Raw genomic sequence first — 53,882 nt, 5'->3', positions numbered from 1 at the left:
TTACTGTTGACTCAGCACTGCTGAGTCACCCTCACATTTGGTTCGTCTTACTTTGTTTAGTTTTCAAAGGTCTAAAGCTTGTTGTCGCGTTTCTGACAACTTCTAAATTATATCAGTTGTTTTTCAACTTGTCAACAAGTTTTTCAAATAAATATTTTTTAAATTGAATATTTATCCATTCGCCAGCTCAGTGTTTCCATGAGGACTTAAATAGATTAACATATTTATTTAAGTTTTGTCAACATTATTTTTACAATAATATTTCCATATATTTCGGTCTATCACTTATCTCTCTTAGCGACATCAATTACTATAACAAGTTTTTTGATACTGGTCAATAAAAAGATTTCGTTTTTTTTACTTTTTTTAAAAAAGCGTATATTTTACCATTTTTTTGCATTTAGATTTGTATTACATACGAACGAAACGAATAAAAGGACTGTTTCAAAAAAAGTCCTTCATACCATCGTTCGCTTTTCTAAAACCAGTTTAGTTGATACTGGTATAAATTAAAGTCATTTATTTGTTCTCCAGCATTGAAATCTTCTTTACAATCGATCAATTCAAAGCTTTCATTACGGTACATCTGGTTTAAAAATTCATTTTCAGCAATACAATCTAATCTGAGAGCTCTTTTTTGTTTTTTTTCAGCATAGTCTTTAGCTGCATTAATCATCATCTGCGGAATTCCCATTCCAGCTTTGTCTCTCTTTATGTTTAAACGGTGAAGGTAATAAAAATCATTTCCTTGATCCGTTCCCCATAAAGCAGCATCCCACTCACTTTGTTGATCCCACAATATGAACATTCCAACTAATTCATTATCTAAAGTTCCGTAGAACACTTCTCCTCTATCAATGGCACTCGCTGTATCATGATTATCTTTACCTTCTAAGATACCATTCCATTGTAATGATCCTTTATTTTTTAACCACAGTGCTGTTTCTTTAAGTAACATCTCGATCATTTCAAGGTGTTCTGTTTTCGCTTGGTGTAATATAAAATTTCCGCTCATTTTATTCCCCTTTCTTCTATATAGAGAGAAGTTATTAACTATTTTTTATTATTAAATACACTACTACAAAAATTGTCGACTAACAATGTCTTTTCACACTATTATTTCTAAAAAAAGCCTAAACATCTTTTTTCTATCACTACGATAAGAAAAAGAGATGTAAAGACTTTTAAAATATGTTGTTATTTCGGTATATCTAAATTACAGACGTGCATTTAATTCTTTACCTAATTCTTCAAATCCTGGTTTTCCTAGCAAAGCAAACATATTTTTCTTGTATGCTTCCACTCCTGGTTGGTCAAATGGATTTACGCCATTTAAGTAACCAGATAGACCGATTGCGATTTCAAAGAAATACATCATGTAACCTAGTGTATAGGCATCTTGCTGAGGAATAGTTAAGATCATGTTAGGCACATCTCCGTCAGTATGAGCTAAAAGAGTTCCTTGGAAAGCTTTAGTATTGACAAAATCAATACCTTTTCCTTCTAAATAACCTAAGCCGTCTAAATCTTCTTCAGTAGATGGGATAGCAATATCGAATTTTGGTTTGTCTACTTTAATAACTGTTTCAAAAATATTGCGTTGTCCTTCTTGGATGTATTGACCCATTGAATGTAAATCAGTAGAGAAGTTTACGCTTGAAGGATAGATTCCTTTTTGATCTTTACCTTCTGATTCTCCAGCTAATTGTTTCCACCACTCTGAGAAGTATTGCAATGATGGTTCATAGTTAACTAAAATTTCAGTATCTTTTCCTTTACGGTAGAAGACATTACGCAATACAGCGTATTGATAGGCCTCGTTTTCTTCGATTTTATCACTAGAGAATGCAACTGAAGCATCTGCAGCTCCTTTCATCAATTGATCAATGTCTGCTCCACTAGCAGCAATTGGCAATAAACCTACTGCTGTTAAAACAGAGAAACGTCCGCCAACATCATCAGGAATGATAAACGATTCATAACCTTGTGCATTTGCTTCTTGTTTCAAAGCTCCGCGTTCTTTATCTGTAGTAGCGTAAATACGAGATTTAGCTTCTTCAGAGCCATATTTCTTTTCTAATAATTCTTTAAATACTCTAAAAGCAATAGCTGGTTCAGTAGTTGTACCAGATTTAGAGATAATATTTACTGAGAAATCACGGTCTCCAATCACTTGGATCAAGTCATGTAAATAACTTGAACTAATGCTATTTCCAGCAAAGAGAACTTGTGGTGCCTTACGAGTTTCTTTATCAAGCAAATTAACGAAAGAATGGTTCAAGAAATCAATCGCAGCTTTTGAGCCTAAGTATGATCCTCCAATTCCGATAACAACCAGAATTTCTGAATCGTCTTGGATTTTTTTAGCTGCTGTTTTGATACGAGCAAATTCTTCTTTATCATAATTTTTTGGCAAATCAATCCAACCTAGGTAATCGCTACCTGCTCCAGTTCCTTTACGCAACATTTCATCAGCAGTTGTAACCTGTTGTTGTAAGTTCGTAATTTCATGTGGTTGTACAAATTTTTCAATATTTGAATAATCAAATTTAATATGACCCACGTAAACCCCTCCAATTAATTGTTTTAAAGAATAAAAAACACTATTCTCATACCTCTTAACTTTAGTTGTTTTAGTAAAAAAAAGCAAGAAAAAACGGCATTTCTCGAATGAGAAGTACCGTTAAAGATAATCTTATTTAAATTGCGGGACTCCTGAGATTTCCCATTTTTCCAATGTTTTTGTTAGATCATCAGAATGCAACCAAGTTAGAGAGTTATTACCGTGTTCAGTTAGAAGTCTATAATCGGCTTCTTCGTCGTAAAGTTCAAAAACAAATAAAGGGATACGGTTGTCATTAACTACTGCATTTGTTAGTTCATATAAATTCAAATCAGTTGCTTTAATAGGTAAAATAGTTTTTAACGCCTCTAATATAGTAGCTAATCCTGTTTTAACATCACTGATCTCGGTGGTAGGGAATGAATGCACTTCAGCTTCTACTTTCACTAAAAAAACATACTTTCCTTCTGGTCCTTTTGCCATTATAGTTCCAGCTACCCATCTTTTCTCTGTCATTAGTTTACACCTCTACCTATAGTTTTAAGCTCATTTGTTTGGTTTACAATAGGTCAATAATCTCTTTACTACATTACCCTGTTTTTTTCATCTTCTTTAGCTTCTTCAATCCATTTTGGCATTGACTCTTTTATTGTAGCAAAACCTAACTTTCCGACCTTTTCATGATGCTGTCTTCTTTTCTTAGGATGGTATTGAAATGTTGTATTTTCCTCTAATGTTCTTAGAGATAAACTGATTTTTTTCGTATATTCATCAATGTCTAATACCATCACTTCAATTTCATTCCCTACTGTTAAAACTTCATTTAAGTCTTTAACAAAACCGTGTTTGCATTCTGAGATATGGATAAGCCCTTGTGTTTCTTCATCAAGTGAAACAAACGCTCCATAAGGTTGAATTCCAGTAATTTTGCCTTTAATGACCATGCCAATTTTATACTTCATCCTATCACCTCGCTTATCCATTTCTAGAGTATTTTTATTATATTTTTATTTTAGCATAAATAAACGCACAACGTGTTTAGAATACGTTTTCATTTTTCCGGAATTAGACTTTACTTATGATACCGGCTTTTAAAGAGGCATCATAGATAAAATTATCTCTCTTCGGTTTTTACTAGTATACTTAACTCTATAATAGAAACTAACTTTTGATTGGAGGAATAGTTATATGATTGGGGACCTTGACGAACAAATTGATCGCAGTGAGCAAAACAGCATTAAATGGGGGTATTCAAAAAAACTGTTTGGAGACGAAACTGTTTTGCCAATGTGGGTAGCGGACATGGACTTTGCTAATTCGCCTTTGATTTTAGATGCATTGAGAAAAATATTGGATCAACGTATTCTGGGCTACGCTTTTCCTCCAGCTTCTCTTTACCAAACTATCATAGACTGGCAAAAAAAACGTCATAACTTACAGTTGACACCCAAAGATATTTTGTTCTCTCCTGGAGTGGTTCCAAGTATTGCATTGGTGATCCAAACTTTTACAAATGAACAAGAGATTGTGATGATTCATGACCCTGTTTACACCCCTTTTGAAAATATGATTACATTGAATAACCGAAAAGTCATTCGAAATTCGTTGATCATTGAGGATGGTTTGTTTAAGATGGATTTCATCGATATAGAACAACAGTTTGCAAAAAGAAATGTAAAACTATTTGTTTTAAGCAATCCACATAATCCTGGAGGTCGTGTGTGGACCAAACAAGAGCTGACTCGATTAGCGGACCTTTGTCAAGAATACCACGTTATCTTATGCAGTGATGAAATACATGGCGATCTTATTTATCAATCATATGATTTCATTTCAGTTGCAGCCATCAAAGAACAATACAAAGACTTTGTCATTACTCTAACGGCGGCTACTAAAACATTTAACTTAGCTGGGATAAAAAATTCAATGATTTTTGTTCAAAACGAAGAGTTGCGTAATGCATTGATTGTAGCTCAAGCCAAAACAGAACAAAATACCATCAATACATTTGGCTACGCAGCAACCGAAGCCGCTTTTGCAACAAGTGAACCTTGGCTAGAGGATTTAATGGCTTATTTAAAGAACAACTTAGAAACGATTTGTGTGTTTTTTGATACTGAATTACCTGAAGTTTTTTATATGAAACCTCAAGGAACGTATTTATTCTGGTTTGATTGTTCTACTTTAAATATTCCTGATAAACAATTGACGAATCATTTTGCACAAGTTGGGAAAATCGGTTTAAATGCTGGTTCAGATTATGGACCTTCGGGAACAAATTACATGCGACTAAACTTTGCTGCTCCTCATGCAACTGTTATAGAAGGATTAAAACGGATAAAATATGCTTTTGACCATCCAAAAGGTTAAGCAAAAAAATAAACGAGCAACAGACATGATGTCTGTTGCTCGTTTATTTTTAGTTTAATTCAATACTTTCAATAACGATATCGTTTACTGGTTTGTCTTGAGATCCACGTTTTACGTTTTGGATTGAATCTACAACGTCCATTCCTTCAATAACTTGACCGAATACAGTATGACGGTTATCTAACCAAGGTGTTCCACCATTCTCTTTGTATGCTTCAACAATTTCTGGAGCATAGCCGGCAGCTTCAAGTTGTCCAATCATATTTGCTGGTGTTTGAGAAGCTGACACGATAAAGAATTGACTTCCGTTTGTATGCGGACCTGCATTAGCCATTGAAAGAGCACCTTTAAGGTTAAATGCTTTATCTGAAAACTCATCTTCAAAAGAGCTTCCCCAAATGCTTTCTCCTCCCATACCTGTTCCAGTTGGGTCTCCCCCTTGAATCATAAAATCAGGGATAACACGGTGGAAAATAATTCCATTGTAGTAACCACTTTCTGCTAATTTAACAAAATTTTCTACCGCTTTAGGGGCAATTTCAGGGAATAATTTAATTTTAAGATCACCCATTGTTGTTTTAATGGTAGCAACTTGTTCATTACTTGCTACTTCATTTGATAATTGTGGAAATTCAGACATTTTATCGTCCTCCTATTTTTTATATTTACTTCTCTATCATACCGAAATCTTGCTTGTATTGCCATTTTTTTTAGCTATCTAACAAAAAATAGATTACCTCTGTTTCTTTTTTTCTCTCCTTAACACATTTTTGTCAAAGAAAAGCTTGTTTCATGTTATGATATGAAAAAGAATATTGAATTTTTTAAAGGATGGTACACTATGCTTATTTTAACGAACTTTCCACTTGTTGCGGCTTTTACAGCTATTACATTTGCACAAATTATTAAAGTTCCAGTAGCTTTTCTATTACAAAGAAAAACAACTTGGGCATTAGCTACTTCTACTGGCGGAATGCCTAGTTCACATTCAGCAGCGGTATCTGCCCTTATTACAGCTCTAGCTTTACAGTATGGCGTTGCTTCACCTTTTGTAGCCATCGCAAGTACCTTTGGAGTCATTGTTATGTTTGATTCTATGGGTGTACGCCGACAAAGTGGCGAACAAGGAATCTTATTAAATCAATTAGTGGTTGATTTTCATATGTTGAGTAAAAAAGTGGTTAAGCTTTCTCACGATTCGGCAGCCCTCGTTGATGAACAAACTGAGCGCCACTTAAAAGAATATTTAGGTCATAAGCCAATTGAAGTTTTCTTTGGAATCCTTACCGGTATTTTAGTCGCTTTTGCTACACAAACTGTATTGACTTACTTTTCTATTTTATAATCTTTCTTCACCTCTTTATTGGTCCTTTTAGCTGCCTTGAAAGATACACGCAGTTAAAGGACCATTTTTATTTCCATCTATAACTATATACGTCTGGTATGCTATACTTTAAGACAATTTGAAAGAAAAAAATTGCATCATTGGAGGAATTTAGTTTTGAATACTACTAAAGAAGTCTTTGATATTACTATTATTGGTGGTGGACCCGTTGGCATGTTTGCTGCTTTTTACGGCGGGATGCGCAATGCAAAAGTTAAAATAATTGAAAGTTTGCCTCAATTAGGTGGACAGTTGAGTATGTTGTATCCTGAAAAAAACATCTATGACATCGCTGCACTGCCCGTAGTGACTGGACAAGAACTGATTGATAACCTTTCTGAGCAAATCTCTCGTTTTGACCCAACGATTTGTTTAGAAGAAGAAGTGATTGATGTCATTAAAAATGATGACGGACTATTCGAATTAACAACTGCCAAAAATGTCCACTATTCAAAAGCGATTATTATCACTGCTGGTAACGGAGCTTTCCAACCTCGTAGATTGGAATTGGATCAAGCCGATGAGTACGAAGGCAATACTCTTCATTATTATGTGAATAATATTGAGCAGTTTAAAGATCGGACGGTAGCGATTTGTGGTGGTGGCGATTCTGCGGTTGATTGGGCGCTAGCTCTTGAACCAATTGCAAAAAAAGTGTATCTCATTCATAGAAGAAATAAGTTTAGAGCCTTGGAACATAGCGTTTCTTTACTCGAAAAATCAACTGTTGAGATGATCACTCCTTATATCCCAATGGCAATTAAAGGCAATCATCCACAGATTCAATCTATTCAATTAAAAGAAGTCAGAGGCGAAGGTGAAAAAGAACTTGAAATCGATGATTTTTTGATCAATTACGGGTTCACCTCTTCAATTGGACCAATGAAAAAATGGGGTTTTGACGTGAAACGTAATGAAATTCTCGTGAATACTAAGATGGAAACGACGATTTCTGGTATTTATGCAGCGGGTGATATCTGTACTTATGAAGGGAAAATCAAATTAATTGCGACCGGTTTTGGAGAGGCTCCAACTGCCATTAACAACGCCATGAGTTACATTAATCCAGATGAACGAGTACAACCAATGCACAGCACAAGTCTATTTTAAGAAGTGTATAAAAAGCTGTTAGATCATCGTTTACCTAAGTCACCGTTTTTCTTAGTTCTGTTACAAACCACCGAATAAGATTTGGAAATTAAGTACTGTTCTGCTAGTTTGAACAATTTGTTAAATGGTTATTGCAAGTCATTTGTTCATCTTTCTAGTATAATTAATTTATACTTAAAACGGAGGGATATGAATGGTAAAAGATACAAATGAGTTACACAAAAAAGCTTTAGAATTATTGGACCAACGTGGCGTTAAATTAAAAGACATTGCCGAATTAGTTATGTTTTTACAACAGTCTTATATCAACGATTTATCATATGAAGTCTGTTTAGAACACGTGGAAGCCGTTCTAAAAAAAAGAGAAGTCCAAAATACGGTCCTAACTGGGATTCAGTTAGATATTTTAGCAGAGAAAAAACAGTTGATGAATCCTTTACTGGATATCATTGTGGATGATGAAGGACTATATGGTATTGATGAGATCATGGCTCTTTCTATCGTAAATGTCTATGGTTCAATTGGTTTTACCAACTATGGTTATATTGATAAAATCAAACCCGGCATTCTAAAAAAATTAAACAGTCATGATGACAACGAAGTTCATACATTCTTAGATGATATCGTTGGAGCTATTGCGGCCGCCGCTGCTAGTCGTCTAGCACATGCTCAACCCACCAAAAGTGATATTACACAGTAATCATTAATTAAAAAACAAGACCACACTACTCAAATTTGAGTAATGTGGTCTTGTTTTTTAATTAAACGCTTTTCGTTTAGTGTAAAAATACCCAAAAATAATTTGTAGTTCAATTAATACGAAAGCTAAAATAAAGCAATGCATGAAGAAGGTTTCTGGCAATGCTAAAATAATCGGATCCGTAGAAGGATTGAACAGCCAAGCATCATTATTAAAAAAAACTTTATGGAAAGCTACAAATAACTGATCAAAACTGACAGCTATCATAAAAAGCACGACAAAAGGAACGGCTATCGCAATTTGAAATGGGCGAACCAATTTCCAAAACAATTGATTTTTTTTAATGTAGCGAAGATAAAAGAATGATCCTACTGCTGTAATCATTGCAATAACATAGTCCAAAATAAACAAGCGTTTGACTTCATAAAAATGAAACAGCCCACTTTCTGAACTTGGAAAATTCGGAAAGTTCAATTCGGTTATCCAAGGCAAGTTCAAATAATTTAATAATATTCGATAGTTTTCCATTAGAATTTCTTTTGACAACCCAACATTTTGAGAGATTTTTAAGTAATCAATATCAAAAGCATATAGTGGCGTCAAATTAATCGTTAGTACTATAGAAAACGATACAATAAATAGAAATAGACTGATTATTCCTACTACATGAAGGGCTTTTTCTTTCACTAGAACACCCACTCATCCAATGAATTTAGTAAATAAGTGGGTTGTTCTTCCACCAGTTCTAAATCTTTTAGAGAGGTAAAACCCGTCAGCACTAGTAAGGTGTCAACATCATTGTGAATACCGGCTAAAATATCGGTTTCGTAGTTGTCGCCTACCATGATAACCTCTTCTTTTGTTAAACCAATCGTTTTGATGGCTTCTTCCATAATGATTGCTTCCGGTTTCCCGATAAAAGTAGGCTGAACTCTTGTTGAGGCTATCAGTAAGGCTACTAATGAACCAGCGCCAGGTACCAATCCTTTATCACTCGGTATATTGGTATCTTTATTTGTCGCGATAAAGCGAGCTCCTTTATGAATAGCTAAGGTTGCAACTTCAAAATCATGATACGTAACTTGTCGATCGATTCCCACGATCACGTAGTCTGGGTTTTCTTCATCTTCAATAAAACCAGCATTTTCTAACGCCTTTCTGAGTCCTGTTTCTCCTATAATATAGACTTTTTTTCCTCCACCAAGTGAAGTGAGGTAGTCTGCAGTCGCTAACGAGCTGGTGTATACCTCTTTTGCAGACGTTTGAACACCAAAGTTTTGAATTAAATTATCAGCAACTTCTTTTTGTGTTTTAGAAGAATTATTGGTAACAAATAAATAAGGAATCTTTCTTTCTTGTAGTCTTTTAATGAATCGCGCAGCCGCTGGAATTGGCTCTTTTCCACGATACATGGTTCCATCTAAATCAATTAAATATCCTTTATACTCCATTTACCTAACCCAACCTTTATCTTTATTCATTTATTTTGGCACAACTTTGCGACGGATACTGTATTGGCGTTTACCTTTAGCATCCTTTACTGTTTCAACTGTTTCTTTTGGAATATTTTTTTCAACTGATTTCTCAACTGGCGAAATTTCCTTTTTAACAAAATCTTTTTTAGCTTTCACTCTGTCGGATGACTTTTTAGGATTTATTGTCGTGCTTTGTTTTGAATATAAATTTTTTGGTTGAGCTTGTTTAACCACTTTTTCGTTTGTTGGACTTTTACTTTTTTGTGTTCTGCGTCTTTTAGGTTTGCTCGTTTTAATACGTTCCTTTTTGTCATCCACACGTTGCAAGACAAAATAAGGACAGCCAAAATTACAATACTCGTACAAATAATCCTGAAGATTAGCAATTCGCTGATCTTGAGGAACTTTCCGATTACGGTTATCGTAAAAACCTTTCAATCGCATTTGTTCAAAACCCCAGTCCGCTACAACATAATCGTATTTATCTAAAATCTCGCTGTAACGCTCACCTAATCGCTCTGCATCAAAAGCATCTCGATAATTTTGTACAATTTCGAATTTTTTGCCTTCTATCATAATAGTAGTAGCATCAATTCTTTGAACGACTAGTTCCTCAACTGGCTTAATTAATTCTTGTACTTCTTTATCAACTGTATGTTCACCTGATTCTTCAGGACTGCGATTTTCTTCTATTGCAGTTGTAGACGATTGTGATTCTTTCACTCGTTTTTTGGGTCTTGATTTAATCGGCCTTTTTTTTGCTTGAACGGCTTTTTTAGGTGGTCTTGCCTCCTGAGTTCGTTCTATAATTGTTTCGTTTTCACTTGTCATTGCGTTCACCTACTTTCATAATCCATTCATCTTATTAATTTATCTATTGGGTAATGCTTTTTTAAATATTGAGCTACAACATTGCGTATAAAATAAGGAAACAGCACTTCATTTTCCCCTTTGATTTCAATCGTCGGAAAAAAAGGGATAAACATGAAATGATCTACTGTAGCAAATGTATACTGTTTGGTCCGCTCTATCGGCTTACCTAACCAAGAGACTTCCCCGGTCATTTTATCATATGCTACTCCATTGTAACAGATTTCGCCGAAAATTTTCCCTCTAAATCCAATACCTTTAATCGGGAAATTTCGTAAAAATAAGCGATTTTTCTCCATTTCATAAATCATACGAATAAGATTTTCTCCATCTAATGTGCACCTTAGAATACGCATAGGATGAGGCAAGATTTTGTGCAAGTCATTTTTCGTAACCGTTCCTTCAATCAATGGCTGCATGAATAGTCCTGCATTTAAAATAGCCGCATCTGTGTGTGCATATTCTTTAAGAGCTTCCAATCCAACTTCAACAAGTTCAGATTTACCATGCCAATTTACTGAAAAAGTATCGGGGATAGCTGCAATTACTTGTTCATTTAGCAACAGATATCCCTTTTGTTCATAACCTTCGATCATCTTATTTTCATTTTCAGGTGCTTTTATTGTAGCTGTTTCCTTAACGGTTGCCTTAGCAGCTATGATTTTATTTCTTTCGATTTCTAATTCAATATGGCCAACATATTGACCGTATTTACCGGCTGCTGCAAGCAATGTATTTCTGACAACTTTCCCATTTGGCAATAAGTGATGTGTGTGTGAACCAATAATAACGGAAATCATTGGATACAGTTCAGCAATCCGTTGATCTTCACCAATGCCAAGATGAGACAGTAAAATAATAGAATCCACTAAAGGAGTAATCATTTCTAAAATGTCTCCTATCACTTCGTCCGGATTTTTAACATCCCATCCAATCGGTTTGTAGCTAGTTGGAAAAGGTGCCGTCAAGCCAAATAGGCCAATTTTATGACCAGATTTTGTTTGAATGATATGGAAAACTTTTGCCCATTCTGGCGGGTATCCTGTTTTTGCATCGAATAAATTTGAGATCACTACAGGAAAATTGGCTTCATCGTATAAATGACTCAATTGTTTTTTTGAGCTTCCGATACCTTCATTATTTCCAATCGTAACTGCATCATATCTGACTTCGTTCAGTAAAAGGATATTTGCTGTTCCATCAGTTGCTTCCGTCAAAGGATGGACTCGATCACAGGCGTCTCCAATGTCAAATGAAAATACCGTTTCATTTTCTTGTTCCAATCGTTTAGACTCTTCTCGCAAATAAGCAGAAATTCTTGGCCAATTTTCAAAATGAGAATGAATATCGTTTGTATGATAAATGTGGACACGTTCCATTTTCTTCATCCTTTATTTCAGAAATTTATACTGCTCTTATTATACCAATCTTCAAAAGAAATATCTTGTCTATTATATAGAAGAAATACTGGTTGATTCAAATAAAGACACATTTATTTAAGTCACTTTTTTATTTGATGTGAAAAGGCGAAATAATTTGCAAACGCCAATCTTTAATGATAAAATTTCCAGTGCTGCAACATTTCAAAAATTAGCACATAGTAGATTGGCTGTCTTCCTATCAGGTAGACATTATCAGGAAATCAAAGTCATCTATCTTTACTTTTACAAAACTTTTCTTCATACTTATGAAGACTTCTACCATTTTCTAATACGATTTTATATAATACAATACAAAGTCGTACTGTTGAATTCATTCGAATAGGAATAGTTGCTTTACAAAAAATAGAATATTCTATCTAACTGTAAGCATTAGAAAATTCTTATTTGTTCTAAGCTTTTTTTAGTGTTCAAAAACCAAGTTTATTATTCCCGTAAGGAGTATGCAGGAGGTTTATCCCCTATATACTTCTTAATTTAATTACCTAACTATAGAAAAACAAGGAGTGTGTTTAAATGATTGAATTTAAAAATATCGAAAAGTATTACGGTGATTTTCATGCCTTAAAAAATATTAATCTTACCTTTAATCAAGGTGAAGTGGTAGTTGTTATCGGGCCTTCTGGTTCTGGTAAAAGTACTATGTTGCGTTGCATCAACGGTTTGGAAGATATTACTGAAGGAGAATTATTGATTAAAGATGTCAATCTTCATGCTAAGGATACGAATATCAACGAAATTCGTAAAAACGTTGGGATGGTTTTCCAACATTTCAATCTTTATCCGCATAAAACCGTTTTAGAAAACATTATGTTAGCACCTATGAAAGTTTTGAAACAGTCTAAAGAAGAAGCTCAAAAAAATGCTGAGAAATTTTTAGAAAAAGTAAACATGTTGGACAAAAAAGATGCTTATCCTTCTAATTTATCTGGTGGTCAGCAACAACGTGTGGCTATTGCACGAGGATTAGCTATGGGGCCGAGTGTTTTATTATTTGATGAACCAACTAGTGCACTAGATCCTGAAACAATTGAAGATGTACTAGACGTTATGAAAAAATTAGCTAAAGAAGGCATGACAATGATCGTCGTGACCCATGAAATGGGATTTGCACGTGAAGTTGCTGACCGTGTTATTTTTATGGCGGATGGAGAAGTTCTGGAAGACCGTGAAACAGTTTCGTTCTTTGAAAATCCTAAAGACGAACGTGCCAAACAATTCTTAAGCAAAATTATCAATCATTAATTTTATAGGAGGACTTTCCAGATGAATAAATTAAACAAGCAAGCTCTTTTTCTTCTATTACTCCTACCTGTCTTTTTTCTTGCTGCTTGTGGTTCTGAAAGTGCAGCAAAAGTAGATATAACAGAACGGATAGAAGAAAATCCAACCCTTACATGGGGTGTAAAAGTAGATACCAATCTTTTTGGTCTTTATGATATTCAATCAAGCGAGATCAGAGGCTTCGATATCGACATAGCCAAAGCTATTACCGAAGAATTGACTGGAGATGCAGATAACGCAGAATTCGTTGAAGTTACCTCTAAAACACGTATTCCTTTATTAAAAAATGGGAATATTGATGCCATTATTGCGACAATGACTATTACAGAAGAACGAAAAGAGCAAGTCAACTTTACGGATATCTATTTCGATGCCGGGCAAGCTTTATTAGTTCCAAATGACAGCCCGATTCAAAGTTTAGATGACCTAACTGCTGATACAACCGTTTTGGCAGTTAAAGGCTCAACTTCTGCACAAAATATTCGTGAGTTGTCTCCTGAAGCAAATGTATTAGAACTAGAAAATTATTCTGAAGCCTTTACTGCTTTACAATCTGGCCAAGGAGATGCCGTTACAACTGATAATGCTATTTTATTAGGCATTATCGCCGATAACCCTGGCTATCGGTTAGCTGGTGGAAACTTCACTCAAGAACCTTATGGAATTGCAATCAACAAAGGCCAAGATGCCTTTTTGCAAGAAGTCAACAAAGCCTTGGAAACAATTAAAGAAAATGGCGTATACGATGCCATTTATGCTAAATGGATTCCTGAATTAGATTAATCAGTTTAAAACTTCATGAAAAAAGCAGTACCTGTACTGCTAAGAAATAAAAAAGCGAGGTGCACCTATGCTAACGATCTTAACAACCTACCAAGACGTTTTAATTGATGGGTTTCTAAATACATTGTATTCCAGTATTATTGCCTTATTTTTCAGTTTGATCATCGGTACATTAATGGCTATCCTTCAGTTATCTAAAAACAAATGGTTAAAAGGATTGGCAAATGCTTATGTAGAGTTCTTTAAGAATATTCCTCTTTTGATCATTGTGATGTTCTTTTATGTAGTAGTACCTTTATATTGGTTCTCTATTGATGGCTTTACAGCTGGTACAATTGGATTAACTATTTACACTTCTGCTTTTATTGCAGAAACGGTCCGTGCTGGAATTATGGGCGTACCTAAAGGTCAAACAGAAGCTGGACTTTCAACTGGTTTGACTCAAAATGAAACGATGCGCTACATTATTTTACCGCAAGCCTTCAAAATCGTTATTCCGCCTCTTGGCAATCAATTCATTAATTTGGTGAAAAACTCATCTGTTCTTGCAATGGTTACTGGCCTTGATTTAATGTATCAAGGAGATTTAATTGCCAGCGAGACCTTTAATACGTTCGATACGTATATCTTAATCGGCTTGATCTATCTCATCATTACATTACCTTTAACGTACTTGATGAGTTACATTGAGCGTCGCTTAAATGTAACATCTTAAAAGGAGGAGAAATCATTTGACTATTATAGAAGCTTTTTCATGGATGAACATCCGCTTCTTACTGGATGGACTTCTCGTTACAGTAGAAGTGGCAGTCCTTTCAATTATTTTTAGTTTTATTATCGGAGCCATTTTAGGATTACTTCGGTACATGAAGATACCCATCTTTTCAAAAATCGTCGGGGGCATTGTTGATTTGATTCGTAACTTGCCTTTATTACTAATCATCTTTTTTACTTACTTTGCATTACCACAAATAGGCATTCGTTTAGATATCTTTTGGTCAGCAGTAGCTGCGATGACGATTTTTGAATCTGCTATGCTGTCAGAAATTATGCGAGCAGGTTTAAATTCTGTTCCTTCTGGACAAATGGAAGCTGGACGTTCTACCGGATTAACGTATCTTCAAACGCTATGGATAATCATTATTCCACAAGCTTTTAAAGCTATGGTTCCTCCAATCGTCAGCCAACTCATATCTTTGATCAAAGATACTTCATTAGCTACCATCATTTCCTTACCAGAATTAACTCATAATGCTCGAATCATTTATGGCCAAAACACAACTTATGTGATTCCGATGTTTATTGCCTTAGCGTTCTTCTACTTTATTATTTGTTACGCATTATCAAAAGTTGCTAAACGTTTTGAAACAAAATTATCTTAATCAAAATAACTGTTCACTAAAACTAGTTTTAGTGAACAGCTATTTTTTTTCCTTCATTTCGGTTACGATAGAAAAAAGATATTGCAGAAACGAGAAAGGATCTTATTATGACTCCCTTTACTGAACGTGTAATCCATATTATCCAATCGATTCCAAGTGGAAAAGTAATGACTTACGGGCAAATTGCATCACTTGCTGGAAACGCTCGAGGTGCAAGACAAGTCGTCCGTATTCTCCATTCCATGAGCCAGAAGTATGATCTGCCCTGGCATCGTATCATTAATGCTAAAGGTGAAGTAGCTATCAAAGATGCTGAAGGAGCCTTTACTCAAAAAGACCGTTTACTTTCAGAAGGCATTACCTTGACACAATCCGGAAAAGTGGATTTAGTGGTTTACCGTTACCATCCCACTACTGAATTAATAATTGAAGGTCAATAAAAGTTACTGTGGGATATTTTTATATAAAAACACGTTAGCTGTCGAAACATTGAAATTCATTTTTTGATAAAAATGATAAGCGGGTACATTTTTATCCGTTACTAACGTGATTGCTTCTAATTCTTTTTTCTGACAGTATTGTTCTAGATACATCATCATTTCTTTTCCCACACCTTTTTGTTGATACTGTGGATGAACGTAAAACTCATCCACATAAACTTCATCTCCAGACCAAAATGTTCGTTCAACTCCGAATAATGCACCAACAATGGTAGACTTATCCACATAAACAAAGCCAAATGACCGTTTTCGGTGTATAAACTCTTGTAGATATCTTTTAGCAGTATTTTTAGTCCACAGTTCATCCCACGGTTTGCTGTTATACACAGTTATCAACAGTTCCACACACACATCTAAATCAAACTCCGTTAATTCTCGAATTATCCAATTTTTATCTTTCAAGAAATTTAACCTTCTTCCATTATCAGCATATCATTTTCATCAAATTTCCAACTAGCACTATAGGCTACTTCCCAATAATAGCCATCTAAATCTTGAAAATACCCACTGTATCCGCCCCAACTTACTTTCTCAGGTTCTTTAACGATTGCTCCACCATTTTGTTTTACAAGAGTAATCATTTCGTCCACTTCCTTTTCTGACTTTAGGTTGCAGGCTAGTGTGATCCCGTTAAATCTCCTTTCTGGAATTGCTGGTGGAACTACTTTGTTAATATCTTTTGCTAATTCTTTAATTGGAAATAACTCTAATTTGCTGCCTTGATTATTAAAAAACACGATAGCGGGTTCTTCTCCTTTTTCATAAGTTTTAAAACCTATGCTTTTATAAAAGTTTAAAGCCGCTTTCATATCTCTTACCCCTAGACAAATTAAATTAATGCGGTTCATTTTAAGTCCTCCTATTAGCTTAATTTAGGTCTACAATTTCTAGCGTTGCTAGATTAATCAAACTATTCACCAAAAAATTTCTGGAGGAATAGGGTTGCTTATAGCCTGTATAGGATTCAATGAGAATTAGAAACCATTAGCGCTTCAGCGATTACGGTTTCTTTGAAGCTTGAAAGCCGTTAAGACTACAGACTTTCCGGCGGCCCCATGCTCCAATACTCCACAAGCAAACCCGTCCATTCCAGAAGAAATTTTATTTTGAAGCATCCATACCATTTGTCATACTACCCTTAATCTAAAATTTTTCTTTTATTGAGAGTGAAAAAAGCTTATTTAAGTCTTCTAACTTAAATAAGCTAATAAGTTACAGCGTTTCAATTAAAAATTGATCTTCTTTGGTTAATTCAAAATCAAATAACTCTAAATTAGCTACTTGATGCTCTTTGTTGTGAGATTTAGGAATAACCACAACCCCTCTTTGGATTTGGTAACGCAATAAAACTTGTCCCCAATTTTTTCCATAATTTTCAGCAATTTTATCTAATGTTTCTATTTGTTCTTGAGTAACTTTGCTTAATGGTCCCCAAGCTTCTGGTACAATATTATTACTCGTTAAATAGTCAATCAATTCATGATTCCATGTATGTGGATTAGATTCAATTTGATTTACTACTGGCTGAATCCGAGCAAAGTTACGCATCGTTTCCAACATATCAATGGTAAAATTGGATACTCCAATTGATTTGATTTTCCCATTATCCACAAATGACTCGAGAACTTCCCATGTTAGTTGCAATTTTCTATCATCTTCAATCGGATGATGGATTAAGTACAGATCAATATAATCGGTTTGTAAATTTTTCAAACTGTCTAGTATAGTTTGTTCTACCAATTCTTTTGAACCAATATATGCTTCGTCTGAAGGAATTTTTGTGGTGATATAAAATTCTTCACGAGGAATGCCACTTTCAAAAATAGTAGTCCCAACACCTGCTTCATTCCGATAAGAAATTGCCGTATCGATCAACCGGTATCCAGCTTGTATCGCAGACTTCAATGAGCTAAAATCGTTCGTTAAAGCTCCATTGTATTGATTGCCTTCTTTACCATAAGTATTTGTTCCGGTTCCAACTACTGGTATATCTACTCCATTTGCTAATGTGATCATTTGCATTGAATCACTCCCTTAAAAAGAATATCTATATTATCAATAATAATGATTCTATTGATATTTAGTCAAGTTTAGACCCTTTTCTTAATGACTTCAGTACTCAAATAAAAAAACATCCCACCTTTTAAGTAGCTAAAGGCAAGATGTTTGTTTTAAAGATTCAGTTTATTATTCAGCTACAGTTGTTTCTCCAGTTACAGTACCTGCATCTAATACTGCAGAATCCATTAATTCTTGAGAAGCAAATGTTAGATTTCCTTCAATTGTTGAATCAGCAAGTTCAAATCCTTCAGCTTCTACTACAACATCTCCAACAAATGTTCCGTTTTGAATTTTAAAGTTTGGAGTTTCAACAGTCATTGTTGGTGCTGTTAATGTAAATTCGTCTGTTACTTTATGATCTTCATCTTGTGAATATAAAGCTAATTTACGGTAAATATCTCCGCTTTCTTCCCCTTTATCATGGAAAGTTCCTGCTACAACGATGTCGTCAGGTACTGTTACATCCTCTGTTATTGCATAGATCCATGTTCCGTCTTCGCTAAGTCCAGCTAAAACGTCTGCTGGATCATTGCTGATTGAAGCAGTTGTAACAACTTCTGTACTTTCAACAGCTGAAGAAGCTGTTGATTCTTTGTCTGCTGTATCTTCGTTATTTCCACAACCTGCTGCAAAAATAATAAGTGATGCACAAGCACCTAAAAATAATGCTCTTTTTTTGTTTGTTTTAATCATAATGTATCCTTACCTCCAATTTTTTTATGCGTTTCCAAAGCTATCAATACCATTTATTAAGAAGTATTGATCTGCCTTAATAACTACAAATATAGTGTACAACATCTTTGTGAATTATTCAACTTGTAATTGTTATATAAATAGATTTTTTTTATTTTTGTGACAAAAAATAGCATTATTAGTAAATAATCCACTGTTTCTTTTCTTTACCACTATCAAATTGAGATTATTTTTCAATCTGACCATTTTTAGTCACTTGCTTAACCTGTCCATTTTCATAATAACCTTTCATAACATCTCTTAATTGTGACCATTTGCACATGTTCTCTTTCAAGTCCACAGAAAAAATACAATTACGGAGTCCACCTTTTTCTTTCTGAGTTTTCAGGATACTGAATTCCAGCAGGATATGCAATCAGTTCAATGGTCATACCCCAAGGCGTTTTCCCGTAAACAAAGCAATTTCCTGCTCCACTTTCAATTTCACCAGACAATTTTTGTGGAGAAGTCCGTAACGTACCACCTGCTTGTTCAAATTGCTGAACAGCTTTATGTATATTTTCTACATAAAGTGCAATGTGTTGAATACCATAATCTACTGGGCTGGCAGGTTCATTCTGATTTGTATTTTCAAAGCAGAACAATTCAATACTGCAGCTATTTCCAATCGTTATCATTCTAATTTCTGTTTCTTTTCCGCCTGAGTCCATGTCAAAGCGCTTTTCAACCAGTTCCCCTGTTCGCGGTTTATCTTCTTTTTTGAGATTATCATAAACAAATTCTGCCTCAAATGCCTCTTTGAAAAACAAAGTAGCTTCTTCCATATTAGGTACTGTTATTCCGACATGATCAATTCCTCTTATATTTCTACTCATTCCTTTTGGCTCCTTTCAATTCTATTTAATAAAAGTGTAGCATATGTAAAAAGAATATTAAAAAATTATGGAAGGAGGAGAACCTTGACTACTATTAAAATAACCTCAAAAGTTAGCTTAAGCTAACTTTTGAGGTATGCGACGCTATCTATTGAGATACATATTTAAGTACAAATTCTTGAACTTTTTGCTCATATTCTTCTTTATTCTCTTCATAAGAATCCGCATGATCAGCATTAGATGCAATATATAACTCTTTAGGAGATGAGTTAGCTTCATATACATCATATACCATATCTGTCGGCACAAATTTATCTTCTGCACCATGGATAAAGAGCATTGGAACTTTATTCTTTTTGATCTGTTCTACTGTATCAGCTTCTCCAAACCAATAACCAGAACGTACTTTTGTTACTAAACTAGTAACTGGAATCAATGGAAATTCAGGTAGATCGTACATATCTTTCAATTGATACGCCAGTTCGCCATTTAAAGAGCTATACCCGCAATCTTCCACAATTACCTTAACATTATCCGGTAATTCTTCTCCACTAACATTCATGACCGTGGCTCCGCCCATGCTGATTCCAAATAAAGCTAATTCAGCATCTGTGCCTACTTTATCGATCATCAATTGGATCCACTGCAAGTAGTCTTTTCGTTCGTGCCAGCCAAAACCGATATAGTCTCCTTCACTCGTTCCATGTCCACGAGCATCTGGTACAAGTACGTTAAACCCCATGTCATGGTACAATTTAACATACGGAGCCATTTGTTCTAGGTTGCCTGCGTATCCATGAGCCAATATAGCTACTTTTTTTGAAGTAGATTCACTTTCAATATAAACCCCAGAAAGATTTAATCCATCAGCTGACTCAAGAGACACTTCTTTACGCTCTACCTCATCGTACCATTTCTTTTCTTCCAGCCATGGATCTTCTGGATCGTAATCTCCATCAACATTTGTTGCTTCTATGAAGTCCTTTGGGTTTATGGCTACTGCTACATCATAGAAATAATTCCCAGCGAATCCTAACCCAATAATAATCATAGCCACCAAAACAGCTAAACTTATCCATAATTTTCTTTTCATTTACTCACACTCCACTACTTTGTTGATCGAACCATATAATCATTCAGTTTATTCTACCCTTTTCTTATGTAAATGTGAACCACTCACGAATACAGGGCTGAGAAAAAATCTCAACCCTATATTCATAAATGCGACTTATATTACGGTTAGAAAAATTTCTCCTTACACACAGTTGCCTGCTAATCCTCTAAAAATCCAAGCAGTTTAAGGGTCGTATTACGATTCCTGATTGTTACCTTTTTATAGAATGAGCGGCCGGCTAGTTTCGAATAATAGGTTTTACTGTAATTCTGCTTAAAAGAGGAGGACCAAAATATAGCCAGTTCTCCTATGTAGACTTTTTCATAAGTAGTATCAATGACCGATAGGAGTTCAGTAATCTCTTTCTTATCCGCTGAAGGCAATAAAAACAAAGCATTGTGCCTGTAGTCTTCATCTTCTCCCCACCAAATTGGAATACTTGCTAATTCTGCTTGATACTTCTCATCAGAAATAACCACAACATCAACTGGAAAAGAAAAGTTATCCACTAAAACATTTTGACATTTTTCTAAAACATCTTGCTCCGTGTCTTCTGCACTATCGACAATCAAATTGCCACTATTAATATGCGATCTGACATTTGCAAATCCAGTATTGATTAGATGCTGTTTTAATTCGCTCATTGGAACACGGTTTTTCCCTCCAACATTGACTCCTCGTAATAAGATAATAAATTGCATACGACCAACCCCCTTTATCTGTTTAGTTGATATCCCTAAATATATTTACTATTTAAGGAGTATTCCATATAAAGTCAGCAACCAATTCATCTACTTGCGTATTTTCATGTAGTCGACTATGAGCAGCCTGTGATCCAGTAACGATTTCCTCACTATAATTCATTTCATTTGTTTGCATTAAATGACCAATCGACAATCCGCTTCTAATCGGAACTGTTCCATCTCCTTCTGACCCATCTTGCAGATCTCCAACGATGTTCAACATTTTAGTCATTCTAGGGTATTGCTTTATTCTTGTAGTAAAATCGCTATATCGTTCGCTGGTTACTAATGGACCGTTTTGTTTTAAATCATTCAAGGATTGCTCTTCATTACCTGATACAAAGTCATTGAATGGTGCACCTATAGCCACGAAGTTATTCACTATCGGCTGCGTTTTGTCGTTTCCATATGTGCTTAGATAGCGGAAACTACTTACTCCGCCCATAGAGTGTCCAACTAAGTTAACTTCATTTATTTGATAAACGGTCTTTAAATAAGTTAAAACATCTTTGATCCACTCTGCTTGATTCCATTCATTATTCTTATTATCTGCAAACAACACTTGAACCATTGGATTGTTTGATTTATTTTGCCATTCACCGATTTCAGAAATAATTCCATCCGGCTGAACAGTTATTGTTAATACATTTTCCCCCCAGCTATTCGCTTCAAATCGAGAGAGCATTCCATTAAAACTACCTGCTGTTCCTCCATATCCATGGATAAAAAGAGTGGGGACTTCCGTTTGATTTGTAGCCAACGGGTCCAAAGATTCAATGTTGGAACTCATTTTTTCACTTGTATTGATTGACTGTTCCTCACTAGTTGTTTGGTTTTCATTAAATGATTCAGTGTTTTTCCGGTTTCCACAACCCATGATTACAATGCTTAACAAGATAACTAAGATTGGAAAATAAACCTTCTTTCGCATACATTATCACTCCCAACTACTTCTAACTACTATAATAAACCATATTGTTAAGTATAAAGCAAAAGTCATCTTTTATTTCCAAGAAAATAATTTTTTTTGTACAGTTCATTTTATTATGGGCTTTTGTTATAATAAAAAAAACGCGTTATATAATTAACAGAATGAATGATAAACATAAGGAGAATGCCTAAATGATAGAATTCAAAACTGTTTCAAAATCTTATAACAGTAAACAAGCGTTAAAAGAAGTTTCTTTTACTATCCGTTCAGGAGAAATTTTTGGTTTAATCGGACATAATGGTGCTGGAAAATCGACCGCCATCAAATCGTTAGTTAGTATCATTGAACCAAGTAAAGGCGAAATTTTAGTGGATGGAGAAAATATTGCAACTAACCGACTTGCTATAAAAAAGAAAATCGGTTATGTTCCCGACTCTCCTGATATGTTCTTACGTTTATCAGCTATGGAATATTGGGATTTGATTGCTGTTGCTTACGAAATTTCCGAAGAAGAAAAAGACAAACAACTATTAAAGTTAATGAACCTATTCGATATGGTGGAAAATCAAGCTAGTATTATTAGTTCTTTTTCACATGGGATGCGTCAAAAAACCTTTGTTATAGGTGCCTTACTATCAGATCCGGAAATATGGGTGTTGGATGAGCCAATGACAGGATTAGATCCTCAAGCAGCTTATGATTTGAAAAAATTAATGAGACAACATGCAGCAAAAGGAAATACTGTGTTGTTCTCCACCCATGTATTAGAAGTAGCACAGCAACTTTGCGATCACATTGCGATCCTTAAGAACGGTGAGATTTTGTATGATGGTACAGTTGAGGAATTGCAAGCGGAAAATGAAAACCAATCACTAGAGACAATTTATTTAAAAATGGCAGGAAGAACTCTAGCGGAAGAACAACCTAATAGCGAGATTGATCTAGCTTCTCCAGAAAGGAGAGGATGAGCATGCGGCTGCAACATATCAAACAGCTGGCTAAAGTAAATTTGATTTCTGCTAATCCTCATCTAATCGAGAAAAAAAGAGCGGCATCTTCATATCCACCATATGTGGCTGTTCTTTTACAAAGCGGTCTTATGTTGTTTATATTTTTTCTATTGTATAGTTTTATGTTTTTTTTCATAGACTTTACTCAGTATCCTGGTATGTTTACTACTTATATTGTTCTATTCATTGTCATGGCTCTTCTGCAAGGATTCTATTTAGTTTATAATTTATTCTATGAGTCAAAAGATCTCATTCATTATCTTCCACTGCCATTTAAAGGAAGTGAAGTTTTCACAGCTAAGTTGGCTGTCCTTGCACTAATGATTTTGCCGTATTTGATTCCAATCTTATCTTTATTTATTCTGTTAGGACAGGATGCGGGACAATCTATTTTAATTTCTATTATAGTTTCATTGTTTTTATTTCTATTACTGTTAATGGTGATCTTTTTCTTTTCTGTGGTTTTGGTTCATTTGATTACCAAACTACCATTTTTCAAAAAAAATAAACAAGCCATCACAACGACTCTTTATACTTTATCCAGCTTAGGAATGACAGCTGTCATCCTTTTCCTCTCTTCCATAGATCAAGAAGCTGACATTCCCTATGGACAAATCTTGCCTGACTATCGAGTGATTCCTTTTGTACAATCATTCCACCAAGTCTTATTAAATCCACTCAGTTTAAATGCTTGGCTTGGTATCTTTTTATGGATTGCGCTACTAGCTATTCTAGCATTAGTCGTATTTAAATGGGCAGTGCCCGAATTTTATCGAGAAGAAGAATTGGATGTAAGAGATAGACACAAAAAAACAAAAAATCAACAAAAAGACAACTCAACTGGTTTAAAGAAACCTCTCATTTCTGTTAATCGAACCTTATGGAAATATAACTTTGGACTTATTCAAGATGGTACACTTATCATGCAACATTTGAGTTCAAGTATTGTTTTTCCTATCATTATACTATTAGGTCCAATTTTTACGAATGGGATTTATTTAGGAGATATGACCTTGCATTATTGGGCTTTATTTTTCTTTACTGGATTTGCGTATGCTTTTCTTACATTGAATGCGACCTCCATTGTTGGTGTTATTATCTCACTAGACAGAGAGAACTTTATGTACCTAAAATCCTTACCTTTTTCGATGAAAAACTACTTAAAGCAGAAATTTTTATTCGCTTTTGCAGCGGAAGCTCTGCTCCCACTTATTTTAGGGATAGTCTTTATTTTTATTGCAAAACTACCTTTATTGTTGGGAGTGCTATTTTTAGCTGGAATCATCATCGGGATTTTCGTACTATGTCACTATTACTTTGCCCGTGATTTCCGTCTATTATATTTGGAATGGCAGAATCTTACAGAATTATTCAACAGAGGAGGAGCCTTCATTCAATTTGTTAGTCTTTTTAGTTCACTCATTATTGGACTATTATCTATTCTCCTTATTGGCTTCTTATTAAATAACTTAACTCCTATCTGGCAAACAATTGTCTCTGTGTTAACAGCTGCTATCCCAATAATGGCATGTGTTTGTACTATAAAATGGTACAATGAACGCTTTTGGTCTCGTTTGAGTGATTAAATTAGGATGATACAATAGGTGTAAATAAAAAAAATTAAAAAACGGATGGTCGCGTTTAAGCTGTCATCCGTTTTTACTATTCTCATACTTTGTTTACAAACTAGTTCAAACAAAATTCTTTTTTGAAAATTTCTTTTATCTAACAAATCCATTTTTAAAATTATCGTACCAAGCTTCTAGCTCTTTTGATTCATCAATTTCCAACAATTGATATATTTCATAGGCAAACTCGACTGCAGCTGTTTCATTTGCAGTGATGATATTTTTATCTCGAATCACCTGTGCCTCCAAAAAATTTGTTGCCCCATTATATTCATCTTGCGCTTCAAAAAACGCAAAACTGTCCCCAGTATGTTTAACTTTATCCAGTAATCCATGACTGCCATGAAAATCCACCTGGTAAGATGACCAATGCCAAATTGTTTAAATCAGTATACTCTTCAATCGAAAGGTCGATTTCAGCGCGTAAGCCACCAATAGAAGTCTTTGATTCTTTATCTAAAGCAATCGTCTTTACTGAATAGTGTGGAACAGAGTTCACTTCAGCAATAGCATACGAAGCTTCCCAATCCGCCCACTTATCGGTCAATAAAAGTAATACATCTTTCGTATTCATTGGTACACCACCTTTTTCACTATTAGTTAATTATACCACGTCCATCATTTCATTCATCTTGTACTCATTCCACAAAATGAATAATATATTTTTTACGCTTCTACAATTGATGTCTTAAAATTATTTAGTAATAACTGTATTGTATTAGCCTTATATACTATTTTTTTTAAAGAAAAAATGCTCATTGACATCTTATAATGGCAATGAGCAAGTATATAACTACACTAAAAAGTCTTAATAATCAAATTGACGGTAGTAACGACGAATGTCTAACGGATGACAGTTAAGTTTTTCAACATGTGTATCAATTCGTTGAGTCACACAGTGTGACACTAAATGCGAAAGTCGACCTCTATATTTTTCACTGATTCCTTCTAATGCATAATCTTTTGAGTCAATAATTGTATAATTCGCACAAATACGAGGCAATAGTTTAGCTACCCGTTCAGATAATGAACGCTGTTCGTCTTCACCAATGAATAACGTAACTGGAGTTGCTTCTTCCACGATTTCTAATGTTCCATGTAAGAATTCTGCCGCATGAATTGATTTTGAAGGCAACCAGCTTTGCTCTTCCCAATAACACATCGCGTAGGAATAGACTCCCCCCCATTGGTTACCTGCACCAATAAAGTAATGCATATCATCGTGCCTATGTTTTTCAGCAAATTCACGCCCAAAATCATCAGCTGATTTTTCAGCTTCTATCAATCCAATAGCTAAATGTGCTTCTAATTCTTTATAATAGTCTTCATAATCGTCAAATTCTCCATTACGATACATGAATCGATCTGCCGCCATAAAAAACTTCAATTGTTCATTCATCGGATAGGTAATTAAGTAATCGCCAATATCTGCTAAAGGAGTGTTTGGTAAATCTACAAAAGAAATTATAGTGGCTCCTAGTTCTTTGATATCTTTAGTTGCCTTCACAACTTCTTGAGTTGTACCTGTTACTGAAGATAAGATGACTACTGATTTATCCGTTAGCCGTTTGTTGCCTGTTGTATAATATTCAGCTGCATGTTGAACATACACAGGTAAGTTGCTTTTGCCATTGATGTAAGTAACAGCTTGCATGCTTGATGCATAAGTCCCCCCTATTCCTAAGTAGTAGATGTTGTCAAAACCTTTTTCCCAGACTTCATCTACTATTTTTTCTACTTCACTTCTTAATTTTAAAGCTCCATTTACACTATCAATTAATTTAGGTTCATCGAATTTCAACATTTTTTTATTTCCCCTTTTTATTATATTTTGCTTTTTAATACTTCATCAAAATCATCGAAAATCCTTTTGCATAAATCAATCCCTTGAGCAGTTGCAGTTTGATAAGCCAGATACTGGAAAGGAATGATTAATAATAAAGGACTGATTTTTTCACTAACTGTTACACCCAAAGCCAAAGTATTTATATCATCGCTCTTGTCTGTGGTGATAGTGAAAGAATCTTTAACATACTCACTCATATAACTTCTTAATGCTATTGAGCGTTCCTTTAAGCTGCTGTCCGTTTCAATGTAGATAAGCGTGTGGTCTTGATCTGCTTCGAGATAAGGTCCATGCATATAAGCTTCTAGTTCAAATCCTTGTGCCGGTTTCCTCACTGTTTCAGTAAATTTAGTTTCAAATTCTTTTGCCGTACCCCAGTTAGGACCGTAACCCATTGCGATAAAGCGTTGTCCTAATTTAAAAGCTTCTTTGTGTGTTTCAAAAAAATCAATAGATTTAGCAATCACACTATCAATATTCATAACTGCTGAACGAATATCACTAAGCTCCTGCGTTACTTCATCAGCTGTTAGGAAATCCGCTTCCTTAGCAGCTGCCAGGGCTACTAACATAAGGTTTAAGACTGTTGCTGAATACCCTTTTGTGACAAAACCAACTTTTTCAATTCCCATATTCAAATCAAAAACAGTGTCGACAACTTTAGTAATGGGGCTAGTAACATCACTTGTCATAGCAATGGTTTTAATATTTTGTGCTTTTGTTATTTTTTCAACCGCTTGGATCGTTGATGTACTTTTACCACTTTGAGAGACAGCAATTACTAAATCAACTTTAGGATCCACTTTGCCATAATGTAAGAAATTGAATGGCTCTTGGATATCGATATAAATAGGTGCTGTGCTCTCCATATAGTACTTTGCAGCTAAACAAGCATTGAAAGAAGACCCCGTTGCTAAAATCAAGTAATGTTTTACGTCTGCCAATTGTTTTTTATCAAAAATAAATTCAGCAAGAATAGTTGTTAAACTAGTTTGTTCTTCTGCGATATAATCTAGCATTGTTGTCATTATATTCCCCCTTAAAAAATGCCAATCCACGATCCTAAGATACCTACAACGGCCATTCCACCTAAAATCATTAGTGGTTTAACATCCTTTTTCAATAAATAAAAGACGATTCCAAAAGCTCCTAAAGGCAATAATCCTGGCATAATATTATCAAAAATACTTTGTACAGTTACTGCACCATCTCCAGTACCGATTGAAAGCGGAATAGTGATGTCAATTAGTGTTGCTGTCATAGCACCAACCACCATTAATCCAATAATTGAAGCCCCTAAAGTTAAACTATCCATCATTCCATTGCTTTGGATTTTCTTTAAGAACCCCGTCCCCAATTTATAACCCCAATTAGTAAATAAATACCGTAAAATAAGGTGAGGAACATTAAAAATCAATAGAAATAAAATAGGTCCTAAAATGTTTCCTTGTAAAGCCAATGATGTTCCAATACCAGTCGCAATTAAACGTAAGGTGCCCCAGAAAAATGAATCGCCAATACCCGCTAAAGGACCCATTAAAGATGTTTTAATACTATCGATTGTTTTTACATCAAACTTTTCATCTAATGTATTTTCTTCTTCCATCGCTGCATTGATTCCAAGAATCAAGGTAACAATATGCGGTGTTGTGTTAAAGAATTCTAGGTGACGCTTTAAAGCACCAGACATTTCATCTTTAGTCTTATATAATTTTTTTAAAATTGGGATCATCGCATAAGCATACGCCATATTCATTTGACGTTCATAGTTCCAAGAGAATTCCATTTGGAAAGAGCGCCAGAATACTTTATTTAAATCTTTTTTTGTTATTAAATTCTCTTCTTTTGACTTAGAAGTCTTCGTCATCGTCAATAACCTCCCCATTTGTTGTCTGAACCCCGTCAGTTGGTCCTTTTCTAAAGTTCATAATATTTACAACGATGACCGCTATGATTGCACCTAAAACAGCAATCCCAGTAACCGGAATATCTAAGTATGCTGCAACAATAAACCCTAAGAAAAAGTACGGTGCTACCGTTTTATTAATTAATAGACGAGCTAACATAGCAAACCCTAGTGCAGGGATAATACCAGTAGCAACAGATAACCCATGTTGGACAAATTCAGGAATCATATCCAATAATCCTTTGATTGTGTTGCTCCCTACTGAAAAAGAAATTGCAACCACTAAAGCAAGCATTAAAGATAAACCAAATCCTGCAGTTAGATGCATCCGTTCAACGCCTTTATAATTCCCTTCACTTGCGTAACTATCTGCTTTGTTGTTCATGATTGGAATCAATAATCCTAAATAAATATTTTTAAAAATCAACGTCAATGTAGCAATTGGAAGCCCAAGTAATAGAGCTGTTTCGGTACCAGCACCAGCCGTAATAGCAAAAGCAGTTCCCAAAATACCACCTGTTACAACATCTGGAGGAATTGAAGCACCCACTGAAAATGAACCGATGAATGCTAACTCTAAAGTAGCTCCCATGATAATCCCAGTATTAATATCACCTAATACAATTCCAGTAAACAAACCCGTCACAATCGGACGAGATAATAATGACGTTCCTAAAGCATATTCAGATTGGGCAATAAAAGCCACAATTCCCAGAAGGACAGCTTGCATGATCATCTATTTTCTTCCTTTCTTTTAAAAAGCATTTAATGCAGCAACTTTTTTATCAGCTGGTACTTGACGAATTTCCACTTCAATTCCTTTATCGACTAATTCTTTTATCAACTCCTCTTCTTCAGGTGTAACATTGATTGCTTTAGAAATATTTCTTGTACCTTCGCGTACCTTTATACCGCCTAAATTGATCTGTTGGATTTCTGGATAAGCCTCTGCTAGGGTCTTAGCATCTTTTACAGATTCCACAACAATAAACAGCTTATATTTATCTGTTACACCGCTTTGTAAAGCCTTAATAGAGTCTTCGATACTTTTGATAACCAACTTTACACCTTGCGGTTTAGCCAATTTAATCGTTGTTTTACGGATATCATTTTGTGGAACATCATCATTAGCAATTAAAATACAATCTGCCCCTATGTTTTGTGTCCATGAAAAAGCTACTTGTCCATGTAATAAGCGATGGTCTACACGTAATAATTTAAGCATGTTATTTTCCTCCCTTAAAATTCTTCTTCTTCAGTTTCATTTTGAATCGTTTCATTACAAAATTGAATTGTTGGTGTTGAATTACCTAGTGCCTTTTTAATCATTTCCGGAATCGAATCAACGAATTCCAATTGAGTCATTAATTCGATCAGTAACGGTAAATTCATTCCTGCAACTAAATAAAAATTTGGAGTATGTATATAGTTTAAAAATTCATTGTTTATACTACCGCCAAAAATATCTGTTACAACAATCAATTCGTTTTCTTTATTTACGTCCATAAGTACTTTTATTTCTTCGCTCAAATTATAATCAGCTGTCATATAAGTATCAATAGTTGTGATTTTATCGTTTTTACCACAAATTAATTCTAATGAACTTAAAATTCCTGATGCAAAATTTCCATGACTGGCTAAAATTAATTTTCTTTCCACTTTATTCACCTCTCTTATATCTATATATATGCAAAGAGCGTGCCAAATTTAGTGGCACGCTCTTTGCATATATTAAAATTCTTCTTCAGTTATTGATACATCAAGTTTTTGGAAAATAATATCATGGATATAAGCTAATTCAGAATCAGGTATCTTGACACTGTAGTTTTTCTCTATGACACTAAACGCTTCTTTAATTTTTTTTAGCTGTTCTTTTTGACACTGGTTTGTAAACCTTTCCCAACTATAATTTTCAATTGTCTCATTACGGATTAGCCGTTCAATTAAACAACTAATATGAATGTATAAAGCAAGCTTACCCTCATTCGCAATCTGTTGTTCTGTTAGTTCTTCAAATATGCGCATAAACAATTCAACTTCTGACATGACTTTATCACTGTCAAGGATGGTAACCGAATCGATGACTTTTTTTAATGAAAAATTACGAATCATACGATTATTAAATTGTTCATTTTCTTCCGGAGTCATGACTTTTTTCAGCCAATCAGAAAGATTTTGCGTTCCTTTTCCAGAAATTAATTCTTCAAGAGAAAGATAGGGTATGTCATCGATTGCGGGATTAGCGGTTCCTATAATACCAACAACATCATATAATGAAAAGACCGTTTCTTTCTTTTTATGATTATGCAACGTTTCATAATCATAAGGAACAACTTTTAAGTGACTAGCTGCCGGCAAACTTTCTTCTAATAATTGACTGATTTGTTTTGCTGTTCCGATTCCCGTAAAGCAAGTCGTCAACAAAGCCTTAGTCTTATTTTCTTGCGGATAGATTAATTTCCAATCCTGTTTAAGATAACTCGCCGAACGGACTGCTACATCAGAAAGACTCAGTTCTTTTTGAATGTTTTCTCCAACAGCAAGTGCTAAAGGTGTTGTAACATTATTCATGATCATAATCGGAGCTGTTAATTGTTGTGGAAAATATTCATAAATCTCTTTTAATGAACCCATATCAACTAAAATAACTAAGCCATTACTAATGTCATTTTTCTCTGAATAGTCAACAATTTCTTCAGCAATTTTTTGCGGCGTAGTATCCAGTGGCATATCAAACGATTCAAAAATATTTTTCCCTAACATATTGTTGGCAACATTTGCAATACTACTGGCTGTAGCGTAACCATGAGCTACAATAATGGCTTTAGCAGATATAGATTCTCGGGATACTCCTAGTCGATTAAGATAGAGCGTAAGCAATATCTTGTCCATATCCGATACTTCAATATCTAATTTAGGTTGAATTAAAATGAGAATCCGCTCGATATATTGAAACTGTGTAGCATATGTCTGTGCTACTTTTTCTTTGAACTCTTTGATTAAACGAATTAATCCAGTACTTTCCGGCTGCCATCGGACACTACTGCGTTGGAAAAGATAGTAACTAATGGCATATACTGTGTTGCCATTAAAAGTAATTTGATAAGAAGCCTCCATCTGCTTTAACGTATCCCGTACATATTGGGTCATAAATAAAAGCAATTCTTGTTTTTGTTCCCTATCTGTTTCAAAAATCAAGAAATCAAATAGATTATCCACTTCTTGCTTCATACTTTCTTCTGCTCCAGTTAAATCTGATCGATGAGTGCTGAATTCAACTAATAACTTTTCGTAAGTTTGAATGATTCTTTGTTGATCAGGATTTTTTTGAACAATTAAGTTTTCCACTGTCGTTGATTCGTCAACCCGCACACTTTCTTCAACCACTGCACTCGTATTAAGCACAGCATGAGATAGAAAATCTGGTGACAAATGATGGATGGCTATTTTTACTTCTGACTCTTCTCTTTGCAGCGAAAACGCATTTGCTACAGTTACTTTTATCACATTTTTTAGTTCACCAATATTGCCTTTATATATCCCATTTTTCAACAAATGCAATACTTGACCACTGACTAATAATGGATTTTTTATTTTTCGCTGCTCTTTAATTAAAAAATCATAAACCATTTCTAAACGTTCATTTTGTGTACGAGAAATTAAAGCAGGCAATTCAATTTGTACCGGAATCCGGCGAATAAACGTCGTTAAAAAGCTACTAGAAAGATCTTCTGTTGTGGCAAAGAATAAACGTGTTGTTACTTTGCGTGGATTATTCGATTCACCCATCCGATAAATAATTCCTTGATCTAAATAGGTAAATAATTTTTCTTGCCCTTCTGCGTTCAAACGATGGACTTCATCTAAAAATAATATTCCACCATCCGATTCTTCAAACGCTCCTTTACGATTTTCATCAGCTCCTGTATACGCACCTTTAACGTGCCCAAACAACTGGCTCGTCAATAACTCTGGGTTATTGGCATATTGTGCACAATTCAAGGTAACCAAAGGAACATCTTCTTCGATTAAATCATTAGCCAAGCAAAATTGATAAATAATCTTCACCATATAACTTTTCCCTGTTCCACTTTCACCTGTCAGTAAAACCGGCAAACCATTATCGGGATAATAGATAGCTGTTTTTAGCTGTTCAATACTACGGGATAAACTTGCACTGTTCCCAATCAATAACGAGAAAAAATCATTTTTTTTGTAAAATAAAGGTTTTTCTTTTTTTAATTCTTCTAAGCTATTGTAAATAGTTTTAGATAAAAAATAAAATTGGTTTTCAAAAGCTTCTTTGTGTAAAAAATAAACAGGCCGAGTATTAATTTTGACAATAATCTCTTGCTCATTTAGTTGACTTAAGTAATGACTAACAGTATTTCTTTTGATTCCAAATTCTTCAGCCATTCTTTTAGCTGTAAAAATATCGCTTACATTATCTGGATCAAAAAAAGCTGTTTGGTTTTCTAAATAATCAACTAATTTTTTCTTTAACATTATTTTCACCTCAATTTTATATTAGTCGAATAACCTAAGAAGTCAATCTTTCCTTGATAATTTAGCGTATTCATATATTAGGTAACATATTTAATAATTTGAAATATCTTTTTGTAAAAGAACCCTCTCAAGATTGATACATTAGTGTCTTGAAAGGATTATCTTAGTATATAATTATTTATTAAATGATTATAATTTCTTAATTCTCCTTATTTTTCTGTCAGTATATGTACCGTACCCATTCTTCCAGTACATCTGTATCTTCTGAAAGTTTAAAATAAAATTTTTGTAAGTTTCATTTACTTAATTCTTCCAAATTTAAAATAAACCTATTTTAAATTTCAATTGATAATTCCATTTCATTCATTCTATTATTTTCATGAGTTATTTTATTGTAATTTGTTTACCTTAAATAACAATGACTTAGACCAATAATTTTGTGATAAAAAAAAGTCTAGAATTGTAGATTTCTAGACTTACATCTCATTCTTTAATTAACTTAGCTCATCATTTCTTTTTCTTTTGCTTTTTATTTTGCTTTTTATTTTTATTTTTCCCAATCGATTTAAGTGCACGTTTCATAACATCAAAAAAGCTTAAGGAATGGACCATATGACTTGGTTCTACATATACTTGGATAGCTCGAAGAACTTTCTTAGGATCCTTAGATGAAAAGGTAAAGGTACCAGATCTTTTTGTTTCGATTGCATAACGTGGTATCCATTTCCCTTTAAACATTACTGAAGCAATGACATTCTCTACTTCTTCCCATGGAATTTGAACAAATTTACGTTTATCGCGAGAATTAAAGAACTCAAACCCTTTATCACCTATCATAATTTTCCCATAATCCGTTAATCCTGTAAAAGCAGTGGCATCTATTACTAAATCTACTTTTGTATTGATTGATTCAACCATTCTATCTGCTCCATTTCATTTATCATCTTTTCACCATTATACGTTGTTTTAAGTGCTTAGAGCAATAAAAAAAGTGACTGAGATGATCCCAGCCACTTTTTATTGCGAATTAGTAGTGATTCAGAGATTTTAAACGACTTTTTAGTTGATCTTATAAAAGTCCGATTAAATGTCCACCGATTCCGACTACGAATAAGCCAAGAATAATAACGATTGGACTAACTTTTTTCTTAAGCAACCACATACAGAACATTGTTAAAGCCAATGCAGCTAATCCTGGAATCAATTGATCCAAGTTGTTTTGTAAAGTTGTTACTTTTGTAGGTGAAAGTGCCAATCCTGAGTTGACTTGTTCAAAGGCTTGACGAATTCCTTCGCCACCCATTGGAAGTTCATCCCATTTAATGTATGCTCCTTCATCTAGTTGAACTCTGGAAACAACTGGTTGGAAACTGATCGATACCCACCGCTGTACTAAAGCAGCTAATACGAACATACCTAGAATTGATGCACCTTTAGTAATGTCTTGTAACAATCCACCTGAAAGGTCTTCTGTGATTTTAGAACCGGCTTTATAACCGAATTCTTGTGTATACCACATGAATCCCCAACGAATTAGGTTCCAAGCTACGAAGAAAATGATTGGTCCAAGGATACTTCCACCCATAGCTAATGATGCTCCAAGAGCACCTAACATCGGACGTACAGTAAACCAGAACACAGGGTCACCAACACCGGCCAAAGGACCCATCATACCAACTTTAACCCCTTGAATAGCTACATCATCAACTGGAGCTCCATTTGCACGCTCTTCTTCAAGAGCTAAAGTAACTCCAAGAATTGGTGAAGCAATGTATGGGTGAGTATTAAAGAATTCTAAATGACGTTTTAACGCTAATGCGCGATCCTCTTTAGTAGTGTATAATTTTTTAATTGCTGGAATCATTGAGTAAGCCCAACCACCATTTTGCATACGTTCGTAGTTCCAAGAACCTTGGATAAACGTAGAGCGCCATGCTACGGCTAAGCGATCTTTTTTAGATAAAGTAATTTTTTCTGCCATGTCTCTTCTCCTCCTTCAGGATTAATAATCGTTTAAGATATCGCCAAGCGGGTCACCAGAGTTGCTTCCGCCACCATTTGAAGAACCACCCATTTTAGATAGGTTCAAGTAAATTAGAGCGATAGCTACACCTAATGCACCAAGAGCAATAAGAGTTAATTGAGAAATTGCTGCTACTACAAATCCGATAATGAAGAACGGCCATACTTCTTTTGTTGCCATCATGTTGATAACTAATGCATAACCAACCGCAACGACCATTCCACCACCGATTGCCATACCGTCAGTTAACCAAGCTGGCATAGATTCTAAGAATGATTGAACTGTTTGTGCTGGGATGAATAAAAGTGCTGCTGCTGGGATAGCAATACGAATCCCTTGCATAGCTACGGCAGCCATATGCAACATTTCGATTCTTCTGAAATTACCATCTTCAGCTGCGCTGTCCATTAAATGTACGATAGGTACAGCTAATGTACGAACAACCATTGTTAAGAAAAGTCCTGCTACTGCAAGTGGAACCGCAACTGCGATCGCTGCTGGAACTCCTGCAACGCCTTGTCCACCTAATACTAAAATAATTGCTGATGCAACTGATGCTAATGCAGCATCTGGTGCTACGGCTGCTCCAATGTTTGCCCAACCAAGAGCGATCATTTGAAGTGTTCCGCCAAGAATGATACAAGCTGTTAAATTACCTGTTACTAAACCGATTAATGTACATGCCACTAATGGTTGATGGAATTGGAATTCGTCTAAGATTCCTTCGATACCGGCTAGAAATGCAACAAGAATTACTAGAATAATTGATATTATAGACATAATAGGCCTCCTATTTAATTTAATATTATTTTATTAGTTCATTATGCGCGTGCTAATTCATTTTTTGCTTTTTTAAGAATCTCATTCATATTGCCACTTGAATCATTTGGAACTTTACGTACATCAAATTTAACGCCTTTTTCTTTCATTTCTTCAAAAGCTTCAACATCATCTTGTCCCATTGAAAGAACTTTACTTACAACAACTTTCCCAACTGAATGTGCCATAGAACCAACGTTAACTTCTTTAATATCTACGCCGCCGTCCATAACTCTAACAACATCTCTAGGGTTTTCAAATAATAATAATGCTTTTGTGCCTCCAAAACGAGGATCTTTAGCAATTTCAATCATTTTACTGATTGGAACAACGTTAGCTTTAACTCCTGGCGGTGCTGCTTGTTCAATTAATCTCTTACGAAGATCATCTTTAGCAACAGCGTCTGAAACGATAATAATACGGTTTGGTAACACAGATTTTGTCCACGCTGTAGCTACTTGACCATGTAGCAAACGAGAGTCTACACGTGTTAGACCTAATTTGATTTTGCCATCGCCAACTACTGTTCCTGGTGGGATCGAACCTTGTACTGGTTCAGCAGTTGCAACTGCAGTTGTTGATACAGGTTCCAACTCTTCAGGTCTGATTCTAACGCCCTCTTTTGCTGTTTCAATGATATGTGCTGCAATTTCTTGAGCTGAATTCATTGAAAGACGAGATGCGTAAGCTTCAATTACCATTGGTAAATTTAACCCAGAAACGATTGCCCACTTCTCTTTATGTTCTTCAAACAAAGTGTTTGCTTGATTAAATGGAGTACCACCCCATAAATCAACTAAGAACAATACTTCATCTTGATCGTCAAACGAAGCGATTGCAGTTTTCATTTTTGTTTTAACGTCTTCTGGCCCTTCGCTTGGCATTAAAGTAATAGCTTTAACATTTTCTTGTTCTCCAAAAATCATTGCGCCAGATTGCAAGATGCCTTCAGCAAATTCGCCATGGCTTGCTAGTATAATTCCTACCATATTTCTACCTCCTAAATATTTTATTTCTATTTTCTGATGAGACGAAACTAACAGAATCACTTCTTCATCATGTTTTTTAGTTTTATCTCACTTAAAAACACAACTCTTAAAGCTACAACACCGCCACCTTTCAATATACTTTATCTAAACATGGTAGCGTTTAGATTTTCCAACAAGCTTATTGATTTGTCCATCACTTATTATATGCAATTATTGTGCCAACTTTAGTGTATCGTTTAAAACACCAATAAACCAGTACCTGAAAATGATACACAAACAAATAGTTGATACACTTTCCAGTGTATCAACTATTTGTTTTGCTCTCTATTCTTTTTTTATTTTAGTGTATTATTTACGTACAACGTATATTTATATTGAAACAGATATTTTTAGAGGAATTTAACTAACTTCATTAACTGCAAATCAATATCAGCAAAACAATCGATGAATCTTACTTCAATTTTGGTGACAGGTCCTATTATCTCCTTATTAAAACTATTATAGACACTCTCATGAAACGAATCTGTTAAAGGGAAAAGTAGTATAACTTTATCAACGTATTCCTTGCTTTTTTGTGTGTATCGATTGCTATAGGCAAACATTTGATACATATCTCCTTGAGAAGGTCCGAAACGATCCAAAATTTTCCACTTTGTATCTACAATAATTAATGATTCATCTTCTTTTGATCGCAAAACAATATCTGGCTTCAATAGATAACGTTTTCGGGATTTTTCTACTTGAAGATTCCTAAATTCATCAAACAAGTGATGTTTGTGTTCTTGTGTTGTGACAGTATAGTTTTTTAATACACGCTTTAAACTAGTTGCAATATATGATTCATAAATCAGTTCCATTGGAAATAGTAGCGAAAATGCAACATTACTTCCTTTGAATGAGGTGAAACTTTTATTTTCTAAAAATAATTTACACCAAGCAATTACTTGTTTGTAATAACTAAACTGTCTATTGATATCCACTTTTGAAAAAGAACTATCTAGATTTTTTGTATACTGAACTTTCTCAAAGTATAGCAATTGTTCCCGAATCATTTTTTGATTAGAAAAATCACTAGATAACTGATACACTTTTTGCAAAGTAGTTTTGACTAGTTGATTCTCTGGTGAATTAACTAAAAATTCATCATGTTGAATGAAAAACTTAGTCTTATTAATTCCATTTTTTTGTATATGTTGATTCAGTAATAACTTTCCCTTCAAAAAATTTTCATTTGATTGTCTCTCTACGTAAGAAGCTTTTAACCCTTTCTTAATAACAAAATCTACTTCTTTAAGGAACATTTTAATAAAAATTTCTGCCATATGTTGTTTTTGACTATTTAAATTTGCAAAATCAAATTTTTTCCCATCATTAATACGTAAGGATTTCAACATTTTAAAGAACATTTTTCGAACGTCACTATGAGATACGTCTTTCATCGTGATAATTTTAGGCAAGATTTCAATTGTTAATCCTGTTTTCAGTTGAATGACCCCAACGTAATTGTTTGCTCTTACACCATTTCGAATTGGACTTAAAAATCGTTCAATTCCATTATTACTTTCACTATCTTCATCGATAAGTTGTTTTAAAGTGTAAATATCTTCTTTTGTAATCTCAACTCTGCCATACTGCTTTCCAACTGTAATTTTCTCGAATTCTGAAACTGAGATTTCTCTAGCACCCATAACTAACCTCCTAGTTTGTTACCGTAACATTCTTTAGAAATTCTTCAAATTTTTCGATACTAACAGTGTTATGAATGCTGTATTGTGCTTCCTCTTCTAGATTCCAATCGAATATCTCTTCAAATTTATTCGAAAAAAGCATGGTATGTTTTGATGAAGGGTTTTTAAAAATATAAATTTCATTTGTGTCGTTCAAAATAGCTTGAATTTTTTGATAGTCATCATAAAAATATTCTTGTAATAACGGAATAATTTTATTTTCAAATACGCGTTGAATTTGTTCTAATTCCAATATTCCTTCTGCTTTCTCTCCTAAGAAAAAGGCATGGCCAATGGTATGTTCACGATCGTAAAGGTATTCGATTCTTTTATTTATCACTGCAAGAATCTCATCTAATGCATAATTTGAAATATCATAAAGCAGCGAAGGATCAGGTAGCATTTCTTTAAACTCAAAGCGACGTCGCAACGCTGTATCCATCATCGCGATTGAGCGGTCCGCAGTATTCATTGTTCCTAATATATAAACATTCGACGGCACTCCAAACAATTCACCTGAATAAGGTAAAGTAACTTGAATTTCTTCAGTAGCACCTATTCTTTTGCTTGGCTCTATTAAAGTAATTAGTTCACCAAAAATCTTGCTGATATTGCCTCGATTGATCTCATCAATCACAAAAAGATAATTATTTTCTGTATCATTTTCTGCACGGCGGCAAAATTTTACAAAAGCACCTGGAGTTGCTTCATAATACACATCTCCTTTTTCATTAACAAAGGCCTTGATTCCTTCAATAAAGTCCTCATACCCATAAGATTGATGAAATGTAATAATTTCTTTATAACTCTTCTGAACCTCAATAGGCTCTTCACTTTGAATTTCTAGTAATTCTTGAAAAATTTCTTTTCCACGTTCCGATAATTGATAATTATTTTTACGTCCATTTTTTATAACATCAAATGCTTCTGCATGTTTTTTATTATCTTGACCAGCCAATGTATTCCAAATGTTCGGAGGATCAGACTCTCCACGGCCGTTTGTTGCTTGGGAAATTTTCCATTCCTTTGACTGGAAAATTTCATTTATTGACATTGGATGTTTTCTTTTTCCAAGTATGATAATTAATGATTGATAGACCGCTAAATTATCATAACTACTATCTCTTGGTTGATTCTGACTGTCAATAATTTCATTTTCATAATACTTTACTGCATAAGTTTTACCTGTTCCTGGTGGACCATATAAAATAGTATTAAGTGAATGGTTTTTCGAATGGACTTCTTCTGGTTCAGTTTCTGGATTTGATTCAATATCTTCTTCTGCTGCTTCCTTGTATTCAATAACAATTTGGTCTTCCTCATTACCAAATTTATTTAACATTCCTTGTGCAAACATTACTGCATCAATTCCCGAGAAACTACAATAAAAAACGGATTGGCCACCTACTTCTAATTTTTTCACTTGCATTCGGCGACTAGATTTCTTTATCTTTCTTGCTTCCTCAACCTCTTCTTCTGTTCGATAAAAGCCTACAAGATTATTTACATTTGTTTTTTTCATTTTTTTGTCAATTAATCTTCCTTCTGGATAGACAGCTGTTTCATCAATTAGGATATCTTTTCTCTCAGGGACCTTGTAGTATTCCCCAACAACTTCAATAATTTTTTTCCAAATCAGCCTTCCACCCTTAACTGCCGTTACTGCTGAAAAATCATTTACCTGGTATTTGATAAATTTTTTATTTTTTAAATCTTTATAAGTAACACTAAGTGGTTTATTTTTTTTTAGAATTAGCTCCATTTTAACATTCCCATCAAAATATATTATTGTACTGATCATTAACTAGAGCTTACCATATAGAAGGTAAACTTTGAGATTATTTATGGAGTTATTAGTCTCAAAAAGTGAAGAAACACCGTTTTTTCACTTTAAGTATTTACGTTGTTTGCTATATCAAATGGGAAAATAGTATTTAACTGCAGTTCCAACATTTGCTTATATATGCCTTCGAAAAAATTGCAATATGATTAAAACAAGATGTTGACTTTTTAATTTAGCAATGTTATTCTATTTTCACTAACCCACGAGAGGATGTCACTCCATGACACAATCATTCAATCAAACAGCAATTATTATTAGGACCAGGATTTAGACACTGTAATTTTTTACAGTCGTTTAAGTCCTGTTCAAGCTTGTTTGGCTGAATGGGACTAGGCCACCCATTCATTAATTGAATGGGTGGCCTTTTTATTTTCTTGAAAGGATGTGTTGCCATAGAAAATGAAATTTTATATAAAAAGGTCAATAGACAAAACTAACTTTTACTACATAATGGGAGGGATATAGATGAAATACTTTAACAAATTTAACCTATTTTACAATAAATATTTAGCATTTATCGTTGTGGGAGTTGCTGCAGCTGCCCTTTTCTTACCGAATTCTTTTTTATGGGCCAGCAGCCATACTACTTTATTCCTGCAGATCGTCATGTTCACCATGGGGATAACTATGAAACCAGCTGATTTCACAGCCGTATTCAAAAAACCTTGGCAAGTTTTTTTAGTGACATTGGCTCAATATACTTTAATGCCTCTCTCCGCTTTCTTATTGGCAAAACTATTCAACTTACCAAATGAAATTGCTCTGGGCTTGATTTTAGTTGGCTGTGTGCCAGGAGGAACTTCTTCTAATGTCCTGACTTACTTGGCAAACGGAGACGTAGCGTTATCTGTTTCTGCTACTTCTGTTTCTACCTTTTTGTCGCCAGTTCTTACACCTTTACTTTTGTCGTTCTATGGTGGTACTTATATAGACATCAGTTTTTGGAGTATGTTTTTATCCATTATTCAAGTTGTTTTAGTCCCAATTCTTAGCGGACTCGTACTGAGTTATTTCTTTAATTCCTATCTTAAAAAATTGGAAGTCCTATTACCTTCCCTTTCTGCAACTGCTGTTTTATTAGTATTAGGCGGAACGGTTGCTCTCAATTCAGAAACATTATTGGGAACAGGATTAATTATATTTTTGATCGTTTGGCTACACAATCTGTCTGGCTATGCAGCTGGATATACCGTTTGTAAACTATTAAAAATAGATCACTCTGCTACTAGAGCGATGGCAATTGAAATTGGTGTACAAAATACCGGTCTTGCTGGAAGTTTAGGATTAGCTCATTTCAGCCCAGAAACGGCCTTAGCTGGTGCAGCTGGAACCATTGTCCATACATTATTTGGGACAATTTATGCTAACTTCTGTCGCAATAAAGACAACTCTGCTGAAGAGGTCATCTCCCCCCCTGTTACAACAGAAGCTTAATTTTAATTTATAAAAGAAAGAAGGAATTTATTATGCGTTTAAGTCAAGTTGTTCGTCCAGGACCCGGTCAATTTTTATGTGAGTCTGGTGCTTTAAACTATTTAGATCAAAAATTAGCCTCTTTTACTAAACCCGTTATTATTACAGGTGAACTGTCTTATGATGCTTTTAAAAAGCACTACTCTGGTTCTTTGAATTTACCAGTATTTCGTTATGATGGATCAGCTTCTCATGAAGACATGGAACGTCTTTCTTCATTAATAAAGGGAACGGACTGCGTAGTAGCCATCGGTGGTGGACGTGCTTTAGATACTGCTAAAGGTACCGCTGAACTATTAAACGTAGAATATGTAACTATTCCAACGGTATTAGGAACTTGTTCGGCTTATACTCCCCTTTCAGCCGTGTATCATCCCGATCATACTTTCAAAGTAGTGGATTATTATGAAAAAGCAGCCTTACTTTGTTTGATGGATCTAGATTTATTAGTGGAATCGCCTAAGAAATATTTTATGGGCGGGATTGGAGATACATTGGCTAAATGGTATGAAGCAGAAGGCATTACTCGCCATGTTTTGGGCGACTTACCTGCTATGGTTCAAGTGGGTTTAAAAACTGCGAAAGTTACTCAAGAATTATTATTAAAAGACAGTACAGAAGCTTTAACAAATCTAGAAAATCATGAAGTAACAGGTGCCTTCAAAAGAGTTTCCGAGGCTGTTGTAGCTATCGCTGGTACTGTTGGAGGATTTGCGGGAGAATATGGACGTATGGCTGGTGCGCATGCTATCCATAACGGAATGTCCCTTATTCAAGAAACACATACTTTTGAGCATGGTGTAAAAGTTGCTTATGGTGTTTTAGTTCAACTATGGGCTTCTGGAGATGAAAAAGAGGTACTAAAATTACTACCATTTTATGAATCAAATCAATTTCCACATCGTTTTTCTGACTTTGATGTGAAGACTGATTTCTCAGAAAAAGCAAAAAAGGTTGCTGAATTTGCTGCCTCAGATAATGAGACATTCAACTTAGCCGTACCTGGTGTAACCAAAGAAACTATTCTGGAAGCAATGAAGGCTGTAGAGAGTCTTTCTGAATCTGTTTCAGCGTAATAAAAAAGACTGATATGCAGCTAAATTTCTGCATATTAGTCTTTTTTACGTACAATGTATTCAATCTTCTTCCTATTGAAAAGGATTGTAAAAACGGCTGCCGTTTTGATAAGTAACCAGTAAACTAACGCTAAATATGAGTAGCGCAACAAAAATAACCATGTAGTCTTTTTTTGTTGCTTTTTTCTCACTGTACCAACTTCTTTTTTTGTGTTTGCCAAAACCACGTAATTCCATCGCATTGCTGATAACTTCGATTCGATCTAAGCTCGATAAGATTAACGGAATAATAATTGCCGAAACATTTTTGATACGTTTTATCATTTTTTCATTTCGGGAAATATCGATGCCTCGAGCTTGTTGGGTCTGTGAGATACTGCGGTAATCGCGTTGAATATCTGGAATATACCTTAATGCGAGTGCTACCGAGTAGGCAATTTTATAATTGATTCCAATTTTATTGAGCGAAGCAGCAAACTCACTTGGATGCGTCGTTACTATAAACAGTAATGCTACCGGGATCACAACAAAGTATTTTAACGTCACATTCAACTGATAAAATAGTTGTTCTAAAGTGAGGTTGTATCTTCCCCAAATGTGAAAAAGTTCATGACTTGTTCCATAAATTCGAACACCTTCTTGAGGTGAAAATAAATAGATGGCAAGATTATTTAACAGTAAGAAGAATAAAATAAATAGCAATACAAAAGCAATTTCACGAAGTTTGATTTTAGAAATTGTAAATACCACAATGCTCAACATCAGCATACCAACTAGAATTCGTGTATCATAGGTCAACATCGCAGCTGTTGAAAATAAAAGAAAGACGATTAATTTTGTTGCACCTGATAAGGCATGAACAGGTGAACGACGCTCTATGTAAGCTAACATTTCTACTGCCATGTTTTGCGTACCTCCTTATCATAATGAATAAACTTGGAAACAAAATCTTGTGGGTCCGTGATAGACATTTTTTCAGCCAATTTGTATAAAGATGTTTTAGTTAAATTTGCTTGTGCAATCAATGACTCATTTGCCAAGACTTCAACTGCTGAAGCATCGGCAAGCAGTTTTCCCTCGCCAATGACAAGCGTTCTTGGTGTGTATTCCAACATAAGGTGCATATCATGAGTAATCATTAAAATTGTGACTCCATGTTGATTCAGTTCAGTTAAAAAACTCATGATTTCTGTATAATGACGGAAATCTTGTCCGGCAGTCGGTTCATCTAAAATTAATACCGCTGGTTCTAATACGAGAATCGATGCAATAGTCACTCGTTTTTTCTGACCAAAACTTAGTGCTGAAATTGGCCAATTACGAAAAGCATATAAGCCACAAATGGTTAATGTCTTTTCAACTCGTTGACGTACTTCATTTTCTTCCACATTACGTAACCGCAGTCCTAAAGCTATTTCATCAAAAATCAAATGTTTAGAAATCATTTGATTTGGGTTTTGCATAACTAAACCAATCGCTTCGGCACGCTTTGTAATCGATTCTTTGCTGATATCTTTGTCTTGATAAATAATTTTCCCTGTTTGATGTCGCTCAAATCCACAAATCAATTTTGATAATGTCGATTTACCGGCTCCGTTTTTCCCAACAATACTAACCATTTCACCTTTTTGTATTGTGAAAGAGATATCCATTAGAGTATGTTGCGCATTTGGATAATGAAAAGACAGATTTTCTATCCGTAAAATAGATTCAGTTTCTTTATTTTTAACTACTTGAATAGGTTGTTGGTACCATTGTCTCACCTTGTTTTTGTCTTGGTTTGTAAGTGTGATACGCTCAATATGTTCAGGTGACATCGCAGAGGTAATCGGAATATCGGCGTACTGCAAAGCTTTCAAATAAAGCGGTTCCCGCAGATGACTTTTTGCGAGTACATCTGTTGCTAAAAGTTCTGCTGGTGTAGCATTAGCTACAATTCGACCTTCACTCATTACTATAATGCGATCAACATCTCGGTACAATACATCTTCCAAGCGATGTTCAATAATAATTGTGGTTTTATTTGTTTGCTTTTGCAAATCATCAATCAAAGTAATCGCATATTTGCCGGTTGCAGGATCTAAATTTGCTAACGGTTCATCAAAGAGTAAAATATCAACATCATCAACGAGCACTCCCGCCATTGATACCCGCTGCTTTTGTCCTCCTGACAATTCGTGTGTAGATGCATTTAAAAGATTTTTTATTTTTACAAGACCAGCTACCTGAGTCACTCTTTTATGCATTTTTCCTTGCTCAACCCTATCATTTTCTAAAGCAAAAGCAATGTCTTCGCCTACAGTTAGCCCGATAAATTGTCCGTCCAAATCTTGTAAAACCGTTCCAACCATTTTTGATAATTGAAAAATATCTAGTGAATTTGTTTCTTTTCCATTAATTAGGCAAGCTCCACTACTTTCACCTCGATACGCAAAAGGAACTAGCCCATTGATACAATGGGCTAGTGTACTTTTGCCTGAACCAGACGGACCAACAATGACTACTTTTTCACCTGCATGAATTGTGAGATTAATATCAAGTAATGTTGGTTCCGTTTGACTGCGATATTTAAATGTATATGATTTGAATTCAATAGCCACCTGGTTCATAATTCGACTCCTTTTTACCCTTGAGATAGTACTATTCCTTTATTAAGCTATTGCTTTTACTCTGTGTTTTTGCATAAGCGATCAATAGAATCGTCCCAATAATTCCAACGGTTAAGATATTGGAAATACCGGCTACAATTCCTTGTGTAAAGACCTTGTTGGCCGGTTCTGCATAGATTAAAATATCTAAAACAGGAGCTAACACAAACCAGCCAATGGCTTGTGCAATAACTTGGCTGATGTTGAAACGAATAATATCTTTTTTGTTGAATTCTCCATCTTTCACTTGAATTTTTCTTGTCAATAAACCAATGGTAAATCCAACGAACAAGGATACGATTACCCAGCTCCACCATACTGATCCATATGAGATTGCATCTGTTAACGTATGGCCAATCAATCCAATTAACCCTCCTGCAAGAGGTCCAAACACAACTGCCATTAAAGCTAAGAATGCATAAGAGGTTTGGATACTTGTATTGGGAACCGGTGTTGGGATCGCTGCAAATCGCGAAAGAATTACAAAGACGGCTGACCCAATCCCAATAGCGACTATAGTTTTAATAGAAATTTCATTTTTCTTCATTTTCTACATCTCCGATTCTATCATTTTTTTGTTTGTTATTTTTTTATCTGTATTTTCCAATTATCGCCACTTTTAATATGGTGAGCACTAGCAAATGAGCCTTGATTGATTGCTACACCTAATTTATCTAAAGAATTAATAAATAAAATAGGATCACCTACACGGCTTTTCGCAAAAGATTGACCAATTTGAATCTTATTTTGATAAAAAATTGTATAAGTGTTCGAGATAGTAACTTCTATATTATCTCCATACTTCACACCATAGTCAAACAATAATTCACGCGAAATATTCGTCCAAAGATTGCCAAAACGTCCATCTAAAATATCAATATTCCCAACAATACCATCATGTACTACTTCAGCTTGAAGATGCGGCAATCTCACTAATTGATTTAAGTTACAAAGTGGGCCTACTTCATCAAATGAAATCACACCGGAAGCTAAACGTGCAGCTGTGTAGACATACACGTCTCTTCCATGAAAAGTATAAGATTCACCGGAATTTGGTAAACGATTGACTGTTTCATCAATTTGACGAAGTTCAACGATTCCAACACTTTCTTGTAGATGAGTTAAGGTTCCATTATTTGGAGTCACAATATAGTGGTTATCCGCGGTCCTAGCAACGACACTCAATCGCTCCGTTCCTACTCCTGGATCAACAACCGAAACAAAAACAGTTTCTTTTGGCCAATAATTAACCGTCTGATATAAACGGTAAGAAGCTTCCCAAATATTGTATTGTGGGATCTCATGCGTTAAATTATAAATTCCTAACGATGGATCTACACTAAAAGCAACTCCATACATGGCACTAACAGCACCATCTTCTAAACCAAAATCAGTTTGCAACACAATTTTTTTTGCCATTTTTCCCACTATTCCTCTCTTCGGCAATAGCCGCTTATATTTGTTTACTATTTACTCTGCAATCGTGGCGTTCCTAAATGTAAAGTCAGATCCTAACAGATGACTCTCTAGTCCTTGGACTGTAGGACGTTGCAAATAGTTCGTTGTACGTTGATACAAAGGTTGAAAAGCAGCTGTATCCATCAGAATTTTTTCTGCTTCCAAAAAATTAGCGTATCTTACTTTAGAATCATTAGCATACGTTGTTTTACTTTCATCTATTAAAGCTTGGTATTCATCATTTTGATAAGATCCATAATTATACGGGCTATCTGTTTCCAATAAAACAAAGAAACCTGTTGGATCTAAATCTCCGGCTATCCATCCAGCAATTGAAAAGTCATAATTGCCAGAAGTCCGCTCCGTTTTTGCAACGTTACTTGGTACACTCCTGATAATGACCGTTACCCCCGGGAGATGTTCTTGAACTTCACTTTGGATATAGGTACCAACTTTCTTAGAAGTTGCATCATCATTTGTCAACAATTCAAGTTCTAGTGTATCGCCTAGTTCATCTTTTGCCAAAGCCCATTCTGCTTTAGCCTTTTCAGAATCATAATCATTAAAAGAACCATTATCTGTACGGAAATCTTCATTGGTCTCAGGATTGGTTAGTAATTTGCGCGGTATCAACCCACCCAGAGGTTCTGATCCATCTTCAAGTACATTTTCAGTTAGTTCTTTTCTATCAATAGATAAAGCAATTGCTTTTCTCAAATGTTCATTGTTTAGTGGACTATTTTCTGAGGCATTGTAAGTTAAGTATTGTAATGCCAATTCTTGTTTACGGATCAGATTCTCATTGGTTTCGAATTGCTTGGCATAGTCTCCTGTTAATGTAACGATATCCACCTCACCTGTTTCGTAAAGATTCAATCCTGTAGAAACTTCTTTTACCACAGCTACATTCACTCTGTCTAATGCAACTTGATCTTTATCATAATAAGATTCGTTTTTTTCATATGCCCAGCTAGTAGCGCCATCTTTCCAATCAACTAGCGTAAACGGCCCATTATAAATGATAGAATCCGTATCTTGTCCGTAATTATCACCTTGCGATTCAACAAACTCCTCATTTTGTGGGAAGAACCAACCGATTGCTAATAGGCTCAAAAAATTAGGTCTTGGAACTTCTAACTCGACTTTTAATTCATAGTCTGACACTGCTGAAACGCCAAACTCACTCAGTTCTTTTTCTCCCTTAACAACCTCAGCACCGTTTTTGATATTTTCAAATAAGTAAGCATTCGGTGATAATGATTCTGGATTCACCATTTTCCCCCAAGCGTAAACAAAATCATTGGCAGTCACTGGTGTGCCATTGGACCATTTTGCATCTTCTCTTAGCTTAAACGTGTAAGTTAACCCATCTTCACTGATATCGGCCTCTTCTTCTGCCAAAGCTAGTTCAAGTTCATCTTCAGCATTGAAACGGTACAAGCCTTCAAATATTTGCTCGATAACAGTAAACGTATTGCGGTCGGTAGCTTGAGTGGTATCTAATGTCGTGATTTCTGCACTTACACCCACGCCTGTTTCTTGTGCAATTTTTGTGGTTTCTGAGATATCTGAGTCATTATTTCCTTCTGCTTGTGTGCCACATCCAATCAACAATCCTGTTGCCAATACAATACTTATCCCTAATTTCCATTTCTTCATTACTATTCCCCCTATTTCATTTATTCAACAAAAAAATGCCCGTCCAATCTTAGTCTTTCGACTAGAAAGGACGGACATTTAAATTCCGTGTTACCACCTTAGTTTATAAGAATATCACTATTCTCACCTTATTCAGTACACAAACCCACAAATGAAAGTTCGTAAACTGCTGCATCAGATAACGGGTGCTTACCGTAACAGTCTAAAGATTCTCTCACTCGACTGCTCAACTCAAAGGCCATTTTCCATCAGAACTATCATTACCCTTTTCCATCATCCGGGCTTTCTAAAAATTATTTTCTGACGTACTTTCCTTATCAAAGTCTTTTTTATCATTTAAAACTCATTGTTTTTTAATCTAAATGAATAATAACAGACTGATTACATACCTGTCAATAACTAAAATGAATTTTATCAATCTTTCAAATTATTTTATACTTCAGTAAATATCCCTTTTGTTGTAACTTAGAAACCCTATCACAGAAAGAACAATCCCTACTAGACTTAAACTACTCAATGGAAACCAAATAATTTCTTCATTTGGCAGTTGAGGGATGTGATGAAAAGCAGAAATATTGTTTACCCACTCTGGAAATTCGAGTAAACTGCCAAGATAAATAACCAAAATAGAAAAAGTTACATAGATCCAAATCAAACTTGTTCTCTTAGGAAAGGCTCCTACAAGTACTGTTGTTAAACCTAAAACTACCCAAATAGTTGGACCATAGATTGGCTTCGCCTGAAGCATAGGCAACCCTTTTACTTCTACTAAGCTCATTTTTACGCATCCTATTGAAACAATTTTTAACTAATGGTACTGACCGTACTTTTTTGTTCATTCTATTTTAGAAATTCAGCATCAATGACCGTTTCCGTTGTTTGTTGTAAAGACTCTTTAGAGAGTTGATTTTCTTGAGAGCTGTTAAGGGTATGCTGACTGGCAATTTTTCCGGTATAATCATCCAGTTTGTAAATTCTAAAATCCTTTCTTAAATCCGTATTTTCGCTCTTATTGCCTGTATAATGCATCACTGTCGCATCCCATTTCACATTTTCAAGAGTTTTCTCATCTTCAGTCACTACAAAATCAAAAGAGATCATGCCGCCTAACATATTATTTTCAGTTCCCGTAGACATCGCAGAGAGAAAATTACCTAATGAATAAACGACTAATGTCTGATTGCCGTTTTTCCCTTCTACCCAATCAACCGGTTGAATCACATGAGGATGAGTACCAATTACTGCATCGACTTCTAAATCCGCAAACAATTGGGCATATTTTTTTTGGAACTCATTCGGTTCAAGCATGTGTTCATCGCCCCAATGAGCAGAGACAATAACAAAATCGCTGATTTGCTTTGCTCGTTCAATATCTTGAGTAATTAGCGCTTCATCAAAGTAATTTAAACGATACGAAACATCAGGTTCAATTCCATTGGTTCCGTATGTATAGGCTAAAAAGGAAAATGTTACTCCATCACGCTCAATAACTGGTATCGTATCCCGTTCTTCTTGTGAATCAAACACTCCAGTAAAGACCATATTTTCTTGCTTATCCCATATTTCTAAAGTATTTATGACCCCTTGTTTGCCTTTATCCAACGAATGATTGGATGCTCCATTTACTAAATCAAACCCTAAAGTATTTAAATTGCCTGCCATATCGCTAGGTGTATTAAAGGCTGGATAACCTGAGAAACCAAAATCATCTCCGCCCATCAAAGTTTCCTGGTTAATAAAAGCTAAATCTGCAGCTTCAATATCTTCAGCTACATTTTCAAACATAGGTTTAAAATCAAACGTCCCGTCTTCTAATTGCGCTTCTTCAAATATCACATTATGGATCAGATTATCTCCTACTCCCATAAATGAGACTCTTTTTTCTTCACTAGCTTGATTTTTCACTTGTACAGAGGACTCGCTTGATGAAACCTGTTCTGAAGTATCTTCATTAGGCTTCTCAACAACTGACTTTGCACATCCACTTACTACTAATGCTGTTACTAACCATCCAATTTTCTTCATCGTATCCCCCTATTTGTGTTAAATAATCCAAACCTATTTCTTATGTAAATCGTAAGCGTTTTATGGATGAATGTAAAGCCTTATGAACACCTAGCTGATAGAAAAACAGACCATAATTCTCTTGCATGATTTCAATATCTTTGATAGTTTGGCTCCCTTTTATAAACTCAGACTAAAGACGGTCGCTGAATGCTATTTAACATGGTACACTATTTAATGTTGATCTTATGGAACAAAGAGAAAGAGGAGACACTATTAAATGAGAAAATTCAAAACTTACATTCAAAAATTTATGATTGGCAGATATGGCGTAGATAAACTTTCGACCTATTTGCTTTATGGTGGGTTGGCTGTTGTTGTCTTAGCTAACTTACTCAATTGGTCAATCATTGGCCTACTCGGTTGGGCAGCTATTATTATTGGTTACTATCGAACATTTTCTCGTAATCGAACAAAACGATATCAAGAAAATCAAAAATTTTTAGCATCTACTCGTCAATTTACTAGAAGTTGGAATCAAAAGCGGAATAAGTTTCTGCAACGAAAAGTTTACAAGTACTACGTTTGTCCAAACTGTCATAAAAAATTACGCGTACCGAGAAACAAAGGAAAAATCAACATCAAATGCCCACATTGCAAAGAGCAATTCATCAAAAAAACTTAATCAGTAACAAGCTCTATCTTAGAAATGAAGCCTTCTTTATAGCTTATCGATGATTTACGATAAACTATAAAGAAGGTTCTTTTTTCGCAAAAAAATTAAGCGACATCCTTTATTCGTACTATATTCTGTTTTTTATTCAGAATTGCGTGAATTTTCAGCTTAAAGCATACATTTTTTTGTATAAACGTGTTATCATATTAAAATAAGATTAATTAAATTAGATTAAGGAGTGTTTATAGTGAGAACATCATATAAATTAGCAGCTACAATGAGTACCGCATTTTTATTAACTGCGTGCGGTGGAAATGGAGATTCTTCAAATTCAACGAGCGGTGATTCTTCAGGCACTACCTCTGGGGAACAAGTCGTTCATTACACTGCCCCTACAGAGTTATCTACCATGGATACGGCTTTAATCACCGATATTAATAGTTCAAATTATTTAGGACATGTTATTGAAGGATTATTACGTATTGATGAAGAAGGAAATCCTGTACCTGCTATTGCAGCTGATGAAGGCGTAATCTCAGAAGACGGTCTTACGTATACGTATACTCTTCGTGACGATGCTGTTTGGTCTAACGGCGATCCTGTTACAGCAAATGATTTCGTATACGCTATGCAAAAATTAGTCGATCCTGATACTGGAGCTTCTTATAGTTATCTAGCAGAAACGATTGTCAATGCACCTGAAATCATGGCTGGTGAAACAGATGTCAGTGAACTTGGTGTTACAGCTAATGGCGATCATGAAATTACCTTTAACTTAACGCAACCAACACCTTACTTCGAATTCCTGTTAGCTTTTACAGCCTTCTTCCCTCAAAATGAAGCCTTTGTTGAAGAACAAGGAGATAATTACGGAACTTCTAGTGAAGCCTTGCTCGCTAATGGCCCATTTACATTAGAAAATTGGGATGGCACAGGACTAACTTGGGACTTAGTAAAAAATGACGACTATTATGCGGCTGATGAAGTGACATTAGACGCAGTGAATGTTCAAGTTGTAAAAGAAACAAGTACTGCTGTTAATTTATTTGAAGGTGGACAAACAGATAACGCTCAATTAACCGGAGAGATCGTTAAGCAATTCGCTGATGACGAAAATATTGTCGTTCAAAAGAAAGCTAGAACCTCTTACTTGGAATTTAACTGGGATAATGAATACTTGCAAAACGAAAAATTAAGAGAAGCTTTAGGTTTGGTCATCAATACAGATGATTTAGTGAATACTGTTTTAGCGGATGGTTCAACTGAAATCGGCGGATTTTTACCAGCTGATTTTGTAACTGATCCAGCTACTGGTGAAGATTTTACTGAAGAAGCAGGAACTTTCCTATCTTATGACACAGAGCGTGCTCAAGAGCTATGGGAAGAAGCTAAAGCTGAATTAGGTGTGGACAGTATCTCTCTATCTTTTGTTGGAGACGACGATGAAAAGAGCAAACAGATCAGTCAATACATCCAAGGTCAAATTCAAAACAATTTACCTGGTATCTCTGTTGAGTTACGTAATGTACCTAAAAAGAACCGTCTTGCTCTAGCAGATACTCGCGATTTTGATATCCTGCTTACTGGATGGGGTGCTGACTTCGCGGATGCCATCAATTTTATGGACCTGCTATACAGCGATTCTCCTTATAACGAAGGTGGATACGCAAATAGCGATTATGATGCTTTGATCGATCAAGCGAAAACAACAAATGCAAATGATGATGAAAAACGTTGGGAAGATCTCCAACAAGCTCATAAAATCATAACTGACGACTTCGCTTTCATTCCTTTATACCAAGAAGCAGAAACACAACTTCGTAACCCGGCTGTTGAAGGAATCATCTTCAATTCAGTTGGTGTAGAATTTGACTTAAGTCGCGCTAGCGTTAAAAATTAATCAGTTGAAAACGAAAAAGTCGAAGAATTTTCCGATTTGGAAATTTCTTCGACTTTTTTTATTACTATGTAAAACCTTGATTCTAATCCGATCATCAATTCTTTTTAAGTATCTTTGATACTAACAAATAAAATAATTCTCCTAAATATCTTTATCAAAATAATCGAGTAACTTGACTTATAAAAATCTTTGAGCTAGCATAGGCTATGAAATGAATAAGACTTCTGTTAGGTGAGGCTCCTATATGGACACACGCTGCTGCCCAAAAACGTCGAGAGACACCAATGGGTCAACAGGAATAATCGAATTAAGGTTATTTTTAATGTAGCTGATGGACAATCTACGCCATATAGTGCTAAAACTCAACGATGGAGAAAGACTAAAGTTTTTTTGATGTGTAAAAAAACTTTAGCT

At 34.9% G+C, this 53,882-nt stretch carries 55 protein-coding genes, 1 riboswitch and 1 other annotated feature; of the genes, 15 read left to right on the top strand and 40 right to left on the bottom strand.

Going from position 1 to position 53,882, the window contains the following annotated elements; all coding sequences use genetic code 11:
- Positions 1–478: 478 nt before the first annotated feature.
- The 4 genes from ABS911_RS04205 to yugI all read right to left on the bottom strand — a co-directional run bounded on the left by ABS911_RS04205 (position 479) and on the right by yugI (position 3,525).
- Positions 479–1,015, bottom strand: a complete 537-nt coding sequence (locus tag ABS911_RS04205) for a GNAT family N-acetyltransferase (RefSeq protein ID WP_350466458.1) — start codon at positions 1,013–1,015, stop codon at positions 479–481.
- 201 nt (positions 1,016–1,216) lie between these two features.
- Positions 1,217–2,563, bottom strand: coding sequence for a glucose-6-phosphate isomerase (locus ABS911_RS04200; protein ID WP_350466457.1), 1,347 nt, complete (start codon positions 2,561–2,563; stop codon positions 1,217–1,219).
- A gap of 132 nt (positions 2,564–2,695) precedes the next feature.
- Positions 2,696–3,079 (bottom strand): hypothetical protein, encoded by a 384-nt coding sequence (locus ABS911_RS04195; protein ID WP_350466456.1) that lies wholly within the window; start codon positions 3,077–3,079, stop codon positions 2,696–2,698.
- A gap of 68 nt (positions 3,080–3,147) precedes the next feature.
- Positions 3,148–3,525, bottom strand: a complete 378-nt coding sequence (gene yugI, locus ABS911_RS04190; protein WP_350466455.1) for a S1 domain-containing post-transcriptional regulator GSP13 — start codon at positions 3,523–3,525, stop codon at positions 3,148–3,150.
- A gap of 226 nt (positions 3,526–3,751) precedes the next feature.
- Here yugI and ABS911_RS04185 point away from each other — a divergent pair, with 226 nt between their 5' ends.
- Positions 3,752–4,933, top strand: coding sequence for a MalY/PatB family protein (locus ABS911_RS04185; protein ID WP_350466454.1), 1,182 nt, complete (start codon positions 3,752–3,754; stop codon positions 4,931–4,933).
- A 49-nt stretch (positions 4,934–4,982) separates the two neighbouring features.
- Here the strand turns inward: ABS911_RS04185 and ABS911_RS04180 are convergent, their stop codons facing one another.
- Positions 4,983–5,573, bottom strand: coding sequence for a peptidylprolyl isomerase (locus ABS911_RS04180; protein ID WP_350466453.1), 591 nt, complete (start codon positions 5,571–5,573; stop codon positions 4,983–4,985).
- Between the two features lie 201 nt (positions 5,574–5,774).
- On the opposite strand from ABS911_RS04180, the gene ABS911_RS04175 reads away from it, so the two are divergent.
- From ABS911_RS04175 to ABS911_RS04165, 3 genes are all read left to right on the top strand, one after another.
- Positions 5,775–6,278 (top strand): divergent PAP2 family protein, encoded by a 504-nt coding sequence (locus ABS911_RS04175; RefSeq protein ID WP_350466452.1) that lies wholly within the window; start codon positions 5,775–5,777, stop codon positions 6,276–6,278.
- A gap of 156 nt (positions 6,279–6,434) precedes the next feature.
- Positions 6,435–7,427 (top strand): NAD(P)/FAD-dependent oxidoreductase, encoded by a 993-nt coding sequence (locus ABS911_RS04170; RefSeq protein ID WP_350466451.1) that lies wholly within the window; start codon positions 6,435–6,437, stop codon positions 7,425–7,427.
- Positions 7,428–7,620: 193 nt separating this feature from the next.
- A complete protein-coding gene (locus tag ABS911_RS04165) occupies positions 7,621–8,127 on the top strand; it encodes a phosphatidylglycerophosphatase A family protein (protein ID WP_350451244.1) in 507 nt (168 codons plus the stop codon).
- Between the two features lie 57 nt (positions 8,128–8,184).
- On the opposite strand, the gene ABS911_RS04160 is transcribed toward ABS911_RS04165, so the two are convergent.
- Genes ABS911_RS04160 through ABS911_RS04145 form a run of 4 tightly spaced genes read right to left on the bottom strand, consistent with a single transcriptional unit; the run spans position 8,185 to position 11,851 of the window.
- A complete protein-coding gene (locus ABS911_RS04160) occupies positions 8,185–8,763 on the bottom strand; it encodes a TIGR01906 family membrane protein (RefSeq protein ID WP_502880495.1) in 579 nt (192 codons plus the stop codon).
- Positions 8,764–8,813: 50 nt separating this feature from the next.
- Positions 8,814–9,578 (bottom strand): TIGR01457 family HAD-type hydrolase, encoded by a 765-nt coding sequence (locus ABS911_RS04155; RefSeq protein ID WP_350466450.1) that lies wholly within the window; start codon positions 9,576–9,578, stop codon positions 8,814–8,816.
- A gap of 30 nt (positions 9,579–9,608) precedes the next feature.
- Entirely contained in the window at positions 9,609–10,433 is an 825-nt protein-coding gene (locus ABS911_RS04150) for a YutD family protein (protein ID WP_350466449.1), read from the bottom strand.
- A 26-nt stretch (positions 10,434–10,459) separates the two neighbouring features.
- Positions 10,460–11,851, bottom strand: a complete 1,392-nt coding sequence (locus tag ABS911_RS04145; RefSeq protein ID WP_350466448.1) for a bifunctional metallophosphatase/5'-nucleotidase — start codon at positions 11,849–11,851, stop codon at positions 10,460–10,462.
- A gap of 576 nt (positions 11,852–12,427) precedes the next feature.
- On the opposite strand from ABS911_RS04145, the gene ABS911_RS04140 reads away from it, so the two are divergent.
- The 5 genes from ABS911_RS04140 (at position 12,428) to ABS911_RS04120 (ending at position 15,800) form a co-directional block, all read left to right on the top strand.
- The gene (locus ABS911_RS04140) at positions 12,428–13,156 is read left to right on the top strand and encodes an amino acid ABC transporter ATP-binding protein (protein WP_350466447.1); all 729 of its coding nucleotides are present in this window, start codon (positions 12,428–12,430) and stop codon (positions 13,154–13,156) included.
- Positions 13,157–13,177: 21 nt separating this feature from the next.
- Positions 13,178–13,978 (top strand): transporter substrate-binding domain-containing protein, encoded by an 801-nt coding sequence (locus ABS911_RS04135; protein WP_350466446.1) that lies wholly within the window; start codon positions 13,178–13,180, stop codon positions 13,976–13,978.
- Between the two features lie 67 nt (positions 13,979–14,045).
- Positions 14,046–14,693 (top strand): amino acid ABC transporter permease, encoded by a 648-nt coding sequence (locus ABS911_RS04130; RefSeq protein WP_350466445.1) that lies wholly within the window; start codon positions 14,046–14,048, stop codon positions 14,691–14,693.
- 43 nt (positions 14,694–14,736) lie between these two features.
- Entirely contained in the window at positions 14,737–15,360 is a 624-nt protein-coding gene (locus tag ABS911_RS04125) for an amino acid ABC transporter permease (RefSeq protein ID WP_350466459.1), read from the top strand.
- A gap of 107 nt (positions 15,361–15,467) precedes the next feature.
- Positions 15,468–15,800 carry an MGMT family protein gene (locus ABS911_RS04120; protein WP_350466444.1) on the top strand — a complete coding sequence of 111 codons (333 nt, stop codon included), beginning with the start codon at positions 15,468–15,470 and terminating at the stop codon, positions 15,798–15,800.
- A 3-nt stretch (positions 15,801–15,803) separates the two neighbouring features.
- On the opposite strand, the gene ABS911_RS04115 is transcribed toward ABS911_RS04120, so the two are convergent.
- The 9 genes from ABS911_RS04115 to ABS911_RS04075 form a co-directional block, all read right to left on the bottom strand.
- Positions 15,804–16,262, bottom strand: a complete 459-nt coding sequence (locus tag ABS911_RS04115) for a GNAT family N-acetyltransferase (protein ID WP_350466443.1) — start codon at positions 16,260–16,262, stop codon at positions 15,804–15,806.
- 5 nt (positions 16,263–16,267) lie between these two features.
- Positions 16,268–16,708 (bottom strand): VOC family protein, encoded by a 441-nt coding sequence (locus ABS911_RS04110; RefSeq protein WP_350466442.1) that lies wholly within the window; start codon positions 16,706–16,708, stop codon positions 16,268–16,270.
- A gap of 144 nt (positions 16,709–16,852) precedes the next feature.
- Positions 16,853–16,984, bottom strand: coding sequence for a hypothetical protein (locus ABS911_RS04105; RefSeq protein WP_350466441.1), 132 nt, complete (start codon positions 16,982–16,984; stop codon positions 16,853–16,855).
- An 88-nt stretch (positions 16,985–17,072) separates the two neighbouring features.
- The gene (locus ABS911_RS04100) at positions 17,073–17,882 is read right to left on the bottom strand and encodes an aldo/keto reductase family protein (protein ID WP_350466440.1); all 810 of its coding nucleotides are present in this window, start codon (positions 17,880–17,882) and stop codon (positions 17,073–17,075) included.
- Between the two features lie 165 nt (positions 17,883–18,047).
- Positions 18,048–18,614, bottom strand: coding sequence for a polymer-forming cytoskeletal protein (locus tag ABS911_RS04095; RefSeq protein WP_350466439.1), 567 nt, complete (start codon positions 18,612–18,614; stop codon positions 18,048–18,050).
- A 353-nt stretch (positions 18,615–18,967) separates the two neighbouring features.
- A complete protein-coding gene (locus ABS911_RS04090) occupies positions 18,968–19,489 on the bottom strand; it encodes a VOC family protein (protein ID WP_350466438.1) in 522 nt (173 codons plus the stop codon).
- Between the two features lie 148 nt (positions 19,490–19,637).
- Positions 19,638–20,582: an alpha/beta hydrolase gene (locus ABS911_RS04085; RefSeq protein ID WP_350466437.1), complete on the bottom strand. Its 945-nt coding sequence runs from the start codon at positions 20,580–20,582 to the stop codon at positions 19,638–19,640.
- 179 nt (positions 20,583–20,761) lie between these two features.
- Positions 20,762–21,304, bottom strand: coding sequence for a DUF1697 domain-containing protein (locus tag ABS911_RS04080; RefSeq protein WP_350466436.1), 543 nt, complete (start codon positions 21,302–21,304; stop codon positions 20,762–20,764).
- Positions 21,305–21,356: 52 nt separating this feature from the next.
- Positions 21,357–22,277 carry an alpha/beta fold hydrolase gene (locus ABS911_RS04075; protein ID WP_350466435.1) on the bottom strand — a complete coding sequence of 307 codons (921 nt, stop codon included), beginning with the start codon at positions 22,275–22,277 and terminating at the stop codon, positions 21,357–21,359.
- A gap of 191 nt (positions 22,278–22,468) precedes the next feature.
- Here ABS911_RS04075 and ABS911_RS04070 point away from each other — a divergent pair, with 191 nt between their 5' ends.
- Both ABS911_RS04070 and ABS911_RS04065 read left to right on the top strand, forming a co-directional pair.
- Complete coding sequence (locus ABS911_RS04070) at positions 22,469–23,245, top strand: ABC transporter ATP-binding protein (protein ID WP_350466434.1); 777 nt, start codon at positions 22,469–22,471, stop codon at positions 23,243–23,245.
- A 2-nt stretch (positions 23,246–23,247) separates the two neighbouring features.
- Positions 23,248–24,873 (top strand): hypothetical protein, encoded by a 1,626-nt coding sequence (locus ABS911_RS04065; RefSeq protein WP_350466433.1) that lies wholly within the window; start codon positions 23,248–23,250, stop codon positions 24,871–24,873.
- A gap of 135 nt (positions 24,874–25,008) precedes the next feature.
- Here ABS911_RS04065 and ABS911_RS04060 read toward each other — a convergent pair whose 3' ends face one another.
- The 15 genes from ABS911_RS04060 to ABS911_RS03990 all read right to left on the bottom strand — a co-directional run bounded on the left by ABS911_RS04060 (position 25,009) and on the right by ABS911_RS03990 (position 40,493).
- Positions 25,009–25,152 carry a hypothetical protein gene (locus ABS911_RS04060; RefSeq protein WP_350466432.1) on the bottom strand — a complete coding sequence of 48 codons (144 nt, stop codon included), beginning with the start codon at positions 25,150–25,152 and terminating at the stop codon, positions 25,009–25,011.
- Between the two features lie 82 nt (positions 25,153–25,234).
- Positions 25,235–25,489, bottom strand: coding sequence for a DJ-1/PfpI family protein (locus ABS911_RS04055; protein ID WP_350466431.1), 255 nt, complete (start codon positions 25,487–25,489; stop codon positions 25,235–25,237).
- Positions 25,490–25,723: 234 nt separating this feature from the next.
- Positions 25,724–26,719: an SIS domain-containing protein gene (locus ABS911_RS04050; protein ID WP_350466430.1), complete on the bottom strand. Its 996-nt coding sequence runs from the start codon at positions 26,717–26,719 to the stop codon at positions 25,724–25,726.
- 20 nt (positions 26,720–26,739) lie between these two features.
- Positions 26,740–27,789: an SIS domain-containing protein gene (locus ABS911_RS04045; RefSeq protein ID WP_350466429.1), complete on the bottom strand. Its 1,050-nt coding sequence runs from the start codon at positions 27,787–27,789 to the stop codon at positions 26,740–26,742.
- Positions 27,790–27,800: 11 nt separating this feature from the next.
- A complete protein-coding gene (locus tag ABS911_RS04040; RefSeq protein ID WP_350466428.1) occupies positions 27,801–28,628 on the bottom strand; it encodes a PTS system mannose/fructose/sorbose family transporter subunit IID in 828 nt (275 codons plus the stop codon).
- The gene (locus ABS911_RS04035) at positions 28,612–29,403 is read right to left on the bottom strand and encodes a PTS mannose/fructose/sorbose/N-acetylgalactosamine transporter subunit IIC (RefSeq protein ID WP_341046455.1); all 792 of its coding nucleotides are present in this window, start codon (positions 29,401–29,403) and stop codon (positions 28,612–28,614) included. The genes ABS911_RS04040 and ABS911_RS04035 overlap by 17 nt, the downstream gene beginning before the upstream one ends.
- 18 nt (positions 29,404–29,421) lie before the next feature.
- Positions 29,422–29,892: a PTS sugar transporter subunit IIB gene (locus ABS911_RS04030; RefSeq protein ID WP_350466427.1), complete on the bottom strand. Its 471-nt coding sequence runs from the start codon at positions 29,890–29,892 to the stop codon at positions 29,422–29,424.
- A 14-nt stretch (positions 29,893–29,906) separates the two neighbouring features.
- Positions 29,907–30,326, bottom strand: a complete 420-nt coding sequence (locus ABS911_RS04025) for a PTS sugar transporter subunit IIA (RefSeq protein ID WP_350466426.1) — start codon at positions 30,324–30,326, stop codon at positions 29,907–29,909.
- 72 nt (positions 30,327–30,398) lie between these two features.
- Positions 30,399–33,173, bottom strand: a complete 2,775-nt coding sequence (locus ABS911_RS04020; protein WP_350466425.1) for a sigma-54-dependent transcriptional regulator — start codon at positions 33,171–33,173, stop codon at positions 30,399–30,401.
- 507 nt (positions 33,174–33,680) lie between these two features.
- Positions 33,681–34,091 (bottom strand): DUF956 family protein, encoded by a 411-nt coding sequence (locus tag ABS911_RS04015; RefSeq protein ID WP_350466424.1) that lies wholly within the window; start codon positions 34,089–34,091, stop codon positions 33,681–33,683.
- A 151-nt stretch (positions 34,092–34,242) separates the two neighbouring features.
- Positions 34,243–35,154: a PTS system mannose/fructose/sorbose family transporter subunit IID gene (locus ABS911_RS04010; protein ID WP_350466423.1), complete on the bottom strand. Its 912-nt coding sequence runs from the start codon at positions 35,152–35,154 to the stop codon at positions 34,243–34,245.
- Positions 35,155–35,175: 21 nt separating this feature from the next.
- Positions 35,176–35,976, bottom strand: coding sequence for a PTS mannose/fructose/sorbose transporter subunit IIC (locus ABS911_RS04005; protein ID WP_350466422.1), 801 nt, complete (start codon positions 35,974–35,976; stop codon positions 35,176–35,178).
- Between the two features lie 41 nt (positions 35,977–36,017).
- Positions 36,018–37,004, bottom strand: coding sequence for a mannose/fructose/sorbose PTS transporter subunit IIA (locus ABS911_RS04000; RefSeq protein ID WP_350466421.1), 987 nt, complete (start codon positions 37,002–37,004; stop codon positions 36,018–36,020).
- Between the two features lie 389 nt (positions 37,005–37,393).
- Positions 37,394–38,692 carry an McrC family protein gene (locus ABS911_RS03995; protein ID WP_350466420.1) on the bottom strand — a complete coding sequence of 433 codons (1,299 nt, stop codon included), beginning with the start codon at positions 38,690–38,692 and terminating at the stop codon, positions 37,394–37,396.
- Between the two features lie 10 nt (positions 38,693–38,702).
- Positions 38,703–40,493, bottom strand: a complete 1,791-nt coding sequence (locus tag ABS911_RS03990) for an McrB family protein (protein ID WP_350466419.1) — start codon at positions 40,491–40,493, stop codon at positions 38,703–38,705.
- A 546-nt stretch (positions 40,494–41,039) separates the two neighbouring features.
- Here ABS911_RS03990 and ABS911_RS03985 point away from each other — a divergent pair.
- The gene (locus ABS911_RS03985) at positions 41,040–42,008 is read left to right on the top strand and encodes a bile acid:sodium symporter family protein (protein ID WP_350466418.1); all 969 of its coding nucleotides are present in this window, start codon (positions 41,040–41,042) and stop codon (positions 42,006–42,008) included.
- Positions 42,009–42,040: 32 nt separating this feature from the next.
- Positions 42,041–43,123, top strand: a complete 1,083-nt coding sequence (locus tag ABS911_RS03980; protein ID WP_350466417.1) for an iron-containing alcohol dehydrogenase family protein — start codon at positions 42,041–42,043, stop codon at positions 43,121–43,123.
- A 72-nt stretch (positions 43,124–43,195) separates the two neighbouring features.
- On the opposite strand, the gene ABS911_RS03975 is transcribed toward ABS911_RS03980, so the two are convergent.
- From ABS911_RS03975 to ABS911_RS03945, 7 genes are all read right to left on the bottom strand, one after another.
- Entirely contained in the window at positions 43,196–44,026 is an 831-nt protein-coding gene (locus ABS911_RS03975) for an energy-coupling factor transporter transmembrane component T family protein (protein WP_350466416.1), read from the bottom strand.
- Positions 44,017–45,732, bottom strand: a complete 1,716-nt coding sequence (locus ABS911_RS03970; protein WP_350466415.1) for an ABC transporter ATP-binding protein — start codon at positions 45,730–45,732, stop codon at positions 44,017–44,019. Before ABS911_RS03970 ends, ABS911_RS03975 begins: the two co-directional genes overlap by 10 nt.
- Before the next feature lie 31 nt (positions 45,733–45,763).
- The gene (locus ABS911_RS03965; RefSeq protein WP_350466414.1) at positions 45,764–46,318 is read right to left on the bottom strand and encodes an ECF-type riboflavin transporter substrate-binding protein; all 555 of its coding nucleotides are present in this window, start codon (positions 46,316–46,318) and stop codon (positions 45,764–45,766) included.
- A 35-nt stretch (positions 46,319–46,353) separates the two neighbouring features.
- The gene (locus tag ABS911_RS03960; RefSeq protein WP_350466413.1) at positions 46,354–47,190 is read right to left on the bottom strand and encodes an SAM hydrolase/SAM-dependent halogenase family protein; all 837 of its coding nucleotides are present in this window, start codon (positions 47,188–47,190) and stop codon (positions 46,354–46,356) included.
- Positions 47,191–47,241: 51 nt separating this feature from the next.
- Positions 47,242–48,888, bottom strand: a complete 1,647-nt coding sequence (locus ABS911_RS03955; protein WP_350466412.1) for a peptide ABC transporter substrate-binding protein — start codon at positions 48,886–48,888, stop codon at positions 47,242–47,244.
- 63 nt (positions 48,889–48,951) lie between these two features.
- Positions 48,952–49,218 (bottom strand) — a binding site (T-box leader).
- A 109-nt stretch (positions 49,219–49,327) separates the two neighbouring features.
- Positions 49,328–49,666, bottom strand: coding sequence for an efflux permease Rv1217c-related protein (locus ABS911_RS03950; RefSeq protein ID WP_350466411.1), 339 nt, complete (start codon positions 49,664–49,666; stop codon positions 49,328–49,330).
- Positions 49,667–49,728: 62 nt separating this feature from the next.
- Positions 49,729–50,913, bottom strand: coding sequence for a CapA family protein (locus ABS911_RS03945; protein WP_350466410.1), 1,185 nt, complete (start codon positions 50,911–50,913; stop codon positions 49,729–49,731).
- A 259-nt stretch (positions 50,914–51,172) separates the two neighbouring features.
- On the opposite strand from ABS911_RS03945, the gene ABS911_RS03940 reads away from it, so the two are divergent.
- Positions 51,173–51,577, top strand: coding sequence for a zinc ribbon domain-containing protein (locus ABS911_RS03940; protein ID WP_350466409.1), 405 nt, complete (start codon positions 51,173–51,175; stop codon positions 51,575–51,577).
- A gap of 238 nt (positions 51,578–51,815) precedes the next feature.
- Positions 51,816–53,468 (top strand): peptide ABC transporter substrate-binding protein, encoded by a 1,653-nt coding sequence (locus tag ABS911_RS03935; RefSeq protein WP_350466408.1) that lies wholly within the window; start codon positions 51,816–51,818, stop codon positions 53,466–53,468.
- A gap of 216 nt (positions 53,469–53,684) precedes the next feature.
- Positions 53,685–53,850: riboswitch (M-box (ykoK) riboswitch) on the top strand.
- Positions 53,851–53,882: the final 32 nt, after the last annotated feature.

The sequence above is a fragment of the Carnobacterium sp. genome (assembly GCF_040274425.1).
This window is presented reverse-complemented; position numbering and strand designations above follow the sequence as displayed.

Bases quoted from the DNA above. Each gene is read 5' to 3' on its own strand.
- ABS911_RS04100 (WP_350466440.1), bottom strand. From the start codon at position 17,882: ATGCAAATGATCACATTAGCAAATGGAGTAGATATACCAGTAGTTGGA.
- ABS911_RS04010 (WP_350466423.1), bottom strand. From the start codon at position 35,154: ATGGCAGAAAAAATTACTTTATCTAAAAAAGATCGCTTAGCCGTAGCA.
- ABS911_RS03985 (WP_350466418.1), top strand. From the start codon at position 41,040: ATGAAATACTTTAACAAATTTAACCTATTTTACAATAAATATTTAGCA.
- ABS911_RS04080 (WP_350466436.1), bottom strand. From the start codon at position 21,304: ATGCAATTTATTATCTTATTACGAGGAGTCAATGTTGGAGGGAAAAAC.
- ABS911_RS04175 (WP_350466452.1), top strand. From the start codon at position 5,775: ATGCTTATTTTAACGAACTTTCCACTTGTTGCGGCTTTTACAGCTATT.
- ABS911_RS04085 (WP_350466437.1), bottom strand. From the start codon at position 20,582: ATGAAAAGAAAATTATGGATAAGTTTAGCTGTTTTGGTGGCTATGATT.
- ABS911_RS04205 (WP_350466458.1), bottom strand. From the start codon at position 1,015: ATGAGCGGAAATTTTATATTACACCAAGCGAAAACAGAACACCTTGAA.
- ABS911_RS04155 (WP_350466450.1), bottom strand. From the start codon at position 9,578: ATGGAGTATAAAGGATATTTAATTGATTTAGATGGAACCATGTATCGT.
- ABS911_RS04150 (WP_350466449.1), bottom strand. From the start codon at position 10,433: ATGACAAGTGAAAACGAAACAATTATAGAACGAACTCAGGAGGCAAGA.
- ABS911_RS04090 (WP_350466438.1), bottom strand. From the start codon at position 19,489: ATGAGTAGAAATATAAGAGGAATTGATCATGTCGGAATAACAGTACCT.
- ABS911_RS04120 (WP_350466444.1), top strand. From the start codon at position 15,468: ATGACTCCCTTTACTGAACGTGTAATCCATATTATCCAATCGATTCCA.
- ABS911_RS03965 (WP_350466414.1), bottom strand. From the start codon at position 46,318: ATGAAGAAAAATGAAATTTCTATTAAAACTATAGTCGCTATTGGGATT.
- ABS911_RS04185 (WP_350466454.1), top strand. From the start codon at position 3,752: ATGATTGGGGACCTTGACGAACAAATTGATCGCAGTGAGCAAAACAGC.
- ABS911_RS04105 (WP_350466441.1), bottom strand. From the start codon at position 16,984: ATGGTATGGATGCTTCAAAATAAAATTTCTTCTGGAATGGACGGGTTT.
- ABS911_RS04040 (WP_350466428.1), bottom strand. From the start codon at position 28,628: ATGACGAAGACTTCTAAGTCAAAAGAAGAGAATTTAATAACAAAAAAA.
- ABS911_RS04195 (WP_350466456.1), bottom strand. From the start codon at position 3,079: ATGACAGAGAAAAGATGGGTAGCTGGAACTATAATGGCAAAAGGACCA.
- ABS911_RS03975 (WP_350466416.1), bottom strand. From the start codon at position 44,026: ATGGCAGTAGAAATGTTAGCTTACATAGAGCGTCGTTCACCTGTTCAT.
- ABS911_RS04030 (WP_350466427.1), bottom strand. From the start codon at position 29,892: ATGCTTAAATTATTACGTGTAGACCATCGCTTATTACATGGACAAGTA.
- ABS911_RS04135 (WP_350466446.1), top strand. From the start codon at position 13,178: ATGAATAAATTAAACAAGCAAGCTCTTTTTCTTCTATTACTCCTACCT.
- ABS911_RS04050 (WP_350466430.1), bottom strand. From the start codon at position 26,719: ATGTTGAAATTCGATGAACCTAAATTAATTGATAGTGTAAATGGAGCT.
- ABS911_RS04020 (WP_350466425.1), bottom strand. From the start codon at position 33,173: ATGTTAAAGAAAAAATTAGTTGATTATTTAGAAAACCAAACAGCTTTT.
- ABS911_RS04000 (WP_350466421.1), bottom strand. From the start codon at position 37,004: ATGGTAGGAATTATACTAGCAAGCCATGGCGAATTTGCTGAAGGCATC.
- ABS911_RS04110 (WP_350466442.1), bottom strand. From the start codon at position 16,708: ATGAACCGCATTAATTTAATTTGTCTAGGGGTAAGAGATATGAAAGCG.
- ABS911_RS03940 (WP_350466409.1), top strand. From the start codon at position 51,173: ATGAGAAAATTCAAAACTTACATTCAAAAATTTATGATTGGCAGATAT.
- ABS911_RS03960 (WP_350466413.1), bottom strand. From the start codon at position 47,190: ATGGCAAAAAAAATTGTGTTGCAAACTGATTTTGGTTTAGAAGATGGT.
- ABS911_RS04095 (WP_350466439.1), bottom strand. From the start codon at position 18,614: ATGATTAAAACAAACAAAAAAAGAGCATTATTTTTAGGTGCTTGTGCA.
- ABS911_RS03995 (WP_350466420.1), bottom strand. From the start codon at position 38,692: ATGGGTGCTAGAGAAATCTCAGTTTCAGAATTCGAGAAAATTACAGTT.
- ABS911_RS04180 (WP_350466453.1), bottom strand. From the start codon at position 5,573: ATGTCTGAATTTCCACAATTATCAAATGAAGTAGCAAGTAATGAACAA.
- yugI (WP_350466455.1), bottom strand. From the start codon at position 3,525: ATGAAGTATAAAATTGGCATGGTCATTAAAGGCAAAATTACTGGAATT.
- ABS911_RS04065 (WP_350466433.1), top strand. From the start codon at position 23,248: ATGCGGCTGCAACATATCAAACAGCTGGCTAAAGTAAATTTGATTTCT.
- ABS911_RS03970 (WP_350466415.1), bottom strand. From the start codon at position 45,732: ATGAACCAGGTGGCTATTGAATTCAAATCATATACATTTAAATATCGC.
- ABS911_RS03980 (WP_350466417.1), top strand. From the start codon at position 42,041: ATGCGTTTAAGTCAAGTTGTTCGTCCAGGACCCGGTCAATTTTTATGT.
- ABS911_RS03955 (WP_350466412.1), bottom strand. From the start codon at position 48,888: ATGAAGAAATGGAAATTAGGGATAAGTATTGTATTGGCAACAGGATTG.
- ABS911_RS04015 (WP_350466424.1), bottom strand. From the start codon at position 34,091: ATGGTTGAATCAATCAATACAAAAGTAGATTTAGTAATAGATGCCACT.
- ABS911_RS04035 (WP_341046455.1), bottom strand. From the start codon at position 29,403: ATGATCATGCAAGCTGTCCTTCTGGGAATTGTGGCTTTTATTGCCCAA.
- ABS911_RS04130 (WP_350466445.1), top strand. From the start codon at position 14,046: ATGCTAACGATCTTAACAACCTACCAAGACGTTTTAATTGATGGGTTT.
- ABS911_RS04070 (WP_350466434.1), top strand. From the start codon at position 22,469: ATGATAGAATTCAAAACTGTTTCAAAATCTTATAACAGTAAACAAGCG.
- ABS911_RS04055 (WP_350466431.1), bottom strand. From the start codon at position 25,489: ATGAATACGAAAGATGTATTACTTTTATTGACCGATAAGTGGGCGGAT.
- ABS911_RS03945 (WP_350466410.1), bottom strand. From the start codon at position 50,913: ATGAAGAAAATTGGATGGTTAGTAACAGCATTAGTAGTAAGTGGATGT.
- ABS911_RS04125 (WP_350466459.1), top strand. From the start codon at position 14,737: ATGAACATCCGCTTCTTACTGGATGGACTTCTCGTTACAGTAGAAGTG.
- ABS911_RS04045 (WP_350466429.1), bottom strand. From the start codon at position 27,789: ATGACAACAATGCTAGATTATATCGCAGAAGAACAAACTAGTTTAACA.
- ABS911_RS04145 (WP_350466448.1), bottom strand. From the start codon at position 11,851: ATGGAACGTGTCCACATTTATCATACAAACGATATTCATTCTCATTTT.
- ABS911_RS04140 (WP_350466447.1), top strand. From the start codon at position 12,428: ATGATTGAATTTAAAAATATCGAAAAGTATTACGGTGATTTTCATGCC.
- ABS911_RS04165 (WP_350451244.1), top strand. From the start codon at position 7,621: ATGGTAAAAGATACAAATGAGTTACACAAAAAAGCTTTAGAATTATTG.
- ABS911_RS03950 (WP_350466411.1), bottom strand. From the start codon at position 49,666: ATGAGCTTAGTAGAAGTAAAAGGGTTGCCTATGCTTCAGGCGAAGCCA.
- ABS911_RS03990 (WP_350466419.1), bottom strand. From the start codon at position 40,493: ATGGAGCTAATTCTAAAAAAAAATAAACCACTTAGTGTTACTTATAAA.
- ABS911_RS04005 (WP_350466422.1), bottom strand. From the start codon at position 35,976: ATGTCTATAATATCAATTATTCTAGTAATTCTTGTTGCATTTCTAGCC.
- ABS911_RS04075 (WP_350466435.1), bottom strand. From the start codon at position 22,277: ATGCGAAAGAAGGTTTATTTTCCAATCTTAGTTATCTTGTTAAGCATT.